The sequence below is a fragment of the Mycolicibacterium vaccae NBRC 14118 = CIP 105934 genome, from assembly GCF_001552715.1.
Classification (GTDB): domain Bacteria; phylum Actinomycetota; class Actinomycetes; order Mycobacteriales; family Mycobacteriaceae; genus Mycobacterium; species Mycobacterium vaccae.
In genome coordinates this window covers 1-42,489 of sequence record NZ_BCRS01000029.1, presented here as the reverse complement: position 1 = coordinate 42,489, position 42,489 = coordinate 1, and the positions used below count along the sequence as shown (strand labels likewise).

Below are 42,489 nucleotides of genomic sequence, written 5' to 3'. Positions count from 1 at the left end.
GCGGCGAACGAGGCGCCCGCGCCCACGCCGCAGCGGGCCGCGAGCGCGCCGCTGATCATGCCGGAGTTGCGCACCATGGTGCTGCAGCGCGCGGTGCGCACCCTGCACGCCGCCACCGGTAACGCCGAACTCGATCTGCGGTTCATCAACCGCAAGGATGTCCGCGAGGTCATCAATCAGCAGAACTGGGAAGTGTGCGCCCAGAGTCCCGGTGCGGGACGGACGATCTCGCAGAAAACGAAGCGCGTCATCCTCTACGTGAAGCGGCCGGGAAGCCGCGGCTGCTCCTAGCGGTCGCTGTTTCTCGCTTCGCTGCGTGCGGCGCGGCGAACGGGGCTGGCTGCTGATCATGGCCCGACCTGTGCCGACCGATCTCCGGTAGTCGCTCAGCAAACTTCCGCAAGGCATCTGGTGCTGCTCTGCGGGTTTGGTGGCGGCGCCAGCGAAGCGCCCTGGACGGCCCTCGGAATACGGAGAATCTGCTGGTCAGGGGATATTTTCCCAGGCACAGAACGCATGCGCGGATCCGCCTTTGTGATTGACATCACAGGAGGCTGCTGGCACGCTGGCAGCTAATCCAATTGGGGAGGGCGTGGGGGGATGTCTACTATTTCTGAAAGAGTGTCGAGCGCCGGCACGAAGGTACAGGTGGGGGCCGCAGCGTGCGCGATCGCGACCGCCGCGATCTTGACGCCGGCAGTGGCCGCGCAGGCGGACATCAGCCTGCCGGTGCCGGCCGCACCCGCGATCACCGACATCGCGGCCGCGCCGCTGATCAACTCGGTGTCGTTCGCCGAGCAGGGGTCGTGGATCTGGTTCGGGCCGACCAGGGATGACGGCCCGACCTACACCCCGGTGGTGTCGTTCTATCCGCTCGCGCTGGTGCCGGGCTTCCTGCAGCCGCTGTTCGGGTGGTTCGCGGACATCAACTTCACCGCGTGCTTCCTCGGCCTGAACGCCAGGATCGGGCCCTACGGCACGCTGTCGGTCGGCTTCAGCCGAGGCTGCTGACCCGTTTCCGGCGCTATCCGCGCCAGAGGTCCGAGATGGCCAGGCCGGCGCGGCGCACCAGTCGGTGCACTAGCGGCAGACTGATGCCGATCACGTTCGACGGGTCGCCCTCGATGCTGTCGACGAACCAGCCGCCGAGCCCGTCGAGTGTGAAAGCCCCTGCCACATAGAGAGGTTCACCGCTGTCGACGTAGCGGGCGATCTCGGCCTCGGTGGGCTGGCCGAAATGCACCTTGGTGCTGCCGGTGTCGACCTCGGTGTGGGTGATGACGCCGCCGGCCAATCGCAGCAGCGCATGCCCGGTGAGCAGATGCCCTGAGGCCCCGGCCATCGACATCCACTGCGCCCGAGCTGCTTCCGCGGAGCCCGGCTTGCCGCGCAGGGTGCCGTCGAGGTAGAGCATCGAGTCGCAGCCGATGACCACGCAGTCGGCGGTCAGCGCCTCGGGCAGCTGCGCGGCCACGCTGAGCGCCTTGGCGTTGGCCAGCTTGGCCACCACCGCCTCCGGCGGCAGATCGGGGTCCAGCGAGGCGAGCAGGGCGTCCTCGTCGACGTCGGAGACGACGACCTCCGGGTCGATGCCAGCTTGCCGCAGCACGCCGAGCCGGCCCTGGGACGCCGACGCGAGAACGACGCGGGTCATCGAGCTCGTCTGCTCTTCGCGCGAGCGCTCATCGGTTTCGTCTGCTCTTCGCGCGAGCGCTCATCGCCTCATATGCATACGTTCCAGCAGCGTGACGCGCTGCCAGCTGGTGACGTCGTAGCGCAGCTTGTCGACCGGGTGGCCCCAGGGGTTGAGTTCCTGGGGGCCGGGGTCGGCTGCTGCGCCGCCACCGGCGCCGGCGAGCACGGTCACCAGCGCGGCGATCTCGTCGAGCGTGGGCTCGCCTTTGATCACCTGGAAGTGCGGATCCGGTTGCGGCGGATCGTCGATCGTCAGGTCGCGCGGGTCGGAGACCTCGACGATGTCGGCGTCATGGTTCATGAGTGGTGAATCCTTGTCTGAGGCAGCGGATCAGAGCGGGATGTTTCCGTGCTTCTTCGGCGGGGTCTGAACGACCTTGCGCTCCAACAGCTTCAGCGCGGTGGCGACGTAGCCCCGGGTGTGCGACGGCGGGATGACCGCGTCGACGTATCCGCGCTCGGCGGCGATGTACGGGTTCACCAGGGTGTCCTCGTACTCCTGCTGCAGCTTCAGGCGCAGCGCGTCGACGTCCTCGCCGTTGGCCGCTGCTTCCTTGAGCTGCTGGCGGTAGACGAAGCCCACCGCACCGGAGGCGCCCATCACGGCGATCTGGGCGGTCGGCCAGGCGACCACGACGTCGGCGCCCATGTCCTTGGACCCCATCACGCAGTACGCGCCGCCGTAGGACTTGCGGGTGATGACGGTGACCTTGGCGACGGTGGCCTCACCGTAGGCGTAGAGCAACTTGGCGCCGCGGCGGATGATGCCGTTGAACTCCTGGTCGGTGCCGGGCAGGAAGCCGGGAACGTCGACCAGCAGCACGATCGGGATGTTGAAGCAGTCGCAGGTGCGGATGAACCGGGCGGCCTTCTCCGAGGCGTTGATGTCCAGGCAGCCGGCGAACTGGGTGGGCTGGTTGGCCACGATGCCCACCGGGCGGCCGTCGACGCGGCCGAAGCCGATGACGATGTTGCCCGCGTAGCCGGCCTGGACTTCGAGGAACTCGTCGTCGTCGAGGATCCGGGTGATGACCTCGTGCATGTCGTAGGGCTGGTTCGGCGAGTCCGGGATCAGCGTGTCGAGCTCGAGGTCCTCGTCGGTGAGGCTCTCCTCGATCGGGGCGTCGGCCTGCGGGGCCGGGTAGCGCGGCGGCTCGGCGTAGTTGTTGGGCGGCAGGTAGGACAGCAGGTCGCGGACGTAGTCCAGCGCGTCCTGCTCGCCGGAGGCCACGTAGTGCACGGTGCCCGACTTGGACATGTGGGTCTGGGCGCCGCCGAGCTCTTCCATGGTGACGTCTTCGCCGGTGACGGTCTTGATGACGTCGGGGCCGGTGATGAACATCTGGCTGGTCTGGTCGACCATGATGACGAAGTCGGTCAGGGCGGGGGAGTAGACGTGTCCGCCGGCTGCGGCGCCCATGATCAGCGAGATCTGCGGGATGACGCCGGAGGCCTTGATGTTGTTGTGGAAGATGCGGCTGTAGAGGCCGAGGGAGACCACGCCTTCCTGGATGCGGGCGCCGGCGCCGTCGTTGATGCCGATCAGCGGGCGGCCGGTCTTGATGGCCAGCTCCTGGACCTTGACGATCTTCTCGCCGTAGACCTCGCCGAGGCTGCCGCCGAACACGGTGGCGTCCTGGCTGAAGACGCACACGTCGCGGCCGTCGATGGTGCCGTAGCCGGTGACCACGCCGTCGCCGGTGGGGCGGTTCTTCTCCAGGCCGAAGTTCTTGCTGCGGTGCTTGGCCAGCGCGTCGAGCTCGACGAAGGAGCCCTCGTCCAGCAGCGCGAGGATGCGCTCGCGCGCGGTCAGCTTGCCTTTGGCGTGCACCTTCTCCACGGCGGCCTCGCCGACCGGGTGCTTGGCCTCCTCTGCGCGCTTGCGCAGGTCGGCCAGCTTTCCGGCGGTGGTGTGGATGTCGATCTCGTGCTCGGCAGGCGTCGCAGAAGGCTCAGTCACGCTGGTCATAGCTTCTGATGCTAACGGCGCAGTGCCGGGGTGTCGCGGGTGGCCCTTACTACTCCCTTAGAAAGTGGCACGCTCGGGAGCGCCGCAGGCGTCACCTCGGTCCCTGCGGCGTTGCCCTGAGATTGGTAGCCTGCGGTGATCCGTGAGCGCGGCACAGGGGGAGGACTCGCCTTATCTTTTCAGGAAGGCACCGCGCACGGTCGTGGGGACGATCCGCGACGCCAGTGATAATCACTCTCGCTTTGTTGTTTTCAGCCCTTTCGTTGCTAGTTCGTCAATGCCCTTTGCGCAGTAATGAGGCGCTCGTGATGGCGGTGGGGGCGCCGTACATGGTGGCGGTCGCAGCTCTTGGGATGGTGATGGCACTGCTGTCCCGCAGGATCATTCTGTGTGTCATGGCTGTCGTGGTTCTTGCTTTATCCGCGGGAGTCCAACTGCGCTGGTACTACGGAGGAACCGAGACGGCCGCGGGGGAGCACGTTGAGGTGCGAGTCTTGTCGTCGAACCTTCGATACGGACGTGCTGACGCGGACGAATTCGTTGCGCTGGCGGGGAGCGCGGCCGATGTCGTCACGGTTACAGAGCTGACTCCGGAGGCGGTGCGCAAATTCCATTTGGCCGGCATAAGCGACATCTTCCCGTATTCGATCTTGTTCCCAGCGCCGCAGGCGAGCGGAAACGGGATCTGGAGTCGATATCCGCTGAGCCCCGTGTCCCCGACGCGTTATTGGAACTCGGCCATGGTCGCAGCCCGAATGCAAGTAAATGGCTTATCGAGCGAGGTAGTGGTTGCCAGCGTGCACGTGACCTCTCCGCTGAGGTCGTTCGATAGCTGGCGGAACGCTATCGTAGCCACTCGGTCTAGGCTCGTAGGTTTAGCTGACGCCACAGAGTCCGGAACAGTCATCGTCGCGGGGGACTTCAACAGCACCCCTGATATGCGGCAGTTCCGCGATCTCCTCGGTCATGGCTACAGAGACTCCGTCCAACAGTTGGGCGCTGGCTTCGCCCCCACGTTTCCTTCTAACAGCTCTGTACCGCCAATGATCACGATCGACCACGTCTTGACGCGGCGCGCCGAAGCTGGCGTTCTCCAGGCGGTGACGTTGTCAGGCACAGACCACCGCGCACTTCTAGCCACGGTGAGAATTCCGACTAACAAGGCGACGGCCTGAGTAAATTCCAAGACCGCACGTCGCCAGCAAACATGATTACGGGACGCTATGGCAACCGTGGAATTGAAAATAACTCGCGTCCATCGCGGGTTCCATTCAGGTGCGTAGACGAGGGATGTTGCAGGTCGAGGCGCCTTCTTGAGGTAGGAAGAGAACATCTCGTAACATTCCGCGCTCCGGTTGACAGGCACACGGGAGTCTGACATATTTTCAGCTAACTCAACCGGAGTGAAATGAGGGGGATATGGCTACAGTGGCCGCAAGAATGTCGAAGGTAAGCACCAAGTTCCAGGTGGCCACCGCGGCTACGGCGGTGGCTGCTGCGGCGGCCCTGACGCCTGCCGTCGCCGCCAACGCCGACATCGCACTGCCCGCGCCCACGGCGCCGGCGATGTCTGAGCTGGCCAACATCGCCGCCGCTCCGGTACTCGGCGCGGCTTCCATTGCGCAGCAAGGTGGTTGGGTCTGGTTCGGCCCGCCGCGGCCGGGCGCCCCGGAGAAGACCACCATCCTCGACTTCAACACCGCGGCGCTGATCCCGGGCTTTATCAAGCGCTGGTTCGGCTGGCTCGGTCAGTTGAACTTTGATGCCTGCATCTTCGGGATCACGGTTTCGCTCGGGCCCTACTTCTCGGTGAAGGCATCGATCAGCCGGGGCTGCTGATCCTCGCACATGCCGGTTAGTCAGATGGGACTGCCTTTGATGGCAGTCCCATCTGCTTGTCTAGCGCAATTGCTGAGAACCCACCGACCACGGGAATGTAACTAAGTGAATAAGTTCTTCCGCCGCCGGTCCGGCGATCGGCGAGACGACGACCTGTTACTAGATGAAGACGAACGCGGGCCTTACTGGTTGCGGGATCGCCACGGAGCGGTGTGGACGGCTTTGGCGCTGGTATTCATCGTTGTTGCTTTTGGTGTCTGGTTGGGAGTTCGTGGCTTCGAAGCTAAAAATAGCCTGGAGCACGCCAGAAGTAGCGCGCAGCAGGCCAAAGACGCATTGCTTCGAGGTGAAACGGAGACGGCAGCGCAGCTTGCGGCTGATGCCCGAACTCACGCCCAAAGCGCAAGCGATGCAACACACTCGGTGCCCTGGAATATCGTCTCGGTAATTCCTTGGCTGGGGGATCCCTTTGAGACGGGTCAACAGATCTCCACTGTCGTCTTAGGGTTAGCGGCGGACGTGTTGCAACCATCCACTGATGTTGGTTCCGGCGTCGCGCCCGACAGACTTCTGAAGGATGGGCGACTGGACGTCCAACGCCTTCGTGCTGAAGAACCGCAGCTAAGGCAGATAGCCCAAGACGCCGCAAATCTCAACGCAGCTGCCGATCAGATCCCTGATCCCGGCTTTCTCTCAGTCCTAGAGGACGCTCGTATACAAGTACAGAGTCAGACTTCCGAAATCGCAGGGCTCCTCGAAAATACCGCTCTCGCGGCGCGAGTCGCTCCCGCCATGATGGGGGCCGATGGGCCTCGTACCTACTTTATGGGATTCCAAACCAACGCAGAGGCGCGTGGGACGGGCGGCCTGCTCGGTGGTTTTGGAATCCTGCGGTTCAATGACGGAACGCCATCAGTTGACACACTGGGCCCAAACACGGACTTACGGACAGCAGCGGCCTCGCTCGACCTGGGGCCGGAATACATGGACAACTACGGATATACCAATCCATTCACCGATTTTCGGAATAGTAATCTCAGTTCCCACTTTCCATACGCCGCACAGATTTGGAGATCGATGTGGGCCGATGAATCGGGAGAGAGCGTTGACGGTGTACTGGCTATAGATCCGGTCGCTCTTAGCTATATTCTCGGCGCAGTCGGAGCCATTACGATGCCGGATGGCGAGAAAATCAGCAAGGACAACGTCGTCGAACTGACGGAGTCTACTGCGTATATAAGATATCCAGACGACCAAACTGCGCGGAAGAACTATCTCCAAGACATCGCAAGTGAGGTAGTTCGCAAAATAACAGGACCTGTGGAGTCGCCTAGGAAGCTCCTAGACGCGTTGGGCAAGGCTGCCGGCGAACGTAGATTAGCAGTATGGAGTTCGAATGAGGAAGAGCAGCGGCTACTCGAAAGTACGCCGCTGGCCAATGCGGTCCCAAACGACACTGCTCCATTCGCGGCAATAGTAGTCAACAATTTAGGCGGAAATAAACTCGACTACTATCTCGAAAGGGAGCTCGAATATGTCAGCGATGGCTGCGATGCTCAAACGAGGATGTCAACCGTGACAGTTCGATTGAAAAATACGGTTCCGGACGTTCCGCTGCCGGATTATATTGTGGGCATCGAAGGTCTCTCTCGCGATGTTCCATTTGAGGTCCCAAGAGGAACCATGGTGACTTCGGTGCGGCTTGTATCAACCGTCGGATCGTCGCTGGTAAGTGTGCTTGCGAATGGGGAGCGCGTGCCTTTTACGTTGGGCGCTGAACGGGGTCATCCGACTTATGAGGTGCAGGTCCTTATACCCCCTGGACAATCAGGGGAGTTGAGTTTCCATTTATCGGAGCCGACGGCCCCTGGCGCCGCAAGGATGCCGGTGCAGCCTCTTGTAGACGACGTAAAGCCAAAAGTATCGGTCCCGGCATGCGGCGACTAATCGGGTCAGCTTAAAAATCGAAAGAATTCTTCCCGGTTCGATCCGCCGACGGAAGAGGACGACAACGAAAGCCCAGCGGGCTAAGGGGTGGCATTGAATCTGCAGGACATCGTAAGGCTGATTCGAGCACGATGGCTGACGGTGTGCGTAACCGTTGTAGTCGCGCTGCTAGGAGCCGTCGCGATAACATTGTTTACAACGCCGCTGTACCAAGCCTCTACGAGACTATATGTGTCGACCTCAGGTGGTTCATCCGTGGCGGAGATGTACCAAGGCAATCGACTTTCTCAAGAACGCGTCGTTTCGTACACGCAGCTTATAATGGGGCAGACTCTCGCCCAGCGCACAATCGACAAATTGGGTTTAAGTACGAGTGCCGGCGCGCTGCAGGAAAATGTGACCGCGAAAGCCAAACCTGACACCGTCCTTATCGATGTGACTGTGCTCGATGCATCACCTGTGCGAGCGCGGGATATCGCCAACACGCTTTCGGACGAATTTGTAACCCTCGTCCGTGAACTAGAGACGCCAGAAAGCGGCGCGAGGCCGGATGCTCGCGTTGTTGTCGAGCAGCGTGCTTCGATTCCAAATGGGCCCGTTATTCCAAAGACCGCGCGGAACATAGGCGTCGGACTAGCTCTCGGCTTACTTCTTGGATTTGGCATCGCGGTATTCCGCGACATGCTGGATAACACCGTTAAGAACCGAGAGAATCTCGAAGAGATTACAGGTGCTGGTATCGTTGGCAATATGCCGCTCGACAAGGATCGCCGTAAACAGCCAGCTATAGCCTTTGATCGCGATAGCTCGGGGACTGCCGAAGCCTTCCGGAAATTACGTACCAATCTTCAGTTTTTGGCAGTTGATAATCCGCCGCGCATCATTGTAGTGACTAGTTCTATGCCCAGTGAAGGTAAGTCAACCACGGCGATCAACATTGCTTTAGCTCTGGCCGAAGCTGAGCACAGTGTCGTACTGGTTGATGGAGATATGCGGCGCCCCGCATTGGCGAAGTATCTAGACCTCGTAGGGCAGGTAGGTTTTAGCACTGTCTTGAGTGGCGGAGCTTCGTTGGAAGAAGCGCTTCAAAAGACGCGCTTCTCGGGCCTTTCTGTCCTTACGTCTGGCGCTATTCCGCCCAACCCGAGCGAACTTCTCGGATCGCAATCAGCGAGGAAACTGCTGAGCGAGCTTCGCACGGAGTTCGACTACGTGATTGTCGATTCGACGCCACTCCTTGCGGTAACTGATGCCGCGATTCTGGCCGCAGGAGCGGACGGTGTCCTCATAATGGCTCGGTTCGGCCACACTAAGCGAGAGCAGCTCGTACACGCTGTCGGAAGCCTCGAAAGCGTTGGCGCACCCTTGCTTGGGGCAGTTTTCACGATGTTGCCGTCACGCGGCAATTCGTCCTCCTATGCCTACAGCTATAAATACACCTATGCCGGTAGTGAGACCGAGGGGCGAACCGCGACGGGGGAGACGACGTGGCAACAGCCGCCTGACCGAATTGCGCAACCTGCCTCGCGACAATTAGCTGATTGGGCCGAAAAACGCCGTCGGCGAGAGACGCTTGAATAGAGCCTAGGATGTTTCTCCTGGGACGCAAGCCGAGGGAGCCGGGTGGAGATTACCGTGCTGGCCCCGTGAATGAATCTGCATGTGCGACCACTCAACATCGGCATAATTTCGATTGCGTGATGGAATGGGCGGATTTGATGCGATCGGCTACGGCCGAAACAAGCGAGAACTTGTAGAGTGAATACATGGATGATGAGTCGCTTAAACGTCGATTTTATCCCGAAGTAAACATCGGCGGGTTTACACATGTCGACGGGACTGTTAGTTTTTTCAATCAGATTGCAGCAATCGTGCGTCCCTCTGACACGGTCCTAGATTTTGGCGCGGGTAGAGGTGGGCCGCTCTTTGACGACCAAGTTGAATTCCGCCGAAGTATGGCCGACCTCAAGGGCCGCTGCAAGCACCTAGATGGCTGCGACGTTGATCCGGTGATACTTGAGAATCCTTTCCTCGACGACGCAAAGGTGATCGTCACTGGGGAGCCGCTGCCGTACGAAAATGAACGATTCGACCTCGTCGTCGCTCGGTTCGTTTTCGAGCACATTGAAGATCCTCATTTCGTCATTTCCGAACTTCTGCGCGTCGCTAAGCCGGGCGGCGTAATTGCCGCAGTTACGCCCAATAAATGGGGCTACATAGCAATGAGTGCGCGGATGGTGCCTAATCGCCTTCACGTGAAAGTGCTTACGCGGAGCCAACCTAACCGGAAGGCCAAAGATGTTTTCCCTACTCAATACAAGCTGAACACTCCCCGCGCATTAACAGATGCATTTGGCGATCGAGCGGACGTATATATAGTGAGGCACGCGCCAGAACCCTCGTATCACTTTGGTATGCCGTGGTTATACAGATTGCTCAAATTTGCAAACAAGCATGCTCCCGATGCAATGAGCCCCGTTCTCAACGTTTATGCACGAAAGCGGTCGACTGACTAAGCCGCTCGATGGATCGGCGACACCTGCCTTTAGTTTTGGTTGGAATCGCGAAATTTCTGCTGGATTAAGTCGCTCCACTTCGCAAGGGCAGCGGGCTCACCCAAGACCGCGTCACGGTACTGTCGACCATTTTTGCCGTATCGCTCGGCGGCCTGCTCATCCGCACATAGACTCTGAATAGCGGAAAGAAGGGCCTCCGGATCGCCAGCTGGGACCACTAATCCCGCGTCTGCGGCGAAGATTTCTTCCGCAGTTATCCCCGCACGATCCGTCGCCGCTACTATGGGGCGCTGAGCATTGAAGTAGGAAGTAAGTTTGCTCGGCACGGCCATTGATGCCACGCCAGGCTTTTCGTTCACAACCAGCACGTCTGCCGCACTGAGAGCCAAATGGTAGTCGTGATCATCCAAAGGATCGACGAAGCTGATATGTGACACACCATTTGCGAGACTTTCTAGGTGCTTCCGCTCACCACCGTCTCCGACTAACACAAAGTGCACAGAAGAATTGCGCGCCTCCGCAAGACGTGCCGCGTCTACGATATTTTCTAGTCCCTGTTTCGCCCCCATATTTCCAGTGTGGACAGCAAGTATCACATCTGCAGGCCAGCCGAGCTGTCGTCGCGCTTGGACGGCGGTTGTATTGGGGGGATCGGCTAGGTGGGTCCAGTTTCGGATGACCGATACCCGGTCGGCGGCTACGCCGAGTTCCTGCGTCACGAGCGCATTGAATCGCTCGTGAATGACCACAACGTGGTCAGCGGCACGAAATGTGCTTGATTCGATCCAACGGACGATTCTCTGCACTAAGGAGCTTCCTTCGCCCACCTCGGCTAGTCCGACGCCATAGAGATCCTGGACCCAAATAATCAACGGCGGACGGTTTGGAGTGAGCCGCAGACGGAGTGCGACCAAGGCTGTTGCGAACAACGAGGGTGTGATGCTTACGATCGCGGCAGGATAGCGCCAGTTGTCAAATATCAGGCGCAGGCCGAAGGTCAACTCGGACAGCAACCTACGATAACCCCGAGGCGTTCTGGGAACATAATGTAGGCGGCGGCGCACTGACGTACGTCCGCGTTCTTCCGTGCGCGTCCATTGCCCGTAATCGTCGGCAATTATCCATTCTGGATAGTGCGGATGTGCGACATGCGCTGTGACTGAGAAGCCGGCCTTGCTCAACCCGTCAGCTAGCGCCCCCGCGTATGGAGCGATACCTGTGGGTTCAGGCGGGAAGTTAAGGCTAAATAGGCATACGCCTTGGGGCGACCTCATAGGCCGAGCTTAATCTCTCGTACGTTCGTTGATGGTCATGGCTCAGTAGTTTCGACCGGTAGTTGGTGTTCATATCTGTGCTTGGTGCCGCTGTTGAGCTGCACGGCGCCTATGGTGTCCTCGGCTAGGGTGTTGCTGCCGTATTGCTGGCGTCAGTACGGCTACTGCCCAGAAGAGCAGAAATACCCAAACTAGCGGCCTTACCGGAAATGTGAGCGAATAGCGAGGGAGTTCCGCCACAAGAGCGAGGGTGACTAAGTAGAACACTGCCCGCCAAGGGGAGTCGGGGTGATTGATTAAGGATACACGCGTATACGCCACTCCGAGGCCCACCAGGAACAGCAGTATGGGGACGCCGAACAGCCCGAAATCCATGTAGATGTCGGCGATTACGTTGGTCCCCACTCCCCATGTGGCTGAGGGGCCGAGCAATATCATCACAAGCACGTCGGAACTCTGCGTAAAAGGCATCTCCGGTGGTATTACGGCGCCACGAATGAATGGAATTACTCCGGCCAAGCCGACGAGCTTGTACAAGCCGTAGCCGTAATCGAAGTATTCAGGCACATTCGCTAGAGCGGCCCGCACGGAGATGGTGCTGATGTTGAAGCTGCTATCGGCCGACGCTGTGCCCGACGCCGCCTCTCCGAACGCGTATTGCATGAGGGAGTCGACTCGCCCTTTACGGAACTGCTCAATGGCGTTATACATGACCAAAGCAATAGCGCAGCAGGTGACTAGTGCCCATCGTCCGATGCGGACGCGGAATGTAAAGATGCCACCAAGAGCAACTATGCCGATAAGTAGGAAACTGTTGCGGTCGCCTGCCAGGAGTATTCGGCCGGCCCAAAGGAGCGCGACACCCGCTGCGGCCCATAGGAAAATCGACTTTGGGGCTGCAGCTGCCCGGCTTCGATTCGGTGTAAGAATTAATGCAACTGCGACCATGCAAAGAACGGTTATTCCCGTATAAATTCCCTCGGCGAAGTTGCCGCCAGCAGTACTGTCCGTATAGCGGCCCTCTGCCTCAGCTTTAAATCCGAATGCCAAATAGAAGGCGATAAGTAGGATTTGAAGGGCTAAGACCGGGAGCGCCAGCGAGTCAGCGCTTAGCGCGTCAAGTCGCGTTACGCGCTTGTGCTCATTCGTGCGCTGGAGGGTGGAGTTTGGTCTCAGATAGCGGAGCCCGGCTCGAAAAGAAACCATGCCTATCGAGGCTAATAGAATGGCGTGGTTCGATTGATCACTAAATGCTTTTCCTGGGAAACGCTGACTGGCTTCCAAGTCGTTAATATCAAGTAGGAAAAGCTGGTATGGGAGGAAATAGATAAGATAGGCGAAGAATAAGAAAAGAAATTCTGCTGTGACGAACGTTGGCAATCCGCGGTACACGCGTGACGGCTTCCACACAGAGGCGATAATTAGGGCATAGTGTAATACGAGGCACGCCCAGAGGATCGGTGCGTCTGCCCCTAGGGGCGCTCCGACGTAGGCGACAAGTAGTGTCATTACTACCCAGATTTCGGGCAGTGGCAGTTTTACGGTACTCGCGCGGCCCGCTAGGTCGCGCCTTGTTGTCAGTTCGTTGGGCAATCTTTTTCGCCATCGCTTAGTTTTTGCGAATCATTTGTCTTTCTGCCCGCGATTTGCAAATAGAAAATTTTGCGATCATCCTGTAGGTGACGATCGTTATTGTGCCACCAAATCGTAAACCGCGGCGAGATGTTCGTACCCATGCTGTCATCCTCCCCGGTTCCCCCCGATGCGTAGTGCCCACTCAGTCCGGTGTGGTCGAGCGTCGCATGCGCGCACCTGTTGGAGACTAATGCGGCCATGCTAGCGAATAGTCCAGCGGTTGTGTCATCGCTCCCAAGGCCAAGTTGTACTGGCCCGGACGTCTAGGGCCTGGCGTGGTGAAAACGATGGAGACCTCCGAGTGGACTTTTGGGGCTGTCGAGGAACGCTTCGCACTCTCGGAGGTCTCCGTGTCCCACCGTAATGCTGCATTGTCAGAAGCCGGTTGTATGCGGCTGGCTCGTTGTCGTCACGAGGAAGGGGCGGTCCCTTCGCCTGGCTGCTCAGCGGTTCGGCGCTGGCATGTCGGTTCGCATCCGTGTGGGTCGTGTGTTGAAGACTGGGCGAACCTTACGAGGACCTCGACGACTTCCACACCTGAGAGCGTGTTGACGACGGTTGAGAACCCGGCCAGTCGCGACGGTTGAAAAGTAGGCCACCCAATCAGATTGGATGGGTGATCTCCTTGGAAGACTGGGCCTTGATCCGGCATCTTCATCGCAGCGAGGGGTTGTCGCAGCGGGCTATCGCACGGCAGCTGAGCATCGCGCGAGACACGGTGGCCAGTGCGCTGGCCAGTGATGGGCCGCCGAAGTACGTGCGGGCGTCTGCGCCGTCGGCGATTGCCGAGGTTGAGCCGCGGATTCGGGCGTTGTTGTCGGCGTATCCCGGTATGCCGGCGACGGTGATCGCTGAGCGCGTCGGGTGGACAGGCTCGATCTCCTGGTTTCGGGAGCGGGTGCGGGCGATCCGGCCGGAGTATTTGCCCGCTGATCCGGTGGACCGTCTCGAGCATCCGCCGGGTCGGGTGATGCAGTGCGACCTGTGGTTCCCGGCGCCCAAGATTACGGTCGGGTTCGGCCAGGAGGCGTTGTTGCCGGTGCTGGTGATGGTGGCCGCGTTCTCCCGGTTCATCGCCGCGGTGATGCTGCCGTCGCGTCAGACCATGGACTTGGTGGCGGGGGTGTGGCAGCTGCTTGCGGGCAACTTCGCCGCGGTGCCCCGTCAGTTGTGGTGGGACAACGAGGCCGGGATCGGACGCCGCGGCCGGTTGACCGAGCCGGTCACTGCGCTGATGGGAACGCTCGGGTCGCGGCTGGTGCAACTGAAGCCCTATGGCCCCGAACCTAAGGGGATGGTGGAGCGAGCTAACCGGTATCTGGAGACCTCATTTCTGCCCGGCCGCAGCTTCACCTCGCCGCAAGACTTCAATAACCAACTTGGGCAATGGCTTCCGACCGCCAACGCGCGAAGGGTGAGGGTGCTCGATGGTGGTCGTCCGGTGGACTTCCTCGATGCCGACCGAGCCCAGATGCTGGCGCTGCCGCCGGTGCCACCGGTGGTGCGGACGGTGACTTCGGTGCGGCTGGGACGTGACTACTACGTGCGGGTGGCCGGCAACGACTACTCCGTGGACCCGAGTGCGATCGGCCAACTCGTCGAGGTGACCACCACCCTGACCCAGGTGACGGTGACCCGATCGGGCCGCCTGCTGGCGGCTCATGACCGCTGCTGGGCGGCGCGACAAACCTTGACCGACCCCACGCACGTCACGACAGCCGCGGCGCTGCGCCACCAGTTCCAAGCTGGCCCGCCGCCGGCGGCGAGTGATCAGCTGGTGCGAGACCTCGCCGACTACGACCGCGCGTTCTCTGTCGACTTCATCGCTGGCACAGTCACTTCCGATGGTGAGGTGGCCTGATCATGGCCGAGGATCCGATGAAGGCCGTCCTGCACTACGCACAGGCGCTCAAGGCGCCGCGCATCCGCGAGTCCGCCGCCCGGTTGGCCGAGCAAGCCCGCGACGCCGGCTGGACCCACGAGGATTACCTCGCGGCGGTACTGTCGCGGGAAGTCGCGGTCCGCGAAGCCTCTGGTGCAGCGACCCGCATCCGATCCGCGGGGTTCCCGACCCGCAAGTCGTTAGAAGACTTCAACTTCGATCACCAACCGGCGCTAAACCGGGACATGATCGCCTACCTGGGCACTGGTGCGTTCCTGGCCAAGGCATCTAACGTCGTGCTGCTCGGGCCGCCCGGAACCGGCAAGACCCACCTCGCCATCGGACTGGCGGTCAAGGCCGCCCAGACCGGTCATCGCATCGCGTTCGCCACCGCGGTGGATTGGGTCGCCCGCCTCAAAGCAGCCCACAACGCCGGCCGACTCCCCGCCGAACTGGTCAAGCTGCGGCGCATCGGCCTGCTCATCGTCGACGAGGTCGGCTACATCCCCTTCGAACAGGACGCGGCGAACCTGTTCTTGCAACTGGTCTCCAGCCGCTACGAACACGCCTCGCTGATCCTGACCTCCAACCTGTCGTTTGCCCGCTGGGGCGACGTCTTCGGAGATCAAGTGGTGGCCGCGGCGATGATCGACCGCATCGTGCACCACGCCGACGTCTTGACCCTGAAAGGCTCCAGCTATCGGCTCAGGGACACCGGAATCGACACCTTGCCCTCCGCCAGAGCCGACAACACGGCACAATAGGCCACGACCACGTGGCCTACTTTTCACCGTCGCTTCTGGCCTACTTTTCAACCGTCGTCGACAGAGCGTCGAGAACCTCTACTACGATTAGAGATAATCTCCGGAAGGCGGGGTGTGTTCCGACGAAATGGCGTTGGGCTTACGGGGGCGGGGCAATCTCGAACAAAGTTGCTGGTCCATGTCGCATGTGTCTGGTGCGCTCTTAACGACGGTAAGAGCCCACTCTACGTCAGTACCCAAGGGGTGAGTGTGCGCTACATCGTTGCTGTATTGGTTGCCTTTGCGCTAGTGAGCTGCCATAAGTCGCCGCCCGAGTATGAATCGAGGTACACACCGCCTCCGGTCATCGCCGATCCAGGAGTCCCAGTCGCGATGGTCGGCGACTCCTATACCTCGGGCACCCCAGTGGGAGGTTCCGGGAGCCGAAGCTGGCCTCGCCAAAGCGAAGTGCGGTTGCGCGATCAAGGAATTGACATCTACCCGCGGATCGCCGCCGAAGGGGGCGCCGGCTACGTCAACCGAAGCAGCCGCAGCGGCCTTAGGTTCATAGACGAAGTGAGCAATTTGAGCGGTCCAGCATACCAGCTGTTTATCATAGTTGGATCTGTCAACGACGCGGGAGCACCGCCTGATGACCTCGAAGCGGCGGTGCAGGCCACACTCATACGCGTTAAGGAGATCGCTCCCCAAGCGAGAATTCTTGTCGTCGGACCCCCGTGGTTGGTGGCGTCGTCGGTGCCAGGAATTCTGCGAGCGCGAGACATCGTCAAGACTCAATCCGAAGCGGCAGGCGCTACATTTATTGATCCGATTGCTGAGGACTGGCTATCCGCTGATGAGATTGGCCGGGACGGGACCCATCCCACTGATAGAGGTCACGAGATACTTACAGACAAGCTCACACCGCTGATTGCACAACAGTTAGAGTCGCCGTAGGCGTGATCGGAGCCGCCATCTGGCACACCTAGTTCTACATGAGGAACGCGCGCGCGGGCGGCCACGGCATCGATATAGCTGAGATTCTGGCGGCCCGACAGGCGAATGTCGCAACTCTGCTGCATTGGTTTGCCGCAGGCGCAATACCAGCGTTGAACACGAGCGGCAGGCATACCGCACCCGCGATAAAGCGGGAGCCGAGCAGTTACTTAGATCGATCGCTAGCAAGCAAGTTAAAGCAACAGAGTCAATGTAATATCCGATATCAAGATCATGGGAACGAACTTTGGGACGATTGCAGCACAGGCTAACCCCTCCTGGGAGCGCTGCGAATGGGCGTGAAGTGGTGCCAGATAGCCGCCTCAACAGGCTAGTGGCCCACTTAAGGTCCGAGCAAGCCAAAGCGGCCCTAGATCGGACAATCGCTCTCCCGACCCCGCCCTGCACATTGGACATAAATTGAGAATTATTCACTTCTCGACTCACCTATCAAGGACCGCTGGCGGTCTATATTACTCAGTTTCTGGACTTGCGAAGGCACAAATGGAAGCCGGCGCCGAGGTTCTGGTTGTTGGCGGCCAGGATCAGTATTTTAAAGAAGACAGGAGTGAATGGGGCGCTGTAAAATTACTTTCGTACTCGGTGCCACAGGGGGGATACGGGCTGAAGCTCGAACCCATCAATGCGCTCAGGCGATTCAAGCCTGATATTCTCCACGTTCATGGTATATGGTCGGCCGCGTCGATCTACGCCACTATATCGACCAGAATCGGAACGCCGACCGTCATTTCGCCGCGGGGGATGCTTGACCCCTGGATACTCCAGCGCAGTAAGCACGTTAAACAGGTCCATGCAACTTTGTTTGAGCGCCCAGCGCTTAGAAAAGCTTATGTACATGCCCTCAGCCAATCTGAGTACGATTCGATATTGAAATTTATGCCAAGCGCATTAGCTCGGACGTTCATCATCCCGAACGGTATAGGCGAGGTTGGGTTGACCGAAGAAACGCCGCGCGATGGGGCTCTCTATATTGGTCGACTACACGCTAAGAAGCAAGTGATCGAACTTGCCAAATTGTGGCGACAATCAGCTGCGCTGAAAGACATCATGCTTACCATCGCAGGATGGGGAGACCTGGCCTACGAGACCGAACTCGTGTCGATAGCTAACGGATCCTCGAATGTCCGCTTTGTGGGCGCCCTCTACGGCGATGCAAAAAAAGAGGCTTTCAACGCGACACGTTTCTTCATCCTTCCCTCACTGAGCGAAGGACTGCCTATGGCCGCGCTCGAAGCCCTGCATCACGGCGCGGTGCCGATACTTACCGATGAATGCAATCTGCCGGAGCTATTTAATAACCAAGTCGGCGTGCGCATACAAAGTGATCTAACCGATTTGGAACGCATCGTTAGCGATCTAGTCAATCTTCCCGCGGCTACTCTCGATGAATATGCCAAGCATGCGCGAACTATGTCACAGAGGTACCTTTGGTCGGCTATTGCGCAACGGATGTGCTCAAAGTACGCGGAAATCATAGAAAAGGGGTAAAGTGCGATACTTCATAACCGGTGCCGCGGGTTTCATCGGGTATCATGTTGCGGAGCAGCTTCTTAAACAAGGCCACGAAGTCGCGGGTTACGACGGAATGACGGCATATTATGATCCGGAGCTGAAGGGCGCAAGGCTGCGTCGATTAGAGAACTTCCAAGATTTCGCATTTACGGAGGGGCTCCTGGAGGACAGTGCTGGACTTCGGCAGGCCGTCGAGCGGGCCAAACCCCAGGTTGTCATCCACTTAGCGGCCCAGGCGGGAGTTCGGTACGCGTTAGAAGCGCCCGAAGCGTATATGCAATCCAACGTAAACGGCACATTTAACCTGCTTGAGGTACTACGTAGTAATCCCGTGGACCACTTCTTGTTTGCCTCAACAAGCTCAGTCTACGGTGGTAACGCAAAAATGCCATTTAGCGAGACCGACCGCACAGACTTCCCAGTGTCACTATATGCGGCCACTAAAAAGTCCGGCGAGGCGATGTGTCATACCTACGCACACCTTTTTGACATACCGACCACCGTATTTCGCTTTTTCACGGTGTACGGACCGTGGGGGCGACCGGATATGGCATTGTTCAAATTCGCCAAGGCGATCATTGAGGGTAGGCCAATCGAAGTATACGGCAGCGGAAATATGCGTCGAGACTTCACTTATATAGACGACCTCGTGGATTCCATAGTCGCACTAGCAAGAAAACCTCCGCTCGTGTCCAGCTCTAATGTTGATTCGATAAGCCCGGTGGCTCCTTTCCGGGTAGTAAACATCGCCGGCGGGAAGCCGACAGGCTTGATGGAATACATTTCGGCGATTGAGCACGCGCTCGGTCAGAACGCGCAGAAAACGATGCTCGGCATGCAACCTGGTGATGTCGTTGAAACATACGCCGATCCGAGCCTTCTGCTTGAATTAACCGGCAACGTGCCGTCTACACCTGTCACTGAAGGTGTTGTTCGGTTTATTTCGTGGTATCGCGAGTACTACGGCTAGATGCTTCCAGAGGCCGACCGCTGCCCGTCGATCAGCTCTCGCGTCGAAAAATCGTTCTCCCGAGTGGAAGTTGGCGCTAACGGCGCCGGCTGATCATATCTCGCACAGTAGACCGGGGAAGCAGTCCGAACCATACCGCGGTGCAGAAGGCTGCAAACCACACTAAGATAATCATCGCGCTTTGCGCGGGATTCGAGTTGGTTATGAGGCCACCGGCGACATACGACAACAAAAGTAATGCTGCCGCTGCTATCAAGGCCCGTGAAGGCACAGCTGACCGCGGAATCGCTCGAGATACAAAGATCGGGTAAGCGATGTTAGGCACAAATCGGAACGCAATGATTGCAAGCAAAGCTATAGCGAGGCTATCGGTGGCGGCAAATACCGCTATAGCCGAAACTATCGCACCTACACTACTGAAGAGCCCCACCATCACTTTCGGTGCGATCCGCATGGTTACGTCCAGAATCTGTCCGTCCATCCGAAGAAGGGCAAGTTGAAGTCCGCAAATTACTAAAAGCGCGTTTAGAGAATTCCCTAGATACTGGTCGTTACCCACCCAGATTGAGACGAAAGCGCCGTTGAAGGCGAGGACCGCACTACTGCCGAGTACCGCAAGTCCCATTACGAGGTGGCGCACGGAGCGTGCACGTACCGCAGCGTCGTCGTACTCCGACGCCCCGAGATGGGCGCCAAGTTTGGGCATGAAGCCGCTAGCTGTCACAAGCGCTATGGATAGGACAAATTGCATTACGTAAGTGGTGAAGGTGTAGCGACTAACTTCTACAGCTCCCAACATGATGCTGATGAGGATCAGCTCAGATGCGAGAAAAAGCTTGTCAACGACGACCCAACCAAGCGTCCAAGCGCTGTACCCAAAAACGCGCCGTATGTCGGTTCGGTGCGGCCGTGCGATACCCCACCAGGAGATTGACCTCCGCGCAACAAGCAGAGTAATGGCTGCGTTTATAACTGCGGCGGTAAGGATGATTATTGCCAAGGACCACAGTGGCCAGCTCTGAAACGCAGCCACGACCATCGCCCCATTGCTCGCCACGAAGACGGATGTGGTGACAAGCATTGATTTGTAGCCCTGATTCACTCCCGTGAGGACCGCGTCGGGGACTGACATGAAGCCGAGTAACACGGTGTTGGCGGCCAATATTGCAGCTGCGGTGTAAACAATCCGTTTCGAATCTTCGGGTATGCCGCTAATTAGCAATGGCGATGCTAGCGTTACCCCACCAGCAACGATTGCCGCAGCGGGGAGCCAGCGCATCCATATCATGATCGCAGCGCCAATATCACGCCGCTTCTCGTCGTCGCTATACCCGGATCTACTTGCGACGACCCATTTCAATGCCTGGGAAGCGCGCCCGTCTGCAACTGTAGCGAAATCTAGATACCTTTGAAGCGACTTCCATATCCCAAACATGAGCGGGCCGAGTGCGGCTAGCAAAAGAGGATTTACAATAAATCCTACAATGGCCACCACAATGAAGTTCAAATAGTAGGCATGTATATTGCGACGCGTATCCGAGTCCACTGCCTAGCTCTGTTCTTTTTTCATAATGTGGTCGACTTCCGTATCGTCTAAAGCTGATGCGTGCAGGCACGCATCATGGTCGGCTCGCGTTTCTGGTTAGGGCACCCATCGGCTGGCCTCGTGCGAGGACAAACGATCGCGACGATAATAAACGTCGAGAGCGGACTTTCAACGCCCATCGTATCGACGCGCCGAAAAGCCTCCTAGCGTAGAGCCGGCCGTAGGCGGAGCTCCGCTTGCTGCGTAGCTGACGCCCTTCGCGTCGCCAGACGAGGCGCGTGCACGGGGTTCTCTCCAACAGTGCCCGAGAAGTGTCGAACCGGAATCGGCTGCCCACTGTTGATGGACGCCCGTCAGAATTTTCCTGTGGCATAATTCTTGCCTATGGGGATTGGATATTTGGGGGCAAGGTTGCTCTGGGACGCGAAGCGCAGCGGGGTCTGCTTCGACGAGGTACTTACTCTAGGTCGCCAATCCTTGAGGCTTTTTCCGAGCGAAGTATCGTTCTTTCAACGGGAGTACCGTCAGCACTATGGTGTCTCGCCTGCGTCCCTTGACAATTATCGCTGGGGAGACTATCTCGACGGGTTCCTCCGGGATTTCATGGAAGCAAAATCAATCACTGTACTTGATGCGTCTCCGTATCAAGGTGCCGATACTATCCATGATATGAATGAGCCCGTGCCAGAGTCATGGCACAGTCGATATGATTCGGTAATTGACGGCGGTTCACTCGAACATATATTCGATATTTCTACATCGTTCGCTAATCTCGCGGACATGTTGAAGGTCGGTGGGACTATTTTTACGAATTCGCCGGCAAATAATTTGATGGGGCACGGATTCTATCAATTTAGCCCGGAGTTCATGTTTAGGGTTTTCTCTAGCGAGAATGGCTTCCAAATTGATCATGTCATGCTCTACGAGGCGCGTTACCCAGGGGTGGAGCTAACGAAGAAATCCACTATTTACAGTGTTGTGGATCCCAACCAGGTACGGCAGCGTGTAGGGCTGCTGAATAAGAAGCCAGTTATGATGATGGTGCAAGCAAAGAAGATAGATCACGTAAAGATGTTTTCCCAGCCACCATTGCAGAGCGATTACGTCACGACGTGGGGTTCCGGTGCAAGCAGTCAACCTCCTTCGTTACGTCTTCGTTTGAAGGATTTGATCAAGAGAATGCCGCTGGCATTGCGTGCTCCAATTGAAGGCGCCCGTCAGAAGCGTAAATTTTCGTTCAGCAATTCATCGTTCTATTTACGAGAGCGCTGGCGCCCGTAGTCAGTCTGCATTATAAAGGCGAGAATAATAGGCTTTCTTCTGCGCAATTGCCATACGCTTGGTGGGATGGGACCTTTTCAGAGCAGCTTCAGCGTACTCGCTAAGTGGCTTGATCACCCTCGCCGGGATGCCCACGGCCACACTGTTGTCGGGTATATCACGGGTAACGATCGACCCAGCGCCCACGACGACGTTATTGCCGATAGTCACACCAGGCAAGACTATGCATCCATAGCCGAAATATACGTTGTTACCCACACGTATGGGACGAACTATATCGATATCCGGATGCTCGTCGCGGAGTACCCAGACCCCGCCGTCATGAGTTTCAAAGTGTGTACGAGTAGCGCTTACATGATCGCCGAGTTGAACTAGATAGGGCTCTCTGCTAAAGGTGACGCGAATGAGTCTGCATCCGTTCCCCACGGTCACTCCTATCGACCGTGCATACCCTATGGGGTCACGTCGCCGGTGGATCGCTGAAGCCAGTCGTCGAATCAAGATTTATTCTTTCTGCGCTAATTCATAATGTACAGATAAGAGAAAATGGCTGCGAATTCTTTGCGCGAGGCGATAATCACTAGATGTAGCCCAAGAGTTCGCTACACGGATGATATGTCCTCCTAGGATGGGGCCTCGTCACCCATGAATCAAGCAGGGAGCGAATCTTATGCCTTTCGCAGCAGGTAGCTGTACTCCACGCCCAGAGGAGTAGTCGCTTTGCGGGAAGAGATCACACTCAAGCCGTTCGACGCGGCCGCTTTCTCGAACCAGTCCTGCTTAACGGCGACTGCGCCTTTTGCTTGTCTAAACTGCCGAATAATACCGGCTGGCCCGCGGCGTACCGAAGCAGCAACCAGGACATACTTGCCGGAAACCCGAGCGAGTTCCCGTAGGACTTCTAGCTGTGCTGCTTCAGGCAGGTGTTTCAACAGAGCATGGCAAAACACCAAATCGAACTCGCCGGCTTCGAAGGGGAGGGATTCGGCGACTCCCTCTTGAAATTCCAGTGAGACACCCGCAATGCGGACCTCCCTTGCCCTTTTTAACATCGTTGGGGATACGTCAACACCCACTATCCGCTGAGGCGATACAGCAGCAAGATTAGGTATCCAGCGGCCGATTCCCGTCGGGCAGTCCAGTACCGCGCTTATCTGATCAGCGGGAAGTTGCCCGAGTAGCTTGTTGACCGCACGTTGTTCGCGCCGATAGCGATATTTGCCTAACGCGCCGCTGAAGCGGTTTCTGACATAGTTCTGAGCGACGTCTTCTGCCAGATATTCGCTACGGGCCGTGTACCCCGCGTTATCGCCGGCTGGGTGATTGCTCATCCTTTACCTCCATAGACTTGTTGAATAGTGCCAACCTTTGTGTCGCGAGTGCTGACGGGCTGGCCTGTGCCATGGCTCGCTTTCTGGCGTGATTGCCGAGTTCCCGTCGTAGTTCGGAGTCGGTGATCAGCTCTTCGAGGCAATCCGCGAAACGGGATACGTCACCCGTGGGAAAGACTCGGCCTTCCGCGCGGGATACCAGCTCGGGAAGTATCCCACTCGTACTTACGATGCACGGGATTCCCGCCGACATCGCCTCGAGAACGGCTCGACCATCATGTTCTTGATGGTCGGGAAGGACCTGTGCGGGCATTACGAAAATATCGACTTCGCTCAGAAATCCGTGCAATTCTTCATTGTTGATCGGCCCGACGTAGTTTACGCTGTCCACAGATGCCAGCAGGGACTTAACCGTGGGATCAACGATGCTGCCGGCCAAGCGCAGCTCGACAGTCGTAGTGCACCGCTGCTGTACTAATTTGAACGCGGACAGGAGATCCGGCACTCCTTTGACGGAGCCAATTTTGCCTACGAAGGCGATGCGGACCGTTGGAGAATCTGGTTTGGACTCCGCAGGTGCAAATCGGGAAACATCTACAGCCAGATGCGGCTGGACGTGCACCTGCGATTCGCGAGCTCCCAGTTCGCGAATGTACATCTCGCGCGTCATTCCACTAGCCGCGATTATCGCTGTTGCTCTATTTATTCCCCAACGTGCTAGCAACCGCTTCATCTTACCGAACTTTGATGACGGATTTCTAAAAGTATTTTTTTTGACGACAGGAATGAGGCGCGCGTCTGATCGTATTAGTTTCAAAACGACCAGCACCTGTACGAATTGAAGGTGCCACGGGTCATACTCGATGCAGACGATGTCGGGTTGGCTATTCCGAAGGACTGAACGCACGCCGCGGAGCATGTATTGCGTGCGCCCGAATGAAATCGCGTCCAACCCAACTATATGGACAAGTTGCCGGGTGGAGGCCAAGTTCTCCAAAGCCCCATTTGGATGGTTCGATGGGCCTACAAGCGTCAAATTGACCCGTTTGCCTAATTCGGCGAACGGTTCTAACCTTCCGGGGCCGTTATATGCGTGACTTATGACTATTACTCGAAGTGGAGTGGGGCGCCCGTCGGTATCTTTATCGTTCACTCGTGCTACATCCCTCAGTTTTCGGTAAGGCCACCGATTGAAAGATTTGCATGTAAGAATCAGCAACTTCGGAGGCTTCCATGCTTTCGAGGCGCTTAAGAGCATGCGTTAAGTGATCCGAGCTGCAGTTTGTTCGAAGGCCCTCAGCTATTTTTGCCGCAGCCTCTTCCGCGTCGTGGTGGTTCTCTACAAGTAATGGATACGACGGTCCGAGGAAGTCGATATGTTCTTTGATCCCTGAGGCTACTATCGTGCATTTAGCCTGAACGGCCTCCATTAGCACGTTAGGCATTCCTTCGTGGTCGCTCAGGCTCACTACAACCCGGGCACGAGCCATCCACTCGGTTGCGTCCTGCCTGAAGCCTAGGAACTCAATTCTGTCTTCTAGGCCTGCCCGTACTGCGATCTGCTCTAACTGTGCTCGCAGCGAGCCATCCCCGCAAACCCATATTGAGACGGTCGGATGAGACTGCGCAACAAGAGCAAATGCCTTTATCATTGTTTCGACATTCTTCTGCGGTTCGAGTCTGCCCACGTAGAGAACGCTTTGTTTGCGTTGCTCAGTGCCAGGTTCGTGCCGAGGAGCGGCGATGTTGCTGACTAGATGCACGCTGCCGCCGGTACGTCTTTCCCTCCACCACTGCACGCCGCCTGGTGAGTTGGCGGCAATAGCATCGGCTCGTTGGCCCAAAAAATCGCGCAGCCGAAATAGCCATGTATCCGCGTGGCGAGAGTTCCGCTGGGTCATCACCCATCTAACTTTGGGGGTCAAGCGGCGAATGAAGTACGAGTACACGTCGCAGACTCTTACCCAAGAGATAATGACATCGATTTTATAGGCCGAGACTAAACGGGCAACTGTGATCACCGCACGTATGTCGAAGTTGGATCGAACTTTGACATATTCGCATCGGAGATTGTGCGTCTCTAAGAGGTGATCCTGCGCTCCAGGGCGGAATCGGATCAGAGTTAGTTCTACGTCGTCTCTGCGTTGAAGTTCGTTGATTAAGAGGATGCACTGCTTCTGTGCACCGCCATAATCAAAACCAGGGATGAAGAAGCAGACACGGAGCTTCGGTTGGTTGGCGGATGGGGTGGGCATTCGTCATCCCTCTCTAATGCGAGCGGTTCGTCGCGGGCTGAATCTACGTCCACCCCCGCACGACTGAGAGCAATTGCGCTCTATCGAGGCTGGCCGTGCCGATGCGGATCGATCGGCAGGGCTTTCCCACTCAGGCCGATGGCCCACGAGCACGAGTGTGTCCACCGTCCAACGCCACCGCAGCAGGAGCTACCATAACGGTTCCTGCCTTGACTTGGCCTCCCGGAACGAGTGCGGTCGCGCCGACAACGGCGTCGTGTTGGATGACGGAACCGCGCAGGACCGTCGCGCGAGCCGCCACCCAAGCCCCATCCTCAATGGTGATCGGGGCGTTGTCGAATTCAAAAGTAGGCGACCGTCGGTCGTGGCTGCCTGTGCAAAGCAGTACGTCCTGCGAAATGCAAACGTTGGCGCCAATCGTTACCGGTTCGAGGTTGAGGATCCAGGTATTCTCACCTACCCAGCTGTAGTCCCCGACGTGCAGTTTCCAAGGCCAATGGATGCGGACGTTATGCCTTAGATTCACGCCGTTTCCGATTGACGCTCCAAACTTTCGCAAAAGGAAGATGCGCAGCCGATTTGGGCACCACCAACGCATCACGATTGCGCCCGATACGAATAGCCATGCTAACTGCCAAGCCACAGAGCGCCCACGTTGGTACCCAGACCCGGTGAACCCAGCAAGATTTCGGCGGGCGGCGGTCATTCCACACCCCGTCTACCCAACCCTCGGTACTCCCAACCGGCTTGTCGCCACGCTCGGCTATCGAGGCAATTGCGGCCATCTACAACTCGGCGGTGGCTCACATGTGTAGCTAGTTCGCCGGGGTCGATTTCGCGGAACTCAGCCCACTCGGTAAGGACGAGAACGATATCGGCGTGTTCGCACGCATCCAGGGCGGACATGGAGTATCCCAATGTTGGGAACAGCGCTTTGGAGTTGTCCATTGCTTTGGGGTCGTAGACGGTCACAGCCGCGCCCTGCAGTTGGAGTTGGCCAGCGACGTTCAGCGCAGGTGAGTCTCGGACGTCATCTGAGTCAGGCTTGAAGGCTGCTCCGAGCACAGCAATCCGCACCCCCAATAGAGAGCCGCACATCTGGCGTGTAAGTTCCACGACCTGGGTCCGTCGGCGCATGTTGATGTTGTCAACTTCGCGTAGGAAGGTGAGGGCCTGATCGGCGCCCAGCTCACCTGCCCTAGCCATGAATGCGCGAATGTCCTTAGGTAAGCATCCTCCCCCGAACCCCAAGCCGGCGTTGAGAAAAGCACGTCCGATCCTGGCGTCGTAGCCGAGCGCATCGGCTAGCTCTACCACGTCGGCTCCTGCGGCCTCGCAGACTTCAGCGACGGCATTGATAAAGGAAATCTTTGTCGCCAGGAACGCGTTTGCCGAAGTCTTTACTAGCTCAGCGGTTGCGAGGTCGGTGGTAAGGAAGGGCACACCCCGTGCAATTAGCGGTGCGTAGATTTCGCGCGCGACCGCTTCGGCTCGTCCTGTCTCTGTCCTCGCGGTTCCTAGCACGAGGCGGTCGGGTTCTAGCGTGTCTTTAATTGCATGTCCCTCACGGAGGAACTCAGGATTCCAGGCAACTTCTAGCGAGTCGTTGGCAGGTGAAATATGTTGTGCCAGTGCGCGGAGGCGTTCTGCGGTACCCACAGGCACAGTGGATTTGCCGAATATTACAGCCGGCCGGGATATCAACGGCGCAAGCGAAGTGATCACGCTGTCGATCGCTGAAACGTCTGCTGCGTACTCGCCTCTGCGTTGAGGGGTGCCGACTGCGAGGAAAAAGGCATCGGCGAAGTCGGCTGCTTCAGCATAGGACGACGAGAAGCGCAGCCGTCCGCAGTCCAGTTGCTGCTTCGTGAGATGTTCCAATCCTGGTTCGTAGAAGGGGATTTCGCCTGCACTGAGTTTGGCAAGTTTGGCCTCGTCTACGTCCACCCCCAGAACTTCATGGCCAATGCTTGCCATTGCAGCCGCGTGCGTGGCACCTAGGTAACCCGTTCCGAGAACTGCAATCTTCATGCGCTTCCTTGCTATATTTGCCGACTCGCTCACTCGCATCTCGATTGCTCCGCAATCAGACGATGAGGCTGGCCTGCCGCCGTTAGAAATTCCCCCAAATGTGTGTCGAACTATCCCACACTTGAAAGCGGCACGCCAGGTTGCCGCGGACAGAAGCAATCGACTGTGGATTCCCCGCACGGTCAGGCAGGTTTAGTGCAACCTAGCTTGGCGCTTAGCGCAAGTCGCCAGAGCTTTTGCCGTGGTCGTGTGAAGTGGCACGAGCGGGTGGGCCAGAACCAACGCGTCCTGATTGCAGCTAGAGAGGGTTAGGGGGTTTCGTCGCGACCATGTTGGACGATGCTGTTGAGTCGCGCCCAGCGAGCGCGCCCAGGCTCGTCAGTTACCCTTTTTAGCGTTGCCGCCCCGGCTAGTGAAGGAGTGGTTCTGCACGTATTATTCGTCTGTACTGGCAATATTTGCCGCTCGCCGACTGCTGAGCGGCTTGCATTGGCCCGTGCCGATCGCCTAGGTGTAATAGGTCTGCGCGCGTCTAGCGCAGGTACGAGGGCGGTGATCGGGAGTCGGATGCACGTCGAAGCGGCAAATGTCCTTGAGCAGCTTGGGGGCGATGCCTCCGATTTCGCCGCACGCCAGTTGACCAGGAGACTCGTCGCCGAGGCTGATTTGGTTCTCACCATGACTCGCGAGCACCGATCATCGGTCCTTGAGCTCGCACCGCGCTCGCTTCATCGAACCTTCACGCTTAACGAGGCCGCGTTGCTTGCGTCTATCCCAGAGCTTTGCGGTATCGCTGATCTGGCGGCATTTCGCTCGCGGGCGTCGCCCAACCGAGTTCTTGATGTTCCTGACCCGATCGGGAGAGGTCCTGATGTATTCGTGGAGGCGGGGGCTCAGATTGCCGCGGCTATTCAGCCCGTCATTGAGTTTCTCGCGAGGTCCACTCGCGGTGCCTAGTTGTTGAGTGGGGTGTGCTTCTCTCCACCTGCTCGAAGGCAAACGTGATAGCAACCGTCGGTCTGAGTAAGTGTCGCGTGGTTAATCAACGCGTCTTGTGGGCTTTTGTGTCTTAGATGGAGGGCCGTGCGTAGATGCCCGTTCATCAGGACCGTTCCGACAGGGGACGGTACACTCCCGAGTTAAGAAGCTGTTCGCCTTGAGTTAATCAAGGTGGTCGCGCTAAAGTGCCAGGTGGGGAAGAACTGTGCGGGGGGATGCATGACGGCGGTAAGTGATCAGGTCGGGACTTCAGCAAACATCGTGCCGATTCCCGGCAAAATACCTACCTGGCAACAAGGGTATGCGCTCCGTCTCGTGGCGATTGACTTGATCGGGGTGGCGGCGGCTGTTGGCCTGGCTCAGTGGGTTCGCTTCGGCGGACTCTCTGGAGAGGTCTCCACTTACCGATATATCGACTACACGATGGTGTCCGGCTTCGTCGCCGTTCTTTGGATGGTCGCTCTTTCTATCAACCGCTCTCGCTCACCGCGGGTGATCGGATCCGGCGCGGAGGAGTACCGTCGCGTCTGGCTGGCAACACTGTCGGTTTTTGGCGGTGTCGCAATCGTCTCCATGCTGTTTAAGCTCGAGATCGCCCGTGGCTATCTTGTGGTTGCGCTCCCTGCCGGGTTGCTTTTTCTAGCTTTGGGGCGCTGGATCGCGCGGCGGATAGTCGTACGCGCACGCCTTAAGCATGGAAGCTGCATCACCCGCGTATTGGTGGTAGGTAGCACGTCCGCCGTCCGCGACCTCACCAAATCGCTTGCCCGCGAGCCCGGTTCCGAGTATCAAGTGGTCGGCGCTTGCATCCCGGGACCCATGCACCGCACCAAGGTGGACGTGCCCGGTGTCGGGGCAGTGCCCTCGTACGGCGACGAATCCGATGTCGTCGACGCTGTCCGCATCACCGGCAGCCACGCCGTCGCGGTCACCGCGACTGAGCGCCTCGACGGTCGCGGCATCCGCGACCTGTCGTGGGAACTCGAGAAGCTCGACATCGACCTCCTTGTCTCACCCGGCGTCGTCGACATCGCCGGCCCGCGCCTGCAGATGCGCCCAGTCGCCGGCCTGCCGCTGATCCACGTCGAGAAGCCGCAGTACAACGGCGCCAAGCGCTTTCAGAAGCGCTTCTTCGACCTCGTGTTCTCCAGCACCGTCCTACTCGTGGGTCTGCCGGTCCTGCTCTCTGTTGCGATCGCGGTGAAGCTGACCAGCCGCGGACCGGTGTTCTACCGCCAGGAGCGCATCGGCCTCGACGGCAAGCCCTTCGAGATGATCAAGTTCCGCACCATGGTCGACGGCGCGGACAAGATGGTCGACAAGCTCGCCGCCCTCAACGAGAGCGAAGGCGGGGTGCTGTTCAAGATCCGCGAGGATCCGCGCATCACGCGGGTCGGGCGTATTTTGCGCAAGTACAGCATCGACGAGCTGCCGCAGTTCATCAACGTGTTGAAGCGTGACATGAGCGTGGTGGGCCCGCGCCCGCCGCTGGCCCGTGAGGTTCAGGCCTACGACGAGCACGCGATGAAGCGCCTCCTCGTCCGTCCCGGCATCACCGGCCTGTGGCAGGTCAGCGGACGCTCCGACCTGTCCTGGGAAGACTCGGTCCGGCTCGACCTCTTCTACGTCGAGAACTGGTCTATGGTCTCGGACCTTCTAATCGCGATCAAGACAATCAAGGTCATGCTTAGCCCCTCGGGCGCGTACTGAAATACGTCGCGTTCGGCGGTCCGCCACAGGGCCAACGAAATTCGAAGCGGTCGGTAGGCTGATAGTTCCACTGCCCGCAGCGAGGCTGCGGCTCCGCACACTGCTGGGGGAAAGAATCGTATGACCAAGCGGGCGTTGATCACTGGTATCACCGGCCAGGACGGCTCTTATCTGGCCGAATTGCTCCTCAGTAAGGGCTACGAGGTTCACGGACTGATCCGGCGCGCCTCGACCTTTAATACGTCACGTATTGACCACCTTTACGTCGACCCGCACCTGCCCGGAGCCAAGCTCTTTCTTCACTACGGCGACCTCAGCGACGGGGCCCGGCTTGTGACCCTGCTGGCCGGCATCGACCCTGACGAGGTATACAACCTCGCTGCACAGTCGCATGTGCGCGTGTCTTTTGACGAACCTGAACACACTGCCGACACCACCGGCACCGGCACGATCCGAATGCTGGAAGCCGTGCGCCTCTCGGGGATCAAGACCAGGTTCTATCAGGCGTCGTCGTCCGAACTGTACGGAGCGACACCCCCTCCCCAGAACGAGGACACCCCGTTCTATCCCCGCTCGCCCTACGCGGCAGCCAAGCTGTACAGCTACTGGATCACCAAGAACTACCGCGAGGGATACGGCATATTCGCGGTCAATGGGATCCTCTTCAACCACGAATCACCCCGCCGCGGTGAGACATTCGTGACCCGCAAGATCACCCGGGCCGTGGCCGCCATCAAGGCCGGCGTGCAGGACTACGTCTACATGGGCAACCTCGATGCGATCCGGGACTGGGGTTACGCCCCTGAGTACGTCGAGGGCATGTGGCGGATGCTCCAGGTCGATGAACCTGACGACTACGTTCTGGCTACCGGCGTGGGCATCACCGTGCGTGAGTTCCTCCAGATCGCCTTCGACCGAGCGGGTCTGAACTGGGAGGACCACGTCCGATTCGACGAACGCTATCTCCGGCCCACGGAAGTCGACGCGTTGATCGGGGACAACGCCCGTGCCCGGACCAAGCTCGGCTGGGAACCAACTGTCGACGGCCGCGAACTGGCGCGCCTGATGGTCGATGCCGACGTCGAGGCACTCGAGCACGCCGGTCGGCCCTGGATCGACCGGGTGCAACTCGACTCCTGGCGCACTCCCACCGCCGTCGCGCCGGTGACGGCATGACCGAGGAGGTCAATTACTCGCCGGGTGAACTCGACCGCAGCGCAACCTTTTACGTCGCCGGCCACCGGGGCATGGTCGGCTCCGCGATTGTCCGCAGGCTGCAGGCAGCCGGATTTGAGAACGTCGTCGGTCGAACCTCGGCCGAGCTGGACCTAAAAGACCGGGACGCCGTATTTGCCTACATGCGTGAGATCGAGCCGAAGTACGTGGTTCTTGCCGCGGCGAAAGTCGGTGGGATTCTTGCCAATAGCACTTATCCCGTCGATTTTCTCAGCGATAACCTCCGTATCCAGGTCAACGTCCTAGACGCGGCTCGCGAGGTGGGAGTGGAGCGCCTGCTGTTCCTGGGCTCCTCGTGCATCTACCCAAAGTTCGCCGAGCAGCCAATCAGGGAAGAGTCGCTACTTACCGGACACCTTGAGCCGACCAACGACGCATACGCCATCGCGAAGATCTCAGGAATCCTGCATGTGCAGGCCGTCCGCCGCCAGTACGGCCTGCCATGGATCTCAGCAATGCCGACGAATCTCTACGGACCTAACGACAACTTCTCGCCCACCGGTTCCCACGTTCTACCCGCACTTATCCGTCGCTACGACGAGGCAGCAGCGGCCGGGGCTCCGTCAGTGACAAATTGGGGGACCGGCACACCGCGGCGTGAGTTTCTGCACGCGGACGACATGGCGGATGCATGCTTCCATCTGCTCGAGCATTACGACGGCCCGGAGCAGGTCAATGTAGGGAGCGGGTCCGACGTCACCATCCGCGAGATCGCCGAGACGATCGCGTCAGCCGTCGGCTTCACCGGAGGGACCGAGTGGGACACCACCAAACCCGATGGCACACCGCAGAAGTTGCTCGATGTTTCCAAACTCGCCGAGGCCGGTTGGGTCGCGAGAATAGGCCTAGAGGAGGGCATCGACCGCACGGTCGCGTGGTACCGCGACCACGTCGGCACCCTGCGCGGATGACCGCCCGGCAGGACTCGAGGGCAGGCCGCAGGCGGCCCATCCCCGACCTGCTGATCGCCGTCAAGACGGTCAAGGCGATGCTCAGCCACTCGGGCGCGTACTGACGCAGCGAGTTGCGGCACACGCCAACAGCTCTCACGCACCGCGCGTTACCTGGCATTTTCCTACCGCACGTGTAGATCGAGCGAAATGCGGTTACCGCTAGAGGATGACCGCTCCGCTCCCACGCTTCGACGACTGGCTCAACCGCCGGCTCGACGAGTGCGCGCGCGAGGCCGGCCAGGACGTCGATGCGTACGTCGCCCGCGCCGTCGCGTCCCAGATGGTCCGCGACCTCACCCGCCGTGAGAACCCCGTCGCCGCCGAGGTCACCGGGCACCTGCCCGGCACCGTCACCGCGATCGACCGGGCCGCCGCGGTGCTCACCGATCCGCGCCGGCTGCGCGCCGTGCACGCCACGGGCCTGCTCGACTCGCCGGCCGATCCGGTCTACGACCGGATCACCTCCGCCGCCGCCCACGCCCTCGGTGCACCGTTCGCCGCACTGGCCGTGGTCGACGCCGACCGGCAGTACTTCAAGAGCTTCACCGGGCCGCGCGACGACCTCGCTCAGAGAAGGCTGACGGCGCTGGACCGCTCGTTCTCGAAGTGCGTGGTGGCCACCGGCGCACCGCTGGCCGTCGAGGACGCACGCAACCATCCGGTGTTCCGCGGCCACCCAGCCGTCCGCGACGGCTCTGTCGGCGCCTATCTCGGTAACCCGCTGGTCGATCCCGACGGCAATGCCATTGGCGCACTGTGCGTTTTCGACACCCAGCCCCGCCGCTGGGGCGCCGGCCACCGGCAGATCCTCGGCGACCTCACCGCGCTGGCCGCCGAGCTTGTCTTCGCCGCCGACACCGCCTGAGCCCGACCCCAGCCGCCACCAGCGGCCGGGAATGTCGGAGCAAACCCGGACGCCACGTTCCCATTTCCCTGCGCCAGCACTCTGGCACACATACAGTGAGCCCAGACTCTTCGGGGAAGCTGAGGGATGCAGGCGAACTTTCACACGGCGACTCATGCGCCGAGTCGTCGGCCGACGATGCCGCGCCTGACCGCGGCGGCGGTGCCGACCGTCGTCGACGTCCCCGCCGCACCGAAGGTTCTCGACAGCCTGCGCAACGAATCCGGCTACCGCACCCTCACCGTCGTCCTGGACATCTGGGCGGCCATCTGGGCGGTCGCGCTGGCCCTGTGGTGGACCAACGGGCCGGTCGCCGAACGCGGAGTTGCGCTCTGGACCTGGGTTTTCGTCCCGATCCTGATCATCGCGCTGACCACCCGGTCGATGTACAAACGCAAACTCAGCCACCGCTTCATCGACGACTTCGAACCCGTCGAGACCTCGGTCGCGGTCTCGGCGCTGGCCACCCTGGCCGTGCTGATCGCCGTGGTGCCCAAGCTCGCCGAAGACGTCGCGCCCGGCCAGTACGTACGCCCCAGCGAGGTCGGCGTGAAGCTGTGGATCTGCGCCGCGGTGCTGATCCCCGGCGTCCGACTGCTGCGCTCCCTGGCCCAGCGCTACCTGCGCCGCAAATTCAGATTCGGCTCGACCGCGCTGGTCGTCGGCAACGGTCCCGTCGCCCAGCAGCTCATCACCCGCATGCGGGAGACACCCGACTACGGATTGCGCCCCGTCGGTGTCATCGACGACACCCGCCCCTCCGACACCGACCTGCTCGATGTGCCCTACCTGGGCACCACCGACAACCTGGAAAGCGCCGTCCGCACAACCAAGTCCGAAGACCTGATCATCGCCCCGTGTGCGCTGCCCGACGAACAGCTGGCCCTGCTGGCCCAGCGCGCCCAGAACCTCGGGATGCGGGTGCGGGTGGTGCCCCGCCTGATGGACGCGGTCGGGGTGAACGCGCGCGTCGAGCACCTCGGCGGCGTCCCGCTGATGGTGCTCTACCGGGTGGACCCGCGGGGCTGGCAGTTCGCCGTCAAGCACGCGTTCGACCGCAGCGTCGCTGCTCTGGGCCTGCTGCTCATCTCGCCGCTGTTCCTCGCGCTTACGCTCGCGGTCCGGCTGAGCTCACCCGGGCCGGTGTTCTTCGGGCAGGAACGCATCGGCCGCGACGGCAACGTGTTCAAATGCCTGAAGTTCCGCAGCATGCGTCCCGCCGACCCGGCCGACGCCGGCTTCGCGCTCCAGGACGGCGCCGCTCCCGGCGGCGTCGAGGGGGAGGACCGGCGCACCCGCATCGGCAAGCTCATGCGCAAGACGTCACTGGATGAGCTGCCCCAGCTGATCAACGTGCTGCGCGGCGATATGAGCCTGGTCGGGCCCCGGCCCGAACGGCCCGAGTTCGTCGACCTGTTCGAGATGCAGATCCGGCGTTACGGTCAACGCCACCGCGTCAAGGCCGGCATGACCGGCTGGGCGCAGGTGCACGGGCTGCGCGGTCAGACCTCCATCGCCGACCGCGCGGAGTTCGACAACTACTACATTGAGAACTGGTCGCTGATCCTCGACTTCAAGATCCTGATCCTGACTGTGCTGGCGGTGCTGCGGCCGGGCGAGGACTGAACCCTCCCGCTGGCGGCAATGGCATCCGGCGTAGCCGGGTGACCGCGCATCGTTCGCTGTCCATGGGTCGAAATGATGCAGTGTCATGGGTTTCCATGTTCCATACGCAGAATTCCGTTAGCTGCGTTACCTTTGCTGAGGGAACGATCGGCAGTTGGGGGTTGTACGCGCGATGAAGCCGGCTCATGTGGGCCTGATACCCGACGGCCTACGCCGTTGGGCCCAGGCCAACGACGCCACGCTGACCGACGCGTACCGGCGCGGCGCGCACAAGGTCGTCGAGATCCTGCTCGCCCTGCAACGCAACGACGTGCAGACCGTCACCGTGTACAACCTCAGCCGCGCCAACCTGGCCCGTCCCGGCCACGAACTCGACGCGGTCTACGCCGCGTCCGCACACTTCTTCTCCACATTGATCCCCGAGCATTTCGACCCGGCCGACTGCGGCGTGCGCATCCACGGCGACCTGAGTCTGCTGCCTGAGGATCTCGCCGCGGCGGCGCGCGCGGCTCAGACCGCGATGGCCGGCGACTGCTTCCGGATCAACGTGCTGCTGGCCTACGACGCCGCCGACGAACTGCGCGCGGCCCATCAGCGGGCCCTGCGCGACGGCTGCGACATCACCGCGGCGTTCGAGATCAGCGACATCGACCTCGTCCTGCGCACCACCGCTGAACCGCTGCTGAGCGGATTCCCGCCGCTGCAGAGCCAGTATGCCCAGCTGATGTTCCTCGACACCCCGCTCAACGAGCTCACCGCGGCACACATCGACGACCTCGTCGAGCAGTACCGCACCTTCCCGCAGCGGCGGGGAAAGTAGCCCCCGGTGACGACCCGCAGACCGCTGGTCATCGGCGCCGGGCCCGCCGGCCTCACCGCCGCACTGGAATTGGTGAACAGGGGAGTGACGCCCCGGCTTTATGAGGCTTCCGCCCACGTCGGCGGCCTGGCGCGCACCCCCACCGACGGCGACTGGCGCATCGACCCCGGCGGGCACCGGTTCTTCACCCGGAGCGAAGAAGTCCTCGACATGTGGAAATCGCTGCTGGCCCACGACGAATGGCACGCCGTCGGCCGGCGCTCGGCCATGCTGGTCGGCGGACACTACGTCCGCTACCCACTCCTGGGCCGAGACCTGTTGACCCAGATGGGCGTTCGGCGCGGCATGCGCGGTCTGAGCAGCCTGATGTGGGCGCGGACCCGCCGCGGCCTCCGGCTCGTCGAACCGCCGTCGGAGAACTTCCGGCAGTGGGGCGTGGGGGAGTTCGGGCGGCACTGGTACGAGACGTTCTTCGACGGCTACGTCCGCAAGACCTGGCTGACCGAACCCGAAGAGCTGACCAGCGACTGGGCCAACCAGCGCATCAAACCGATCGGCTGGCAGCGTCGCCACGACGCGGACACCGCCGCGCAGGACGTGTTCCGCTACCCGCGCCGCGGACCCGGCCAGCTCTGGGAAGCCGCCGCGACCGCGTTGGCCGACCACGGCGCCGTCGCCGCACTGAACACCCCGGTGACCGGACTGCGCCGCACCGGCGACACCTGGACCGTCCAGCTCGCCGACGGCGCCAGCGTCACCGGCGACGCCGTGTTCTCCAGCATGCCGCTACGCCTGCTGGTCGACGCACTGGAACCCGCCCCGCCCAAGCACATTCGCGCATTCGCCGACGCGCTGCGGCACCGCTCGCTGATCACCGTCGCCGTCGCGCTGAACCGCGCCCACGACATCCCGTTCAACTGGGTGTACACGCCCGGCAAGAACTTTCACGCCGGCCGCATCCAGAACTACCGCCGATGGTCAGACGAGCTGACCCCGGCCGGCTTCGACGGCACCTTCCTGGGCTTCGAGTACTTCATCGCCCCCGACGGCGAACTGTGGCACGCCACCGACGAACACCTCACCGACCTGGTCAACCGGGATCTGCGGGCACTGGGCCTCGACGGCGCCGACATTGAACGCGTGATGATCGTGCGGTCCCAGTACGCCTACCCGATCTACGACCCGGCCCGCGACCGCAGCGTCATCCGGATCCGGGACTACCTACGGCAGCAGCATCCGTCGCTGTATCCCATGGGCCGCAACGGAATGCACCACTACGACAACCAGGACCACGCCATGCTCAGCGCGTTGCGCAGCGTCGCCCGGTGCTTCGGCGAGAACGTCGACCCCTGGCTGGTCAACACCGACCTCGGCTACCACGAGCGAGGGTTGCTGCAGAAGTAGCGGCTCAGCGCCCGAACAGCGCCGCCAGCCAGCGGCCGATCGCCGGCCGGAAACGCGGGCAGTCACATATCCCGCAGTCCGATCCAGCCCGGAAGTGCTCGTGAGCGGCACGCTCATGACCGCACCTGCAATCCACGGAGAAGAATTTACGCTGTGGTCGGCCGAACGCGGCGACGCCTCGCGAACGTGCAGCCGACTTTGCCGAACCCCAGTACAGTGCTGCCGTGGGTTACCCGGAGAACGTGCTGGCCAAAGACGAACACGTCGTGCTGCACCGCCACCCGCACTGGGGGCGGCTGATCATCCCGGCGCTGATCCTGATTCTCGCGTCGGCGGCCGCGGCGTTCCTGGCCGGCTACGTCAACACGCTGAACTGGGAGCAGACCGCCAAGAACATCGTGTTCGGCGTCATCGCCGCGATCTGGCTCATCCTCGTCGGCTGGCTGACCATCTGGCCGTTCCTGAACTGGTGGACCACCCATTTCGTCATCACCGACCGCCGCGTGATGTACCGCCACGGCCTGATCACCCGGTCGGGCATCGACATCCCGCTGGCCCGGATCAACAGCGTCGAGTTCCGGCACGGGCTCGTCGACCGCATCCTGCGCACCGGCACGCTGATCATCGAATCCGCCGCGCAGGACCCGCTGGAATTCCAGGACATCCCGCGCGTCGAGCACGTCCACTCCCTGCTCTATCACGAGGTGTTCGACACCCTCGGCACCGAGGAATCGCCGAGCTGAATCTGCGCCCGCCCGCGGGCTCACCTAGCCTGGACGAGGTGTTCGCGGGTCGGGGGAGTGGATGATCCGGCGCGGCCACCTCCTGATCCCGGTGTGGGTGGCAGCGCTGGTGGCGGTGCTGGCCTTCAACGGCGCCAGTGGCACGTTCCTGTTCGCGCACGCCAAAGTGGACCCGCTGGCCCGCGCCGACGCCATCGTCGTCCTCGGCGGCGAACACGACGGCCGCGAGAACTACGGGCTCGAACTCGCCGAGCAGGGCTACGCCCCGACGGTGCTGCTGTCGAACCCGTACCGCTCCAACGACAAGGTGATGAAGAAGGCCTGCCGGCCGCGCACCGACATCGAGGTGCTCTGCCGGGCCCCGCTGCCGTCGACCACCCGCGGCGAGGCGATGATGACCCGCGAACTCGCCGAACTGCACGGCTGGCAGAAGATCATCGTGATCAGCTGGCGCTACCACCTGCCGCGCGCCCGCCGCATCTTCGACCAGTGCCTCGCGGCGTCGCCGCGCGAGGTGATCATGCGCGACGTCCCGCGCGACTACACGTTCTCGGTGGCGCAGTGGCAGTACACCTACCTCTACCAGTACGGCGGATGGGCGAAAGCCGAGCTGATCAGCTGCTAGCGCAATTTCACGTACAGCGTGGTGCCCGCCCGCAGCGCCAGATAACCGGCCAGCGCGAACGTCGCCCCGACCGCGCAGTGCACCGCCAACCGCCGGGTGACCCGCCACATCGAGGGCAGGACCGCGTCGCCGCCCAGCCACATCGGCCGCGCCATGCTCACCGCGACCATGCTCGCCGCGGTGCCCAGCAGCCCGAACCCGACCAGCGCGGTCAACGCCTCCGGACGCGGCTGCGCACCGAACGCCCCCAGCAACGCACACACCACCGCGGTCCCGGCCAGCGGCTTGCGGGCGAACACCAGACCCAGCGCGGTGCCCGCGGCGCCGCCCAAAGCCACCAGCAGCCACGTCACCGCGCCACCGCCCGTGCCGTGAGCAGACCCAACGCGAGGCCGCCGATCGCCGCGGCCGGCGTCAGCATCAGGAACGCGATCGACAACAACGGCGGTTGACTGACCGTCAGCACCGCCCAGGCGCTCAGGCTGGCCGCCCCGGCGCACACCCCCAGCACGAAACCGGGCAGCACCGACATTGCGGCCATGGTCATCAGAAAACCGGCGACCGCGAATGCCAGCCCGACCGTGACCGTCGTGGAGATCAGCATCTGCGGGGGCTGCGGCCATGCCTGCGCGGCGGCGTACCGGATCAGCGCCCCAACCGCTCCGCCCGCGACCACGGCCCACAGGTGTGGTTGGGCACTGCGGTGTCGACCCGGCACGAAGAAACGCTATGTCTGGACCGTCGCCGCATCCCGGCTACGAGGTCCGCGACACCTTGGAATCGTCGGAATCGTCCTGACGCTGCATCCAGCGCCGGCGGCTGGGCCGCATCGGAGTGACGTTGTCAGAGTCTTCGGGGTGGCGCAGCTCGTACTCGTCTTCCAGCGCCTCGGCGATCCCGCCGCCGGTCAGCGTCGACTCCAGCGCCTTCTCCGGGTTGCGGGCGAACTCGTCAGGGAACACGAAGCGGCGGAACGCCCAGAACCGGAACGCCATCTGCAACAGGTTGCCGATGATGTAGGCCGAGACGAAGTCGGCGATGTTCTCGGTCATCAGCGAGACCATCGGCGCACGCAGCATGAACACATAGCTGGAGACCCACAGCGGCGCCATGCTCAACAACACGCCCACGCCGCTGACGCCGAAGAACAGCAGCGCCTCGTGATGCCGTTCACGGCCGCCCCGGTCGCGGAAGCTCCACTCCCGGTTCAGGATGTAGGACGCGATCACCGCGACGATGCCGGCGATGATCTTCGCCGTCACCGGCTTGGGCTCCAGAATCGTCAGCTTGAGCGTGAAGAAAATGGCAGAGTCGATCACGAACGTGGTCGCACCGACGATGGCAAACTTGATCAGCTCGTGGTGCCGTTCGGCGTAAGGACGGATCGGCCGCGGCAGGCGGCGGATTGTCGCATCGGCAAAGGACACAAAGAATGAGTTTACGTAAGCCGCTGCCGAGATGCCGCATCGCGACGTAACCGCAGGTCAATGCTGTGGCGTCGGCCATGACAACATATAGGCCGTGTCACGAAACCACGCTTCGCCGCCCGTCGTAGCAATGATCGGCGGCGGTCAGCTCGCCCGGATGACCGCCCAGGCTGCAATCGCCCTCGGCCAGACCCTGCGCGTGCTGGCCGTCCGCAGCGATGAATCCGCCGCCCAGGTCACCCCCGACGTCGTCCTCGGATCCCACACCGACCTGGACGCGCTGCAGCGGGTGGCCGCCGGCGCGACCGCGTTCACCTTCGATCACGAGCACGTGCCCACCGAGTTGCTGGACCAGCTGGTGGCCGAGGGCGTCAACGTGTTGCCGCCGCCGTCGGCGCTGGTGCACGCACAGGACAAGCTGCTGATGCGACGGCGGCTGTCGGAGCTCGGGGCCCCGGTGCCCCGCTTCTCCGCGGTGTCAACCGTTGATGACGCGGTGGCGTTCTGCGCCGAGATCGGCAGGCCCGTCGTCATCAAGACCGTGCGCGGCGGCTACGACGGCCGCGGCGTGATCATGGCCTCCACTGTTTCCGAGGTTCGCGACGTCGTCTCGCGGTACCTCGACGACGGCGTGCCGGTGATGATCGAGGAACGCGTGCAGATGCGCCGCGAGCTGGCCGCGCTGGTCGCGCGGTCACCGTTCGGGCAGGGCGCGGCCTGGCCGGTGGTCGAGACCGTTCAGCGCGACGGCATCTGCGTCACCGTGCTGGCGCCCGCCCCCGGACTGTCGGAGGAGCTGGGCACGGCCGCGTCGGAAATGGCGCTGTCGATCGCCTCGTCACTCGGCGTGGTCGGGGTGCTGGCCGTCGAACTGTTCGAGACCGCCGACGGCGGCCTGATGGTCAACGAGCTGGCGATGCGCCCTCACAACTCCGGGCACTGGACCATGGACGGCGCGCGCACCTCGCAGTTCGAGCAGCATCTGCGCGCGGTGCTCGACTACCCGCTCGGTGACACCGCCGCGCTGGCCCCGACCGTGATGGGCAACGTGCTCGGTGCGCCCGAGACGCCGACGATGTCGATGGACGAGCGCGTGCACCACCTGTTCGCGCGGATGCCCGACGCCAAAGTGCACCTGTACGGCAAGGAGGAGCGGCCCGGCCGCAAGATCGGCCACGTCAACATCGTCGGCGGGACCGAGTCGGTGGAGTCCCTGCGGGAGCGCGCCGAGCGGGCGGCACACTGGTTGTCGCACGCAGAATGGACCGACGGATGGGATCCGCACGCATGAGTTCTCCACGGGTGGGCCTGATCATGGGCAGCGACAGCGACTGGCCGGTGATGTCCGAAGCCGCCACCGCACTGGCCGAGTTCGAGGTGCCGTTCGAGGTCGGGGTGATCTCGGCGCACCGCACCCCGGCCCGCATGCTTTCCTATGCCGCCGACGCCGCGGGCCGCGGCCTCGAGGTGATCATCGCCGGGGCCGGCGGTGCGGCGCACCTGCCGGGCATGGTCGCGTCGGCGACCCCGCTGCCGGTGATCGGGGTGCCGGTGCCGCTGGCCCGACTGGACGGAATGGACTCGCTGCTGTCGATCGTGCAGATGCCGGCCGGGGTGCCGGTGGCAACCGTGTCGATCGGCGGCGCGCGCAACGCCGGGCTGCTGGCGGTGCGCATCCTCGGCGCCTCCGATGTCGCTCTGCGGGAACGGATGTCGGCGTTCCAGGCATCCCTGGAGCAGATGGTGCTGCAGAAGGACGAGGCGCTGCGGCAGAAGCTGCTGGGGGACTAGCTTCCTCTCTCGGCGGTCAATGCCGACCCGACGGGCTGTCTGCTCTGTTACGTTGCGCTGGAGCAGTCGAGCAACACAGCGCCGAAATTGCATTCCACGCGGTGAAAATCGCGAAAAACGCGCGCGGAATGCAATTTCGGCACTCGTCACGGGTGGGGGGTCACCATGTCGAAATCGTGTCGGCATCATCTGGCAGTGTTGGCGGGCAGCGCCGCGGTCCTCGGCGGTGCGGCTCTGTGGCCGTCGATGACGCCGCCGCCGGCGGTGCACCTGGTCTCGACCGAGTCGTCCCTGGAAGCTCCGGCCGACGAGGTGTGGTGGTGGCTCAACGGCGTTGCGCCGCAAGGCAGATCGACGTCCCAGCGAGCCGGTGAGAACACCGCGGCCGCCGTCCGGACGTCGTTCTGCGGACTGATCTGCAACGGCGTCGACGGCAGTGCCGAGAACCCGAACGGACAGCACGGCGGCCTGCTGTTCGGCAACGGCGGCAACGGATACTTCGGCGGTTCGGGCGGCAACGGCGGCTGGATCAGCGGCAACGGCGGCAACGCGGGCGAAGGCCTACCCGGCCAAGCCGCCCGCGACGGCGGGCGCGCGGGCCTGTTCGGCAACGGCGGCAACGGAGGCCACGCGATCTACGGCGGCGCCGGCGGAAAAGGCGGCGACGGCGGCCTGCTGATGGGCAACGGGGGACGGGGCGGCAACGGCGGACACGGGGTCGAAGGAAATCCGGGCGCGAACCCCGGCCCGACCGGACCTGCGGCAGCCGGACCGGACGGGACCAACGGCGGCAACGGCGGTCGAGGTG

39 protein-coding genes and 2 pseudogenes are annotated in these 42,489 nt (G+C 61.1%); 26 read left to right on the top strand and 15 right to left on the bottom strand.

The genetic code is table 11. The annotated features are described in order from the left end of the window. A pseudogene (locus tag MVA01S_RS08340) lies at window positions 1-291 on the top strand (hypothetical protein); the annotation flags it as partial. Between the two features lie 357 nt (window positions 292-648). Further along, window positions 649-1,011: a hypothetical protein gene (locus MVA01S_RS08335; RefSeq protein WP_237024348.1), complete on the top strand. Its 363-nt coding sequence runs from the start codon at window positions 649-651 to the stop codon at window positions 1,009-1,011. Window positions 1,012-1,024: 13 nt separating this feature from the next. Here the strand turns inward: MVA01S_RS08335 and MVA01S_RS08330 are convergent, their stop codons facing one another. From MVA01S_RS08330 to MVA01S_RS08320, 3 genes are read right to left on the bottom strand one after another with little or no spacing between them, the layout of a single operon-like run. Further along, window positions 1,025-1,654: a Maf family protein gene (locus MVA01S_RS08330; RefSeq protein ID WP_003929376.1), complete on the bottom strand. Its 630-nt coding sequence runs from the start codon at window positions 1,652-1,654 to the stop codon at window positions 1,025-1,027. 60 nt (window positions 1,655-1,714) lie between these two features. Beyond that, window positions 1,715-1,996: an acyl-CoA carboxylase subunit epsilon gene (locus MVA01S_RS08325; protein WP_003929377.1), complete on the bottom strand. Its 282-nt coding sequence runs from the start codon at window positions 1,994-1,996 to the stop codon at window positions 1,715-1,717. 30 nt (window positions 1,997-2,026) lie between these two features. Continuing rightward, window positions 2,027-3,664: an acyl-CoA carboxylase subunit beta gene (locus MVA01S_RS08320; RefSeq protein WP_003929378.1), complete on the bottom strand. Its 1,638-nt coding sequence runs from the start codon at window positions 3,662-3,664 to the stop codon at window positions 2,027-2,029. A 308-nt stretch (window positions 3,665-3,972) separates the two neighbouring features. Between MVA01S_RS08320 and MVA01S_RS08315 the strand changes: the two genes are divergently transcribed. The 5 genes from MVA01S_RS08315 (at window position 3,973) to MVA01S_RS08295 (ending at window position 9,966) form a co-directional block, all read left to right on the top strand. Beyond that, window positions 3,973-4,839 carry an endonuclease/exonuclease/phosphatase family protein gene (locus tag MVA01S_RS08315; protein ID WP_003929379.1) on the top strand — a complete coding sequence of 289 codons (867 nt, stop codon included), beginning with the start codon at window positions 3,973-3,975 and terminating at the stop codon, window positions 4,837-4,839. A gap of 244 nt (window positions 4,840-5,083) precedes the next feature. Continuing rightward, window positions 5,084-5,503, top strand: a complete 420-nt coding sequence (locus MVA01S_RS08310; RefSeq protein WP_040540460.1) for a hypothetical protein — start codon at window positions 5,084-5,086, stop codon at window positions 5,501-5,503. 105 nt (window positions 5,504-5,608) lie between these two features. After that, window positions 5,609-7,450, top strand: a complete 1,842-nt coding sequence (locus MVA01S_RS08305; protein WP_003929381.1) for a DUF4012 domain-containing protein — start codon at window positions 5,609-5,611, stop codon at window positions 7,448-7,450. A 93-nt stretch (window positions 7,451-7,543) separates the two neighbouring features. Next, complete coding sequence (locus MVA01S_RS08300) at window positions 7,544-9,031, top strand: tyrosine-protein kinase domain-containing protein (protein WP_060941573.1); 1,488 nt, start codon at window positions 7,544-7,546, stop codon at window positions 9,029-9,031. Between the two features lie 185 nt (window positions 9,032-9,216). Further along, entirely contained in the window at window positions 9,217-9,966 is a 750-nt protein-coding gene (locus MVA01S_RS08295) for a class I SAM-dependent methyltransferase (RefSeq protein ID WP_003929383.1), read from the top strand. Between the two features lie 29 nt (window positions 9,967-9,995). Here the strand turns inward: MVA01S_RS08295 and MVA01S_RS08290 are convergent, their stop codons facing one another. Both MVA01S_RS08290 and wzy read right to left on the bottom strand, forming a co-directional pair. After that, complete coding sequence (locus tag MVA01S_RS08290) at window positions 9,996-11,240, bottom strand: glycosyltransferase family 4 protein (RefSeq protein ID WP_003929384.1); 1,245 nt, start codon at window positions 11,238-11,240, stop codon at window positions 9,996-9,998. A gap of 69 nt (window positions 11,241-11,309) precedes the next feature. Continuing rightward, window positions 11,310-12,749 carry an O-antigen polysaccharide polymerase Wzy gene (wzy, locus tag MVA01S_RS30305; protein ID WP_081528987.1) on the bottom strand — a complete coding sequence of 480 codons (1,440 nt, stop codon included), beginning with the start codon at window positions 12,747-12,749 and terminating at the stop codon, window positions 11,310-11,312. 742 nt (window positions 12,750-13,491) lie between these two features. On the opposite strand from wzy, the gene istA reads away from it, so the two are divergent. The 5 genes from istA (at window position 13,492) to MVA01S_RS08270 (ending at window position 18,999) form a co-directional block, all read left to right on the top strand. Next, on the top strand, window positions 13,492-14,736 hold the full coding sequence (gene istA / locus MVA01S_RS08280) for an IS21 family transposase (protein ID WP_040540458.1): 1,245 nt from the start codon (window positions 13,492-13,494) through the stop codon (window positions 14,734-14,736). 2 nt (window positions 14,737-14,738) lie between these two features. Next, window positions 14,739-15,521, top strand: a complete 783-nt coding sequence (gene istB / locus MVA01S_RS08275; RefSeq protein ID WP_003929386.1) for an IS21-like element helper ATPase IstB — start codon at window positions 14,739-14,741, stop codon at window positions 15,519-15,521. A 249-nt stretch (window positions 15,522-15,770) separates the two neighbouring features. Further along, a complete protein-coding gene (locus MVA01S_RS30300) occupies window positions 15,771-16,457 on the top strand; it encodes an SGNH/GDSL hydrolase family protein (RefSeq protein ID WP_144033029.1) in 687 nt (228 codons plus the stop codon). A gap of 459 nt (window positions 16,458-16,916) precedes the next feature. Next, complete coding sequence (locus tag MVA01S_RS30295) at window positions 16,917-18,005, top strand: glycosyltransferase (protein ID WP_003929387.1); 1,089 nt, start codon at window positions 16,917-16,919, stop codon at window positions 18,003-18,005. Between the two features lies 1 nt (window position 18,006). Beyond that, window positions 18,007-18,999 (top strand): NAD-dependent epimerase/dehydratase family protein, encoded by a 993-nt coding sequence (locus MVA01S_RS08270; RefSeq protein ID WP_003929388.1) that lies wholly within the window; start codon window positions 18,007-18,009, stop codon window positions 18,997-18,999. Window positions 19,000-19,075: 76 nt separating this feature from the next. On the opposite strand, the gene MVA01S_RS30775 is transcribed toward MVA01S_RS08270, so the two are convergent. Continuing rightward, window positions 19,076-20,545 (bottom strand): oligosaccharide flippase family protein, encoded by a 1,470-nt coding sequence (locus MVA01S_RS30775; protein ID WP_110765577.1) that lies wholly within the window; start codon window positions 20,543-20,545, stop codon window positions 19,076-19,078. Window positions 20,546-20,929: 384 nt separating this feature from the next. On the opposite strand from MVA01S_RS30775, the gene MVA01S_RS31270 reads away from it, so the two are divergent. Further along, on the top strand, window positions 20,930-21,826 hold the full coding sequence (locus MVA01S_RS31270; protein ID WP_003929389.1) for a class I SAM-dependent methyltransferase: 897 nt from the start codon (window positions 20,930-20,932) through the stop codon (window positions 21,824-21,826). Here the strand turns inward: MVA01S_RS31270 and MVA01S_RS31925 are convergent, their stop codons facing one another. The 6 genes from MVA01S_RS31925 to MVA01S_RS08255 all read right to left on the bottom strand — a co-directional run bounded on the left by MVA01S_RS31925 (window position 21,827) and on the right by MVA01S_RS08255 (window position 27,443). Then, window positions 21,827-22,084: a DapH/DapD/GlmU-related protein gene (locus tag MVA01S_RS31925; RefSeq protein ID WP_306307753.1), complete on the bottom strand. Its 258-nt coding sequence runs from the start codon at window positions 22,082-22,084 to the stop codon at window positions 21,827-21,829. A 410-nt stretch (window positions 22,085-22,494) separates the two neighbouring features. Next, window positions 22,495-23,157 (bottom strand): class I SAM-dependent methyltransferase, encoded by a 663-nt coding sequence (locus MVA01S_RS30285; protein WP_003929391.1) that lies wholly within the window; start codon window positions 23,155-23,157, stop codon window positions 22,495-22,497. After that, complete coding sequence (locus tag MVA01S_RS30280; RefSeq protein ID WP_081528984.1) at window positions 23,132-24,415, bottom strand: glycosyltransferase family 4 protein; 1,284 nt, start codon at window positions 24,413-24,415, stop codon at window positions 23,132-23,134. Before MVA01S_RS30280 ends, MVA01S_RS30285 begins: the two co-directional genes overlap by 26 nt. Next, window positions 24,300-25,412 (bottom strand): glycosyltransferase, encoded by a 1,113-nt coding sequence (locus MVA01S_RS30275; protein ID WP_081528983.1) that lies wholly within the window; start codon window positions 25,410-25,412, stop codon window positions 24,300-24,302. The genes MVA01S_RS30280 and MVA01S_RS30275 overlap by 116 nt, the downstream gene beginning before the upstream one ends. Window positions 25,413-25,542: 130 nt before the next feature. Further along, window positions 25,543-26,118 (bottom strand): LbetaH domain-containing protein, encoded by a 576-nt coding sequence (locus MVA01S_RS32420; RefSeq protein ID WP_003929393.1) that lies wholly within the window; start codon window positions 26,116-26,118, stop codon window positions 25,543-25,545. Beyond that, the gene (locus tag MVA01S_RS08255) at window positions 26,115-27,443 is read right to left on the bottom strand and encodes a UDP-glucose dehydrogenase family protein (protein ID WP_040540453.1); all 1,329 of its coding nucleotides are present in this window, start codon (window positions 27,441-27,443) and stop codon (window positions 26,115-26,117) included. The genes MVA01S_RS32420 and MVA01S_RS08255 overlap by 4 nt, the downstream gene beginning before the upstream one ends. 339 nt (window positions 27,444-27,782) lie before the next feature. On the opposite strand from MVA01S_RS08255, the gene MVA01S_RS08250 reads away from it, so the two are divergent. From MVA01S_RS08250 to MVA01S_RS08205, 10 genes are all read left to right on the top strand, one after another. After that, window positions 27,783-28,400 (top strand): arsenate reductase/protein-tyrosine-phosphatase family protein, encoded by a 618-nt coding sequence (locus MVA01S_RS08250; protein ID WP_081528982.1) that lies wholly within the window; start codon window positions 27,783-27,785, stop codon window positions 28,398-28,400. Between the two features lie 261 nt (window positions 28,401-28,661). Further along, entirely contained in the window at window positions 28,662-30,152 is a 1,491-nt protein-coding gene (locus tag MVA01S_RS08245; RefSeq protein WP_060941572.1) for a sugar transferase, read from the top strand. Window positions 30,153-30,272: 120 nt separating this feature from the next. Beyond that, window positions 30,273-31,328, top strand: a complete 1,056-nt coding sequence (gmd, locus tag MVA01S_RS08240) for a GDP-mannose 4,6-dehydratase (RefSeq protein WP_003929397.1) — start codon at window positions 30,273-30,275, stop codon at window positions 31,326-31,328. Beyond that, window positions 31,325-32,299, top strand: coding sequence for a GDP-L-fucose synthase family protein (locus MVA01S_RS08235; RefSeq protein WP_003929398.1), 975 nt, complete (start codon window positions 31,325-31,327; stop codon window positions 32,297-32,299). Before gmd ends, MVA01S_RS08235 begins: the two co-directional genes overlap by 4 nt. Before the next feature lie 208 nt (window positions 32,300-32,507). Then, window positions 32,508-33,206 (top strand): GAF domain-containing protein, encoded by a 699-nt coding sequence (locus MVA01S_RS08230; RefSeq protein WP_003929399.1) that lies wholly within the window; start codon window positions 32,508-32,510, stop codon window positions 33,204-33,206. A 177-nt stretch (window positions 33,207-33,383) separates the two neighbouring features. Beyond that, window positions 33,384-34,871 carry a sugar transferase gene (locus MVA01S_RS08225; RefSeq protein WP_003929400.1) on the top strand — a complete coding sequence of 496 codons (1,488 nt, stop codon included), beginning with the start codon at window positions 33,384-33,386 and terminating at the stop codon, window positions 34,869-34,871. Between the two features lie 187 nt (window positions 34,872-35,058). Continuing rightward, on the top strand, window positions 35,059-35,691 hold the full coding sequence (locus MVA01S_RS08220; RefSeq protein WP_003929401.1) for an undecaprenyl diphosphate synthase family protein: 633 nt from the start codon (window positions 35,059-35,061) through the stop codon (window positions 35,689-35,691). A 6-nt stretch (window positions 35,692-35,697) separates the two neighbouring features. After that, window positions 35,698-37,095, top strand: a complete 1,398-nt coding sequence (locus tag MVA01S_RS08215) for an NAD(P)/FAD-dependent oxidoreductase (protein ID WP_003929402.1) — start codon at window positions 35,698-35,700, stop codon at window positions 37,093-37,095. A 224-nt stretch (window positions 37,096-37,319) separates the two neighbouring features. Then, on the top strand, window positions 37,320-37,838 hold the full coding sequence (locus tag MVA01S_RS08210) for a PH domain-containing protein (protein ID WP_003929403.1): 519 nt from the start codon (window positions 37,320-37,322) through the stop codon (window positions 37,836-37,838). A 61-nt stretch (window positions 37,839-37,899) separates the two neighbouring features. Beyond that, a complete protein-coding gene (locus tag MVA01S_RS08205; protein ID WP_003929404.1) occupies window positions 37,900-38,463 on the top strand; it encodes a YdcF family protein in 564 nt (187 codons plus the stop codon). On the opposite strand, the gene MVA01S_RS08200 is transcribed toward MVA01S_RS08205, so the two are convergent. The 3 genes from MVA01S_RS08200 to MVA01S_RS08190 are packed head-to-tail and all read right to left on the bottom strand — an operon-like array spanning window position 38,460 to window position 39,890. Then, window positions 38,460-38,816 (bottom strand): hypothetical protein, encoded by a 357-nt coding sequence (locus tag MVA01S_RS08200; RefSeq protein WP_003929405.1) that lies wholly within the window; start codon window positions 38,814-38,816, stop codon window positions 38,460-38,462. The genes MVA01S_RS08205 and MVA01S_RS08200 overlap by 4 nt on opposite strands. Continuing rightward, complete coding sequence (locus MVA01S_RS08195) at window positions 38,813-39,181, bottom strand: chromosome condensation protein CrcB (protein WP_051015224.1); 369 nt, start codon at window positions 39,179-39,181, stop codon at window positions 38,813-38,815. The genes MVA01S_RS08200 and MVA01S_RS08195 overlap by 4 nt, the downstream gene beginning before the upstream one ends. Window positions 39,182-39,218: 37 nt before the next feature. Next, on the bottom strand, window positions 39,219-39,890 hold the full coding sequence (locus MVA01S_RS08190) for a GtrA family protein (protein WP_003929407.1): 672 nt from the start codon (window positions 39,888-39,890) through the stop codon (window positions 39,219-39,221). 130 nt (window positions 39,891-40,020) lie between these two features. On the opposite strand from MVA01S_RS08190, the gene MVA01S_RS08185 reads away from it, so the two are divergent. The 3 genes and pseudogenes from MVA01S_RS08185 to MVA01S_RS31265 all read left to right on the top strand — a co-directional run. Then, the gene (locus MVA01S_RS08185) at window positions 40,021-41,181 is read left to right on the top strand and encodes a 5-(carboxyamino)imidazole ribonucleotide synthase (RefSeq protein ID WP_003929408.1); all 1,161 of its coding nucleotides are present in this window, start codon (window positions 40,021-40,023) and stop codon (window positions 41,179-41,181) included. Next, entirely contained in the window at window positions 41,178-41,681 is a 504-nt protein-coding gene (purE, locus tag MVA01S_RS08180) for a 5-(carboxyamino)imidazole ribonucleotide mutase (RefSeq protein ID WP_040540449.1), read from the top strand. The genes MVA01S_RS08185 and purE overlap by 4 nt, the downstream gene beginning before the upstream one ends. A 195-nt stretch (window positions 41,682-41,876) precedes the next feature. Beyond that, window positions 41,877-42,489: pseudogene (locus tag MVA01S_RS31265) on the top strand (hypothetical protein); the annotation flags it as partial.

Bases quoted from the DNA above. Each gene is read 5' to 3' on its own strand.
- MVA01S_RS08330 (WP_003929376.1), bottom strand. From the start codon at position 1,654: ATGACCCGCGTCGTTCTCGCGTCGGCGTCCCAGGGCCGGCTCGGCGTG.
- MVA01S_RS08325 (WP_003929377.1), bottom strand. From the start codon at position 1,996: ATGAACCATGACGCCGACATCGTCGAGGTCTCCGACCCGCGCGACCTG.
- MVA01S_RS08320 (WP_003929378.1), bottom strand. From the start codon at position 3,664: ATGACCAGCGTGACTGAGCCTTCTGCGACGCCTGCCGAGCACGAGATC.
- MVA01S_RS08315 (WP_003929379.1), top strand. From the start codon at position 3,973: ATGGCGGTGGGGGCGCCGTACATGGTGGCGGTCGCAGCTCTTGGGATG.
- MVA01S_RS08310 (WP_040540460.1), top strand. From the start codon at position 5,084: ATGGCTACAGTGGCCGCAAGAATGTCGAAGGTAAGCACCAAGTTCCAG.
- MVA01S_RS08295 (WP_003929383.1), top strand. From the start codon at position 9,217: ATGGATGATGAGTCGCTTAAACGTCGATTTTATCCCGAAGTAAACATC.
- MVA01S_RS08290 (WP_003929384.1), bottom strand. From the start codon at position 11,240: ATGAGGTCGCCCCAAGGCGTATGCCTATTTAGCCTTAACTTCCCGCCT.
- wzy (WP_081528987.1), bottom strand. From the start codon at position 12,749: ATGACACTACTTGTCGCCTACGTCGGAGCGCCCCTAGGGGCAGACGCA.
- istB (WP_003929386.1), top strand. From the start codon at position 14,739: ATGGCCGAGGATCCGATGAAGGCCGTCCTGCACTACGCACAGGCGCTC.
- MVA01S_RS31270 (WP_003929389.1), top strand. From the start codon at position 20,930: ATGGGGATTGGATATTTGGGGGCAAGGTTGCTCTGGGACGCGAAGCGC.
- MVA01S_RS30285 (WP_003929391.1), bottom strand. From the start codon at position 23,157: ATGAGCAATCACCCAGCCGGCGATAACGCGGGGTACACGGCCCGTAGC.
- MVA01S_RS30280 (WP_081528984.1), bottom strand. From the start codon at position 24,415: ATGCTCTTAAGCGCCTCGAAAGCATGGAAGCCTCCGAAGTTGCTGATT.
- MVA01S_RS30275 (WP_081528983.1), bottom strand. From the start codon at position 25,412: ATGCCCACCCCATCCGCCAACCAACCGAAGCTCCGTGTCTGCTTCTTC.
- MVA01S_RS32420 (WP_003929393.1), bottom strand. From the start codon at position 26,118: ATGACCGCCGCCCGCCGAAATCTTGCTGGGTTCACCGGGTCTGGGTAC.
- MVA01S_RS08255 (WP_040540453.1), bottom strand. From the start codon at position 27,443: ATGAAGATTGCAGTTCTCGGAACGGGTTACCTAGGTGCCACGCACGCG.
- MVA01S_RS08250 (WP_081528982.1), top strand. From the start codon at position 27,783: ATGCTGTTGAGTCGCGCCCAGCGAGCGCGCCCAGGCTCGTCAGTTACC.
- MVA01S_RS08245 (WP_060941572.1), top strand. From the start codon at position 28,662: ATGACGGCGGTAAGTGATCAGGTCGGGACTTCAGCAAACATCGTGCCG.
- gmd (WP_003929397.1), top strand. From the start codon at position 30,273: ATGACCAAGCGGGCGTTGATCACTGGTATCACCGGCCAGGACGGCTCT.
- MVA01S_RS08235 (WP_003929398.1), top strand. From the start codon at position 31,325: ATGACCGAGGAGGTCAATTACTCGCCGGGTGAACTCGACCGCAGCGCA.
- MVA01S_RS08230 (WP_003929399.1), top strand. From the start codon at position 32,508: ATGACCGCTCCGCTCCCACGCTTCGACGACTGGCTCAACCGCCGGCTC.
- MVA01S_RS08225 (WP_003929400.1), top strand. From the start codon at position 33,384: ATGCCGCGCCTGACCGCGGCGGCGGTGCCGACCGTCGTCGACGTCCCC.
- MVA01S_RS08205 (WP_003929404.1), top strand. From the start codon at position 37,900: ATGATCCGGCGCGGCCACCTCCTGATCCCGGTGTGGGTGGCAGCGCTG.
- MVA01S_RS08185 (WP_003929408.1), top strand. From the start codon at position 40,021: ATGATCGGCGGCGGTCAGCTCGCCCGGATGACCGCCCAGGCTGCAATC.
- purE (WP_040540449.1), top strand. From the start codon at position 41,178: ATGAGTTCTCCACGGGTGGGCCTGATCATGGGCAGCGACAGCGACTGG.